At 63.9% G+C, this 56,564-nt stretch carries 51 protein-coding genes and 4 pseudogenes (1 of these 55 running past the window's edge); 23 read left to right on the plus strand and 32 right to left on the minus strand.

Annotation, left to right across the window (positions count from 1 at the left end):
* A pseudogene (locus ACNS88_RS06430) lies at positions 1-183 on the plus strand (Lrp/AsnC family transcriptional regulator); the annotation flags it as partial.
* Between the two features lie 212 nt (positions 184-395).
* On the plus strand, positions 396-1,223 hold the full coding sequence (locus tag ACNS88_RS06435) for a HalOD1 output domain-containing protein (protein WP_435094974.1): 828 nt from the start codon (positions 396-398) through the stop codon (positions 1,221-1,223).
* Positions 1,224-1,364: 141 nt separating this feature from the next.
* Here the strand turns inward: ACNS88_RS06435 and ACNS88_RS06440 are convergent.
* The 5 genes and pseudogenes from ACNS88_RS06440 to glpK form a co-directional block, all read right to left on the minus strand.
* Positions 1,365-2,203: pseudogene (locus ACNS88_RS06440) on the minus strand (IS5 family transposase).
* A gap of 171 nt (positions 2,204-2,374) precedes the next feature.
* Positions 2,375-3,058, minus strand: coding sequence for a phosphoglycolate phosphatase (locus tag ACNS88_RS06445; RefSeq protein WP_435094975.1), 684 nt, complete (start codon positions 3,056-3,058; stop codon positions 2,375-2,377).
* Positions 3,059-3,152: 94 nt separating this feature from the next.
* Entirely contained in the window at positions 3,153-4,325 is a 1,173-nt protein-coding gene (locus ACNS88_RS06450) for a Cdc6/Cdc18 family protein (protein WP_435094976.1), read from the minus strand.
* Positions 4,326-4,621: 296 nt separating this feature from the next.
* Positions 4,622-5,710, minus strand: coding sequence for a DUF7973 family transport facilitator (locus tag ACNS88_RS06455; protein ID WP_435094977.1), 1,089 nt, complete (start codon positions 5,708-5,710; stop codon positions 4,622-4,624).
* A complete protein-coding gene (gene glpK, locus ACNS88_RS06460) occupies positions 5,711-7,243 on the minus strand; it encodes a glycerol kinase GlpK (RefSeq protein ID WP_435094978.1) in 1,533 nt (510 codons plus the stop codon).
* Between the two features lie 412 nt (positions 7,244-7,655).
* On the opposite strand from glpK, the gene glpA reads away from it, so the two are divergent.
* The 4 genes from glpA to ACNS88_RS06480 all read left to right on the plus strand — a co-directional run bounded on the left by glpA (position 7,656) and on the right by ACNS88_RS06480 (position 13,368).
* Positions 7,656-9,437, plus strand: coding sequence for an anaerobic glycerol-3-phosphate dehydrogenase subunit GlpA (glpA, locus tag ACNS88_RS06465; protein WP_435094979.1), 1,782 nt, complete (start codon positions 7,656-7,658; stop codon positions 9,435-9,437).
* Positions 9,424-10,803, plus strand: a complete 1,380-nt coding sequence (gene glpB, locus ACNS88_RS06470; RefSeq protein ID WP_435094980.1) for a glycerol-3-phosphate dehydrogenase subunit GlpB — start codon at positions 9,424-9,426, stop codon at positions 10,801-10,803. Before glpA ends, glpB begins: the two co-directional genes overlap by 14 nt.
* A complete protein-coding gene (locus ACNS88_RS06475; protein WP_435094981.1) occupies positions 10,800-12,188 on the plus strand; it encodes an anaerobic glycerol-3-phosphate dehydrogenase subunit C in 1,389 nt (462 codons plus the stop codon). The genes glpB and ACNS88_RS06475 overlap by 4 nt, the downstream gene beginning before the upstream one ends.
* Positions 12,189-12,291: 103 nt before the next feature.
* Positions 12,292-13,368, plus strand: coding sequence for a hypothetical protein (locus ACNS88_RS06480; RefSeq protein ID WP_435094982.1), 1,077 nt, complete (start codon positions 12,292-12,294; stop codon positions 13,366-13,368).
* A gap of 15 nt (positions 13,369-13,383) precedes the next feature.
* On the opposite strand, the gene ACNS88_RS06485 is transcribed toward ACNS88_RS06480, so the two are convergent.
* Positions 13,384-14,529: an acyl-CoA dehydrogenase family protein gene (locus ACNS88_RS06485; protein WP_435094983.1), complete on the minus strand. Its 1,146-nt coding sequence runs from the start codon at positions 14,527-14,529 to the stop codon at positions 13,384-13,386.
* 105 nt (positions 14,530-14,634) lie between these two features.
* On the opposite strand from ACNS88_RS06485, the gene ACNS88_RS06490 reads away from it, so the two are divergent.
* Positions 14,635-15,432, plus strand: a complete 798-nt coding sequence (locus tag ACNS88_RS06490) for an RIO1 family regulatory kinase/ATPase domain-containing protein (RefSeq protein WP_435094984.1) — start codon at positions 14,635-14,637, stop codon at positions 15,430-15,432.
* Between the two features lie 43 nt (positions 15,433-15,475).
* Here ACNS88_RS06490 and ACNS88_RS06495 read toward each other — a convergent pair whose 3' ends face one another.
* The 6 genes from ACNS88_RS06495 to ACNS88_RS06520 are packed head-to-tail and all read right to left on the minus strand — an operon-like array spanning position 15,476 to position 21,547.
* Positions 15,476-16,375, minus strand: coding sequence for a DMT family transporter (locus ACNS88_RS06495; protein WP_435094985.1), 900 nt, complete (start codon positions 16,373-16,375; stop codon positions 15,476-15,478).
* Positions 16,376-16,409: 34 nt separating this feature from the next.
* Positions 16,410-17,144 carry an ABC transporter ATP-binding protein gene (locus ACNS88_RS06500; RefSeq protein WP_435094986.1) on the minus strand — a complete coding sequence of 245 codons (735 nt, stop codon included), beginning with the start codon at positions 17,142-17,144 and terminating at the stop codon, positions 16,410-16,412.
* Complete coding sequence (locus tag ACNS88_RS06505) at positions 17,141-18,037, minus strand: ABC transporter ATP-binding protein (RefSeq protein ID WP_435094987.1); 897 nt, start codon at positions 18,035-18,037, stop codon at positions 17,141-17,143. Before ACNS88_RS06505 ends, ACNS88_RS06500 begins: the two co-directional genes overlap by 4 nt.
* A complete protein-coding gene (locus tag ACNS88_RS06510) occupies positions 18,030-19,259 on the minus strand; it encodes a branched-chain amino acid ABC transporter permease (RefSeq protein ID WP_435094988.1) in 1,230 nt (409 codons plus the stop codon). The genes ACNS88_RS06505 and ACNS88_RS06510 overlap by 8 nt, the downstream gene beginning before the upstream one ends.
* A complete protein-coding gene (locus tag ACNS88_RS06515; protein ID WP_435094989.1) occupies positions 19,256-20,203 on the minus strand; it encodes a branched-chain amino acid ABC transporter permease in 948 nt (315 codons plus the stop codon). The genes ACNS88_RS06510 and ACNS88_RS06515 overlap by 4 nt, the downstream gene beginning before the upstream one ends.
* A gap of 9 nt (positions 20,204-20,212) precedes the next feature.
* The gene (locus ACNS88_RS06520; RefSeq protein ID WP_435094990.1) at positions 20,213-21,547 is read right to left on the minus strand and encodes an ABC transporter substrate-binding protein; all 1,335 of its coding nucleotides are present in this window, start codon (positions 21,545-21,547) and stop codon (positions 20,213-20,215) included.
* Positions 21,548-21,726: 179 nt separating this feature from the next.
* On the opposite strand from ACNS88_RS06520, the gene ACNS88_RS06525 reads away from it, so the two are divergent.
* A complete protein-coding gene (locus ACNS88_RS06525; RefSeq protein ID WP_435094991.1) occupies positions 21,727-22,599 on the plus strand; it encodes a proline dehydrogenase family protein in 873 nt (290 codons plus the stop codon).
* A gap of 499 nt (positions 22,600-23,098) precedes the next feature.
* Here the strand turns inward: ACNS88_RS06525 and ACNS88_RS06530 are convergent, their stop codons facing one another.
* The 3 genes from ACNS88_RS06530 to ACNS88_RS06540 form a co-directional block, all read right to left on the minus strand.
* A complete protein-coding gene (locus ACNS88_RS06530; RefSeq protein ID WP_435094992.1) occupies positions 23,099-23,371 on the minus strand; it encodes a HalOD1 output domain-containing protein in 273 nt (90 codons plus the stop codon).
* Positions 23,372-24,261: 890 nt separating this feature from the next.
* Positions 24,262-24,531: a UPF0058 family protein gene (locus ACNS88_RS06535; protein WP_435094993.1), complete on the minus strand. Its 270-nt coding sequence runs from the start codon at positions 24,529-24,531 to the stop codon at positions 24,262-24,264.
* 322 nt (positions 24,532-24,853) lie between these two features.
* The gene (locus ACNS88_RS06540) at positions 24,854-26,098 is read right to left on the minus strand and encodes an inorganic phosphate transporter (RefSeq protein ID WP_435095266.1); all 1,245 of its coding nucleotides are present in this window, start codon (positions 26,096-26,098) and stop codon (positions 24,854-24,856) included.
* Between the two features lie 793 nt (positions 26,099-26,891).
* Here ACNS88_RS06540 and ACNS88_RS06545 point away from each other — a divergent pair.
* Positions 26,892-27,083: pseudogene (locus ACNS88_RS06545) on the plus strand (RNA-guided endonuclease TnpB family protein); the annotation flags it as partial.
* 43 nt (positions 27,084-27,126) lie between these two features.
* Here ACNS88_RS06545 and ACNS88_RS06550 read toward each other — a convergent pair.
* Together ACNS88_RS06550 and ACNS88_RS06555 are read right to left on the minus strand one after the other, a co-directional pair.
* Entirely contained in the window at positions 27,127-28,152 is a 1,026-nt protein-coding gene (locus ACNS88_RS06550; protein WP_435094994.1) for a methyl-accepting chemotaxis protein, read from the minus strand.
* A complete protein-coding gene (locus tag ACNS88_RS06555; RefSeq protein WP_435094995.1) occupies positions 28,107-28,826 on the minus strand; it encodes an IS5/IS1182 family transposase in 720 nt (239 codons plus the stop codon). Before ACNS88_RS06555 ends, ACNS88_RS06550 begins: the two co-directional genes overlap by 46 nt.
* 288 nt (positions 28,827-29,114) lie before the next feature.
* Here ACNS88_RS06555 and ACNS88_RS06560 point away from each other — a divergent pair, with 288 nt between their 5' ends.
* From ACNS88_RS06560 to ACNS88_RS06590, 7 genes are all read left to right on the plus strand, one after another.
* Complete coding sequence (locus ACNS88_RS06560) at positions 29,115-30,200, plus strand: glycerophosphodiester phosphodiesterase (protein ID WP_435094996.1); 1,086 nt, start codon at positions 29,115-29,117, stop codon at positions 30,198-30,200.
* A gap of 479 nt (positions 30,201-30,679) precedes the next feature.
* Positions 30,680-31,894 (plus strand): ABC transporter substrate-binding protein, encoded by a 1,215-nt coding sequence (locus tag ACNS88_RS06565; RefSeq protein ID WP_435094997.1) that lies wholly within the window; start codon positions 30,680-30,682, stop codon positions 31,892-31,894.
* A 1-nt stretch (position 31,895) separates the two neighbouring features.
* The gene (locus ACNS88_RS06570; protein ID WP_435094998.1) at positions 31,896-32,783 is read left to right on the plus strand and encodes a carbohydrate ABC transporter permease; all 888 of its coding nucleotides are present in this window, start codon (positions 31,896-31,898) and stop codon (positions 32,781-32,783) included.
* Positions 32,784-32,839: 56 nt separating this feature from the next.
* On the plus strand, positions 32,840-33,670 hold the full coding sequence (locus ACNS88_RS06575) for a carbohydrate ABC transporter permease (protein ID WP_435095269.1): 831 nt from the start codon (positions 32,840-32,842) through the stop codon (positions 33,668-33,670).
* The gene (locus tag ACNS88_RS06580; protein ID WP_435094999.1) at positions 33,667-34,818 is read left to right on the plus strand and encodes an ABC transporter ATP-binding protein; all 1,152 of its coding nucleotides are present in this window, start codon (positions 33,667-33,669) and stop codon (positions 34,816-34,818) included. Before ACNS88_RS06575 ends, ACNS88_RS06580 begins: the two co-directional genes overlap by 4 nt.
* Positions 34,815-35,486 carry an HAD family hydrolase gene (locus tag ACNS88_RS06585; RefSeq protein ID WP_435095000.1) on the plus strand — a complete coding sequence of 224 codons (672 nt, stop codon included), beginning with the start codon at positions 34,815-34,817 and terminating at the stop codon, positions 35,484-35,486. The genes ACNS88_RS06580 and ACNS88_RS06585 overlap by 4 nt, the downstream gene beginning before the upstream one ends.
* Positions 35,487-35,507: 21 nt before the next feature.
* Entirely contained in the window at positions 35,508-36,284 is a 777-nt protein-coding gene (locus ACNS88_RS06590; protein WP_435095001.1) for a sugar phosphate isomerase/epimerase family protein, read from the plus strand.
* Between the two features lie 381 nt (positions 36,285-36,665).
* Here the strand turns inward: ACNS88_RS06590 and ACNS88_RS06595 are convergent, their stop codons facing one another.
* Entirely contained in the window at positions 36,666-37,010 is a 345-nt protein-coding gene (locus tag ACNS88_RS06595; RefSeq protein WP_435095002.1) for a hypothetical protein, read from the minus strand.
* Positions 37,011-37,629: 619 nt separating this feature from the next.
* Here ACNS88_RS06595 and ACNS88_RS06600 point away from each other — a divergent pair.
* Positions 37,630-38,733, plus strand: a complete 1,104-nt coding sequence (locus ACNS88_RS06600; RefSeq protein WP_435095003.1) for an ATP-binding protein — start codon at positions 37,630-37,632, stop codon at positions 38,731-38,733.
* Positions 38,734-38,995: 262 nt separating this feature from the next.
* Here ACNS88_RS06600 and ACNS88_RS06605 read toward each other — a convergent pair whose 3' ends face one another.
* Both ACNS88_RS06605 and ACNS88_RS06610 read right to left on the minus strand, forming a co-directional pair.
* Entirely contained in the window at positions 38,996-39,589 is a 594-nt protein-coding gene (locus ACNS88_RS06605) for a hypothetical protein (RefSeq protein WP_435095004.1), read from the minus strand.
* A 334-nt stretch (positions 39,590-39,923) separates the two neighbouring features.
* Positions 39,924-40,661, minus strand: a complete 738-nt coding sequence (locus ACNS88_RS06610) for a helix-turn-helix domain-containing protein (RefSeq protein ID WP_435095005.1) — start codon at positions 40,659-40,661, stop codon at positions 39,924-39,926.
* Positions 40,662-40,750: 89 nt separating this feature from the next.
* Between ACNS88_RS06610 and ACNS88_RS06615 the strand changes: the two genes are divergently transcribed.
* Complete coding sequence (locus tag ACNS88_RS06615) at positions 40,751-42,271, plus strand: aldehyde dehydrogenase family protein (protein WP_435095006.1); 1,521 nt, start codon at positions 40,751-40,753, stop codon at positions 42,269-42,271.
* Between the two features lie 17 nt (positions 42,272-42,288).
* Here the strand turns inward: ACNS88_RS06615 and ACNS88_RS06620 are convergent, their stop codons facing one another.
* The 3 genes from ACNS88_RS06620 to ACNS88_RS06630 all read right to left on the minus strand — a co-directional run bounded on the left by ACNS88_RS06620 (position 42,289) and on the right by ACNS88_RS06630 (position 44,141).
* Positions 42,289-43,197 (minus strand): transcriptional regulator TbsP domain-containing protein, encoded by a 909-nt coding sequence (locus tag ACNS88_RS06620; RefSeq protein ID WP_435095007.1) that lies wholly within the window; start codon positions 43,195-43,197, stop codon positions 42,289-42,291.
* A gap of 183 nt (positions 43,198-43,380) precedes the next feature.
* Entirely contained in the window at positions 43,381-43,872 is a 492-nt protein-coding gene (locus tag ACNS88_RS06625; RefSeq protein ID WP_435095008.1) for a DUF7998 family protein, read from the minus strand.
* Positions 43,869-44,141 carry a DUF2249 domain-containing protein gene (locus tag ACNS88_RS06630; protein WP_435095009.1) on the minus strand — a complete coding sequence of 91 codons (273 nt, stop codon included), beginning with the start codon at positions 44,139-44,141 and terminating at the stop codon, positions 43,869-43,871. The genes ACNS88_RS06625 and ACNS88_RS06630 overlap by 4 nt, the downstream gene beginning before the upstream one ends.
* A gap of 146 nt (positions 44,142-44,287) precedes the next feature.
* On the opposite strand from ACNS88_RS06630, the gene ACNS88_RS06635 reads away from it, so the two are divergent.
* On the plus strand, positions 44,288-45,685 hold the full coding sequence (locus tag ACNS88_RS06635) for a hypothetical protein (RefSeq protein ID WP_435095010.1): 1,398 nt from the start codon (positions 44,288-44,290) through the stop codon (positions 45,683-45,685).
* Between the two features lie 86 nt (positions 45,686-45,771).
* On the opposite strand, the pseudogene ACNS88_RS06640 reads toward ACNS88_RS06635, so the two are convergent.
* Positions 45,772-46,152: pseudogene (locus tag ACNS88_RS06640) on the minus strand (pyridoxamine 5'-phosphate oxidase family protein); the annotation flags it as partial.
* Between the two features lie 33 nt (positions 46,153-46,185).
* On the minus strand, positions 46,186-46,953 hold the full coding sequence (locus ACNS88_RS06645; protein WP_435095011.1) for a helix-turn-helix domain-containing protein: 768 nt from the start codon (positions 46,951-46,953) through the stop codon (positions 46,186-46,188).
* A 154-nt stretch (positions 46,954-47,107) separates the two neighbouring features.
* On the opposite strand from ACNS88_RS06645, the gene ACNS88_RS06650 reads away from it, so the two are divergent.
* Positions 47,108-47,284 (plus strand): hypothetical protein, encoded by a 177-nt coding sequence (locus ACNS88_RS06650; RefSeq protein ID WP_435095012.1) that lies wholly within the window; start codon positions 47,108-47,110, stop codon positions 47,282-47,284.
* A 5-nt stretch (positions 47,285-47,289) separates the two neighbouring features.
* On the opposite strand, the gene ACNS88_RS06655 is transcribed toward ACNS88_RS06650, so the two are convergent.
* A complete protein-coding gene (locus tag ACNS88_RS06655) occupies positions 47,290-48,297 on the minus strand; it encodes a phosphotransferase family protein (protein ID WP_435095013.1) in 1,008 nt (335 codons plus the stop codon).
* 145 nt (positions 48,298-48,442) lie between these two features.
* Here ACNS88_RS06655 and ACNS88_RS06660 point away from each other — a divergent pair, with 145 nt between their 5' ends.
* Positions 48,443-50,548 carry a hypothetical protein gene (locus ACNS88_RS06660; RefSeq protein ID WP_435095014.1) on the plus strand — a complete coding sequence of 702 codons (2,106 nt, stop codon included), beginning with the start codon at positions 48,443-48,445 and terminating at the stop codon, positions 50,546-50,548.
* A 33-nt stretch (positions 50,549-50,581) separates the two neighbouring features.
* Here the strand turns inward: ACNS88_RS06660 and ACNS88_RS06665 are convergent, their stop codons facing one another.
* Positions 50,582-51,040 carry a DUF5799 family protein gene (locus ACNS88_RS06665; RefSeq protein WP_435095015.1) on the minus strand — a complete coding sequence of 153 codons (459 nt, stop codon included), beginning with the start codon at positions 51,038-51,040 and terminating at the stop codon, positions 50,582-50,584.
* 170 nt (positions 51,041-51,210) lie between these two features.
* Here ACNS88_RS06665 and ACNS88_RS06670 point away from each other — a divergent pair, with 170 nt between their 5' ends.
* A complete protein-coding gene (locus tag ACNS88_RS06670) occupies positions 51,211-51,621 on the plus strand; it encodes a halocyanin domain-containing protein (RefSeq protein WP_435095016.1) in 411 nt (136 codons plus the stop codon).
* 58 nt (positions 51,622-51,679) lie between these two features.
* Here ACNS88_RS06670 and ACNS88_RS06675 read toward each other — a convergent pair whose 3' ends face one another.
* Both ACNS88_RS06675 and ACNS88_RS06680 read right to left on the minus strand, forming a co-directional pair.
* Entirely contained in the window at positions 51,680-52,795 is a 1,116-nt protein-coding gene (locus ACNS88_RS06675) for a mandelate racemase/muconate lactonizing enzyme family protein (protein ID WP_435095017.1), read from the minus strand.
* 4 nt (positions 52,796-52,799) lie between these two features.
* Positions 52,800-53,729 carry a 1,4-dihydroxy-2-naphthoate polyprenyltransferase gene (locus tag ACNS88_RS06680; RefSeq protein WP_435095018.1) on the minus strand — a complete coding sequence of 310 codons (930 nt, stop codon included), beginning with the start codon at positions 53,727-53,729 and terminating at the stop codon, positions 52,800-52,802.
* A gap of 103 nt (positions 53,730-53,832) precedes the next feature.
* Here ACNS88_RS06680 and ACNS88_RS06685 point away from each other — a divergent pair, with 103 nt between their 5' ends.
* Entirely contained in the window at positions 53,833-54,111 is a 279-nt protein-coding gene (locus ACNS88_RS06685) for a DUF7111 family protein (RefSeq protein ID WP_435095019.1), read from the plus strand.
* Positions 54,112-54,126: 15 nt separating this feature from the next.
* Here the strand turns inward: ACNS88_RS06685 and ACNS88_RS06690 are convergent, their stop codons facing one another.
* The 3 genes from ACNS88_RS06690 to ACNS88_RS06700 form a co-directional block, all read right to left on the minus strand.
* Entirely contained in the window at positions 54,127-55,281 is a 1,155-nt protein-coding gene (locus tag ACNS88_RS06690) for a DUF63 family protein (protein WP_435095020.1), read from the minus strand.
* 72 nt (positions 55,282-55,353) lie between these two features.
* Entirely contained in the window at positions 55,354-55,803 is a 450-nt protein-coding gene (locus tag ACNS88_RS06695; protein WP_435095021.1) for an Lrp/AsnC family transcriptional regulator, read from the minus strand.
* A gap of 98 nt (positions 55,804-55,901) precedes the next feature.
* Positions 55,902-56,564, minus strand: partial view of a 4-phosphopantoate--beta-alanine ligase gene (locus ACNS88_RS06700; protein ID WP_435095022.1) — the 3' portion only. It continues 99 nt past the right edge of the window; only the last 663 of its 762 coding nucleotides appear in the window; the start codon falls outside the window, past its right edge; it ends in the stop codon at positions 55,902-55,904.

The following is a 56,564-nucleotide window of genomic DNA, read 5'->3' on the forward strand; positions in this document are numbered from 1 at the left end:
CACGTCGATGTGGTCGGGACGAGTTCGCGTGACATTACTCGAATTACTGACGCTATCCACGACATTGGCGTGGAGATCGAGTCGTCGGAAATGATGAGACAGCGGCACGTTCGACCATTCAATCATTTCCTCCTCCAAGGAACGGAAGATACGGACGCGCGCGACAGCACGTCGGAGGAATAGGACGAGTTCTACAACTGTGTGGGCGGTAGTTGCTTTTGGGGATTCCGCATATCACACCCCTTAAATTGGGAGAACCAATATCGGCTTAACAAAAAAAACAGTTTTAGAGGTATATTCTGTGGTATCTCGTATTAATTAGTATAATTACACGAAGCTGTTATACCACTAGTTGTTCTAGCGGTTAATATGCATCCATCAGAGAGAGTCTTGAAATGAATCTGATAGAGAAAATAGTCTGGAAAATAGCAGACCGAGAAGGCGTTGACCCTACAGATCTCGAAAAACCCCTGCAAGAGGCCGTTGATGTAGATGGACTCAAAACTCTCATCGCTAACACCGAAGATCAGCATAATAGATCGCACCTGAACGTGGAGTTCGTGCACTACGGATACGCTGTCACTATCGATGGGACGGGAACCGTTAGGATCAGCAACAAACCCAGTACTATGGGTCAGTTTTCGCCGCAAATGCCGGATAGTATCTCGAACGAGCTCGACCATCGTGAGCAAGCAATGAAGCATATCGGAGACGTAATCGCGGCTCGTGAACGACCGTTTGTCGAGCGACTTGACGGCCTCCTAGAAGTCGTTCGCAAAATGCTGGGGATGAAAGGTGCAACACTTTCGTATGTGGATACCGACAAATACGTGTTCGAAGCAGTCGATGGAACAGGCCACACCAAGCTTCATGCCGGGGAGATGGTTCCCCTTATAGACAAGGTCTGTAAGCGGGTGGTTGAAACCGAACAAGCGTTCGTTACCAGAGACATCGAAGCAGACGCCCCAGAGTTAGCGAATTTAGCCTGCGATATTTCTTCCTATATCGGTGTGCCGGTATTCGTGGATGGTGCAGTCTACGGGACGTTTAGCTTCTACGACACTGATCCGCGAGACGAAGCGTTCTCCGACTGGGACCTCGCGGTTGTCGAAGTACTCGGTAACTGGGTGAGTGGCGAACTCGAACAACGACAGCAAGAACGGGCCTTACATGCAGCCACAACGGAACGACCGTATGTGGGCAAATTAGGGTCCAACAGGTAATTGGCGACTGAGTGACTTGGATCGTAAACCACCCACCAAGGATGATCCGTGCTTCGCCTGCACTGAGTGATCGCACCCCCTGTGAGGTTGGGAAGATGTAGTGCTGCAAACGCGCCCTAGGGCTTGTTTAGACGCGTAAGGTCATGGTTGTGAGTGACTGACGGCCTGTTCTATGTTTCTGACGGTGGCCTTTAGGACGAGTTCTCTAAACTGGCCAAACCACGTTCTGGCGCGTAACGTCTCACCGAACCGATGCTTCAGGGCGTAGAAGATCGCCTCGACGGTGAGCGGCAGTGGTAGATGTCCTCGTCGTGGCGAGCGTTGTGCGCTTTGTCAAGTCCATAGAACTCACGATGTTTGATTACCGGGCGGATGCCAGCATCTCTGAGTTCGTACCGGAGCGCGTCCCAGTCGTAGCTTCTGTCGGCTGTGATCGTGGTTAACTGTGCCAGATTTCTCGTGAGTACCTGCCGTCCAACGTGGGTGTCATGGGGCTGTTTCATCGAGCAATGAATGTCGAGGATGACGCTCGTATCGCAATCGACCAGTGCTGTCGTCTTGATATCGTCAAAATTGTATCCGACACGGAGAACGTAGTGACAGCTTGCTTGGTGGCGTTTGAATCCAGTTGCGTCGATTGCCTGAACGTCGCCGAGCTCGTGGAGTGAGACAGACAACCGAAGCAACACCCGCCAAATCCGCATTTTGAGATCTTGTTTCCGCGTACAGACGGTCGTGAAATCCGGCAGCTGGTCCACTGTAAGACCGAGTTTGGCGACGATTCCGGGCATTTCGTACAAAATATCGAGCAACCGGCGGTAGGGTTGGTTCAGATACTCTCTGAGACAGTGAATCGAGACGATCACCCAGTCAGCGTAGCCGCCGTCACCTTTCTCGATCGCCGATGCTAGCTCGCCTATGACAGCGTTCTGGGACAAATCGACGCATTGGTCGGTAAACCGGGCGAGTTGGGACGGCATACTCGTCGCTTCCTCACTCAACTCCACACAATCCCGGCCGAGATACCAATTGACCGGCGTCTAAACACGGCCCGCGCGCTGTATTCAGCACGGCTCCAAAAACATATCACCAGTTGAGGATTTCAACAGAGCCATCAGTTTTTAAATACATGAACCGATCCTATCTCACTCTTATACATCTCGCGTCCAGAGATCGGCGAGCACGCCGGCGGTACCGTCCATGTAGGACTCTTCGATCACAACATCCGCGGCGTCGCGGGCGGCGCCGTCGGCGTTGGCGACCGCGTACGACCTCCCGGCGACCCCGAAGGTCGACACGTCGTTCTCGCTGTCGCCGATCGCGACGAACTCGTCTGGGTCGATCCCGAGCGCGTCGGCGACGCGTTCGAGCCCTTGCCCCTTACTCACGCCGGTCGATTTGACGTGGTAGGCGTAGCCGGTGTCGACGACCTCCACGTCGCCCCCGGCGGCCGCGGCGACCTCGCGCAACAGCGTCCCGTCGGCGTCGAGCGACAGCGCCACCTCCGTCTCGCGCCAGCGGTTCACGGTGTCGCGGGGCCCCCATACGGGGTCGCCGCCGCGCTCGCGGAACGCCTCGACGACGGCCCGCGGGGCCTCGGCGTCGCCGAGGACCGCCGTCTCGCCGTCGACGTGCACGACGCCGCCGTTCTCGGCGATCACGGTCTCCGCGCGCCCGAGGAAGTTCGCCAGCGCCACCGGATACGGGAACGACTTCCCGGTCGCGAGCACCACCGGGGCGTTCCAGTCCGGTAACAGCTCGAAGACGCGCGCGTCGATCCGGCCGCTCCCCGTCGTCAGCGTTCCGTCGATGTCCAGCGCGAGGGGCGGAACCATACCGAACGTGAGGCGACGACGCGCAACAGTCTTGCGTTCGTCAGCGGGCGGAGACCGGGCACAAAAATCGATGAAAACGGACGGCTCGACGGCCTCAGATCGACCACGAGGGGCGATCGAACAGCTCGCGGAACACGAGCGTCGGGAACCGCGGGACGAGCCGGCTCGGCGGCCGCCCCTTCCCGTCACTCCTGCGGGCGGTCACGCGATTGAGCAGACCAGCGTCGGCGAGTTCGTAGAGCACGCGCCGCACCGTCGACGGGGACAAATCGACCGCCTCGCGCGAGGCAATCGTCTCCGTCGCGGCGCTCACTGATGCCCGGTCGTCATCGGACAGGCTCACGAGTTCGTAGAGGAGTCGACGCCGGCTCCCGGAGAGCGCGAGGACCCGTCCGAGCGCGACACCGGGGCGAGGGACCGACTCGATGCCTGTGTCGAGATCCTCCGGCCGCACCGTTGAGGCGCCCGCGCGCTCAGCCGTGATCGCTGCCCCGACGATAGCGGCGAGCGCGTCATGCGCGTCGCCGTCGGCCCACTCGCTGACCTCGCGGATCTGGTCGTGAGTGAGCGCGTCGCGACCGAGCCCGCTGGAACACCGGCTCGTCAACAGCTCGACGAGCACGTGCCGGCGGTACGGCTCGAACGCCACCGCCTCCTCCGGGTTCCACTCGATCGCCGCCGGCTCCTCGCGGCCGAGACACACCGGGACGATCCGGTTGCTGACCGCCGTGAGCCACTCGACGACGGTCGTCGCGCTCGGCGTCTCCGGCTCGTTCGTGTGGTCGACCGCGACGACGATGTCCGGGCCGGTGTTGACGGCGCTCCGTAGCGACTCGATCAGCTCGTCCGTCCCGATCCCGTGTTCGGGGACCGTGTCGTCGCTGACCGCGTCGAGCGCCGCGTGGTAGAGCCGGAACTGCGTCGGCGCGCGGCGCGCGTCGACATAGACGAATCCCGGGAGCGTCGGCTCGACTGCCCGCGTCGACGTCTGGATCGCTTGTCTGGGGCCGCTGTGGGACGCGAGATGTCGGAACAGCTCAGAGAGGATCGCCGACTTCCCGCTCCCCTTCGGCCCGTGAACGTAGGCGCTCGGCGGGAGCGACCCGGCGAAGGCCGGCTCGAACACGTCGAGGAGTCGCTCGATCGCCGGCCCCCGTCCGACGGGCGCCCCGGCGTGTAACACCGGCGAAACGGCGCTGATGTCCACGAGGACGCCGGCTCCGATATCGTAGCCGAGCCGCCGCTCGATCCGATCGTCGATTTTCACGGTCCGGCCTCCGCAGTGCTCGGATAAAACCGTTGTAAAGCGCGGTCACTGCCGGTCCGTTCCGGCTGTCGGCCGCGTCTCGTGTGTCGTTCCATTGATGTGTCCAGCGACTCGGTCATGTACGTGTACGGCGCGCGGTGCGACCGGGCGGAAAGGGGCGCCCGGTCGAATCTGTTCTCCGATGTGGGTTCGGGACTGTCACGGAATCCGTCCGGGGTCGCCGCGGGTTCGTCCGGCATCGCACCGGAACCGGCTCGGTGCCTCCCCCCGCTCGACCAGTGGTCCCAGTGGCCGGGTTAGAGGTACCCGGCGTTCGGTAGCGCACCGAGGACGCTGAGCAGCCAGACGGCGAACATCATGATCGCGATGGCCATCGCCGGCGGGTCCACGTGGGTCCCGGAGTGCGAGTAGAACATCCGTTGCGTGACCTCGCCCACGAGGCCGCTGAGCGCGCCGAAGACGCCGGCCGCCAGCAGTGCAACGACGCTGCCCACGACGGGCTCAAGCGTAACCGCGCCGACCGCACCGAGCAGCGTGATGTGGTGGGTCACCGGAATCTTCTCGACCCCGAGGTTGAGGAACAGCAGGGTCATGGCGGAGATGGCGTAGCCGAGGAAGATGCTCCCCGTCTGCAGCCAGATGTAGCCGCCGAGGATACCGCCGACGAGCCCGATGACGGTGACGCCCGACCACTCGTACTGGTGGGGGAGCCACGGCTCGGTCGCCGGGCGGCCGGCGTGTTCCCCGTCGGTTTCGGCCTCCGGGTGTTCTTCGCCGCGTTCGAACGGCGACATATCGAGGAGTCCGTCTCCCGCCGGTTTCCCGACGATCGGGTAGCCGAAGACGGGCCGCGCGAGGAACGCCGTCGCGAACACGGACACCGCGATGAAGTCGGTGGGGGCCGACATTCCGAGGACGTTACTGAAGATGCCCCCGGCGACCCGCGTGAACAACATCCCGATGACGCCGAAGATCGCTCCGACGGCCAGGATGTCCGGCTTCGTCCCGAACGCGTACGTGATGTCTTTCCCGAAGTGGTACCCGCCGTCGGCGGGGTTCATATCGGGGTACTTCTTTCCAGCGTACGCGGAGGCCGCCACGCCGCCCGCGAAGGCGATGTGCGGACCGGTGATCGCGCCGAAGCCGATCACGCCGGTGATGCCGGCGGCGAGCTCCCCGGCGGGAATACCCTCGATAGCGCCGATCTGTCGCTGGAGGATCCCGATACCCTCACCGAGGAACACGACGAACCCGGTGAAGATGAACGCGGGCAGCGCGCCGATCGCGGCGCCGAACGCCCCGCCAGCCAGCGCGGTGATGAAGAGCAGCAGGAACTGCTCGACTTCCATGCCGATGATCGGAACTTGCAGCAGCAGCTCGTTCATTTATGCATCCTCCTGCGCCCAGTCGCGAGACCGGTCGACCGCGTCGTCCCAGCGGTCGTACAGCTTGTCGACTTCTTCCTGCTCCTTCTCGGGGTTGAACTCGCGGTCGACCTGCCAGTTGTCGCGGAGTTCGTCGACCGTGTCCCAGTAGCCGACGGCGAGGCCGGCGGCGTACGCCGAGCCGAGCGCCGTGGTCTCGTCGACCTCCGGACGGACGATGTCCGTCTGGATGATGTCGGACTGGAGCTGACAGAGGAAGTTGTTCTTGACCGCGCCGCCGTCGACGCGGAGGCTCGTCGTCTCGACGCCGGAGTCAGCCTCCATCGCCTCCGCGAGGTCGCGGGTCTGGTAGGCGATACTCTCGAGCGTGGCTCGGACGATGTGCTCTTTGGTCGTCCCGCGGGTCATCCCGACGATGGTCCCGCGAGCGCGACCGTCCCAGTGGGGAGCGCCGAGCCCGGTGAACGCCGGGACCATGTAGACGCCGTCGGTCGAGTCGACCGACCGAGCCAGTTCCGCGGTCTGGGCGGCGTTGTTGATCAGGTCGATGTCCTCGAGGAACTCGATCGCCGCGCCGGCGATGAAGATCGACCCCTCCAGCGCGTACTGGACCGGCTCGCCGGACATCTGGAAGCCGACGGTCGTGAGCAGGCCGTTGTCGGACGCGACGGCCTCCTCGCCGGTGTTCATCAGGTAGAACGCACCGGTGCCGTAGGTGTTCTTGGCGTCGCCCTTATCGAAGCAGGTCTGCCCGAACAGCGCGGCCTGCTGGTCGCCCAGCGCGCCGGCCACGGGGACCTCCTCGCCGAGGAAGCCGTCCGCGTCGGTGTGGCCGTAGTAGTCGTCGTCTGAGGACGGACGGACTTCGGGTACCATCTCCTTCGGGACATCGAACTCGTCTAAGAGTTCGTCGTCCCACTCCATGTCCCGGATGTTGTACAGCATCGTCCGGGAGGCGTTGGTGACGTCCGTGATGTGGTTGCCCGTCAGGTTGTAGATGAGCCACGCGTCGATCGTCCCCATGACGAGCTCGCCTTCGCGGGCCCGGTCGCGGAGGTCGCCGCCGCGAGAGCTCTGCATCTTGAGCGGTTCCGCGTTGTCGAGGATCCACTCGGTCTTGGTCGCGGAGAAGTACGCGTCGCACTCCAGTCCGGTCTTATCACGGATCTCTTCGACTTTGCCCGCTTCCTGAATTTCTTCGACGCGGTCCGTCGTCCGGCGGTCCTGCCACACAAGCGCGTTGTGGACCGGCTTTCCGGAGTCTTTGTCCCAAACGATCGTCGTCTCGCGCTGGTTCGTGATCCCGATCGCTTCGAGCTGGCTCGCGTCGAGGCCGGCGTCGGCGAGCCCGTCGAGGACAACCTGCTGAGTGTTTTCCCAGATCTCGATGGGGTCGTGCTCGACCCAACCCGGGTTCGGGTAGATCTGTTCGTGCTGTTCGTACGCGTTCGCGACGACCTGGCCCTCATGGTCGAACACCATGAATCGGGTACCGGTCGTCCCCTGGTCTATCGCACCGACATACTGTGTCATGTGTTGGATCCCTCCTGTGGCGCTGGTCCGCTCGCGTCGACGGCGCAAATCGCACTCCAAGCGCCGGCCGGGAGCGCAGATCGCCTCCCGGACCCCGATCGCGACGCCGCGTCCGCCCCGTTGTCGCCACCGCCGCCGCAGCCGGCCGGAACGCCGACACGACGACCGGGGGCGGTGAGGCAGTGTCGCCGCCGCCGCGACATATCTTCACGGAAGCTACCACGCCATCCGTGAACATAATGTACTACCATAATAATCTTCCTGTTAAAATCCGCAGTTCGTCTGAGAGTAAAAAGTAAGTATATAAATCAACCGGAGCCGACAACGATTGTGCCACTTGAACGTCCATGATCGTTATGGGCGACTCCGGTTAGGAGGTAAAGTAAAGTGGACGCGGTCCAACCGGGTCGATATGGACCAACAGGTGGACGTCGTCGTCGTCGGCGGGGGCTCGACGGGGTGCGGCGTCGTCAGGGACCTCGCGCGGCGAGGGCTCGACGCGGTGCTCGTCGAGAAGGGGAACCTGACGCACGGCACGACGGGGCGAATGCACGGGCTCTTACACAGCGGGGGGCGGTACGCCGTTTCCGACCAGAAGAGCGCGCGCGAGTGCATCGAGGAGAACCGGGTGCTCCGCGACATCGCGAGCCACTGCGTCGAGGAGACCGGTGGGATGTTCGTCAAGCGCCCCGAGGACTCGGAGGAGTACTTCCAAGAGAAACTCGAAGGGTGCCGCGCGTGCGACATCCCGGCCGAGGTCATCGACGGTGAGGAAGCCCGTCGTCGCGAGCCGTACCTCGCGCGCGACATCGACAAGGCGATCGCGCTGCCGGACGGCGCGGTCGACCCGTTCCGGCTCTGCGTCTCCAACGCGGCCGACGCCCGCGAACACGGCGCGCGGATCGAGACCCACGCTCCGGTGACGGACGTGCTCGTCGAGGACGGCGAGGTCGTCGGCGTCGAGATCGAACACGAGACCGGCCCCGGAAAGCGGGTTCACCGCGACCCCGGGACGACCGAGGAGATACGTGCGCGCCACGTCGTCAACGCGACCGGCGCCTGGGCGGGCAACGTCGGCGAGATGGCCGACGTCGACGTGGAGGTACGCCCCTCGAAGGGCGTGATGACGGTGATGAACACCCGACAGGTCGACACCGTCATCAACCGCTGTCGGCCGAAGGGTGACGCCGACATCGTCGTTCCCCACGAGACGGCCTGTATCCTCGGAACAACCGACGAGGAGGTCGACGACCCCGAGGACTACCCCGAAGAGGACTGGGAGGTCGACCTGATGATCGAGACGCTCTCGGAGCTCGTGCCCGCGTTGAAAGATGCCCGGACGCTCCGTTCGTTCTGGGGCGTTCGCCCCCTCTATGAGCCGCCCGGAACCGGTACCGAAGACCCGACCGACATCACGCGCGACTACTTCCTGCTCGACCACGGCGACCGCGACGACCTCCCGGGAATGACAACCATCGTCGGCGGGAAGCTCACCACCTACCGCATGATGGCCGAGTCCATTAGCGACCACGTCTGCGACGCGCTCGGCCACGACGCGACCTGCGACACCGCCGACGCGCCGCTTCCGGGCTCGGAGAGCGACGCCCGGATGGAGGAGCTCATGGACGAGTTCGGGCTTCGGTCACCCGTCGCCCGCCGGTCCGGCCAGCGGCTCGGCTCGCGCGCCGACGACGTGCTCGGCGAGTACGACCCGAACCCGGTCGTCTGTAACTGCGAGGGCGTCACGCGCGCCGAGGTGCAGGACGCGATCGGCGAGGCCGGCAGCGACCTCAACGCGGTCCGCCTCCGCACCCGCGCGTCGATGGGGAACTGCCAGGGCGGGTTCTGTACCCACCGCATCGCCGCCGAACTCGCGCAGGAGTACCCGGAGCCCGTCGTCCGCGACGCGGAAGACGAGCTGTATCAGGAGCGCTGGAAGGGTCAACGACACGCACTGTGGGGGATGCAACTCTCACAGGCGATGTTGAACCACCTGCTGCACGCGACGACGATGAACCGCGACGGCGACCCGGCGACCCTCGACAGCGAGGTCGACTTCGAGGCGTTCGACGCGGGCTCGACGGCTGGCTCGGCCGGACCGAACGAGGGCGGCGAGTCCGGGACGGCGGCGGCCGACGGGGGTCGCGCAGCGGACGACGCGACCGCAAACGGAGGGATCGATGGCGATCGATAGCGACGTACTGGTCGTCGGCGGCGGGCTGGCGGCGATCACCTCGGCGGTCGCGGCGGCCCGCGAGGGCGCCGACGTGCGGCTCGTCTCCCACAAGTCGAGCACGCTCCGACAGGCCTCCGGGCTGGTCGACGCGCTCGGGTACGTACCGGCGACGAAGCCCGCGAAACCGCTGCGCGAGGGACCGCCGACGGCGGGCCGCGAACTGGACCGCGACGAGTGGCCCGATCCCGAGGGCCCCCTCGCAGACCCCTTCGAAGCGATCGACCGGCTCCCCGAGACGCACCCCTACCGGATCCTCGGCCCTGACGCGCTCCGAGACGGGCTGGACCTGTTCGACGACCTCGCGGGCGACGCGTATCGCGGGGGGCACACCGACAGCAACGCGCTCGTGCCGACGTTCGGCGGGAGCGTGAAGCCGACCGCGCGCTACCCGGCCGCCGCCGAGGCCGGGATCGCGAGCGACGATCGGCCCGCGCTCATCGTGGGCTTCCGGTCGCTCACGGAGTACGACGCGCGGGCGTTTGCGGGCCGACTGGAGGCCGCGGGCGTCCCCTTCGACGTCGCCGGCACGGAGGTGGAGTTCGCCGAGGCGTTCCGTGCGGACACGAAGATCACCCGGCTCGCGAAGGCGCTCGACCACGACGAGGAAATCGACGGCGTCCCCGCCCGTGAGGCGTTGGCGAAGGCCGTCGCGCCGCACCTCCACGACGTGGTGGACAAGGAGGGCGGCGTCGACCGCGTCGAGCGCGTCGGCTTCCCGGCGTTCCTCGGTGACGACCGCGGCGACGAGGTCCGCGCCGAGCTCGCCGACCGGCTCGGCGCAGACGTGTTCGAGATTCCGATGGGGCCGCCGAGCCTCCCGGGGCTCAGGCTGGAGGACCGGCTGTTCGACGCGCTCGATGCAGAGGGCGTGAACTTCGAGACCGGCTTCCCGGTCGTCGGGATCGAGACCGAGGCGAACGGGGCGATCGAGACGGTCTCCGTCGACCGGAAGGGGCGTGAGACCCCCTACAGCGCCGACGCGTTCGTGTTAGCGACCGGCGGGCTCGTCGGGAAGGGGCTCGACTCGGACCGCGACGGCGTCCGCGAACCGGTCTTGGACCTGCACGTCGAACAGCCCGCCGACCGCTACGAGTGGTTCGTCGACGACGCGTTCGGCGACCAGCCGTATGCGCGCTTCGGTGTCCGGCCCGACGAGCAGGGGCGCCCGATCGACGAGAACGGCGAGGCACAGTACGCGAACGTCTTCGTGGCCGGCGGGGTCGTCGGCGGCGCGGACGTGGCGCGAGAGAAGTCCGCGAGCGGGGTGTCGCTCGCGACCGGTGTAGTGGCGGGACGGCAGGCGGCGACGGAGGCAACCAAATGACACGACACACGGACGACGACGGAGACAGAGGCGAGTCGAACGGAGCGGACGGCGTCGACCGCGCCGCCACCGACGGCGGCGTCGAGAGCGCGACCGGCGGGAGCGACTCGGCCGAGCTCGACCCGGACGCGTACGATCCTGTCGACGTGTTCCCCGGCGGCGACCTCGACCTTCGAGAGGGCGCCGACTCCTGTTATAAATGTACGAGCTGTGACACCTCCTGTCCGGTCGCCGAAGTCGACGACGAGTTCCCGGGACCGAAGTTCCAGGGGCCGGAGCAGTGGCGGCTCAAGCGCAAGGAGGACCACGACATCGACGAGTCGATCACCTCCTGTTCGAACTGCATGCGCTGTGACGACGCCTGTCCCTCCTCGGTGCCGCTCTCACAGATGCACAACGAGGCACGCGGCCAGTTCGTCGAATCGCAGATGGAGAAGCTGTCGGTGGAGTACATCCGCAACCGAATCTTAGCGAACTACCGCACCTCGGCGCGGCTGGCGAGCATCTTCCCGCGGACCGCCTCGTTCACGATGAACTTCGGGCCAGTTCGCTGGGCGATGGAGAAGACGCTCGGTATCCCGAAAGAGCGCGACTTCCCCGAGTTCGCCACGGAGACGTTCCGCGAGTGGTGGAAGGCCCGCGGCGGGGCACAGGTACAGAACCCCGACAAACGCGTCGCGTACTTCCACGGCTGTTACTCCAACTTCAACACGCCGGAGGTCGGGAAAGCGATGGTCCGGGTGTACGAGCACTTCGGCTACGAGGTGATGGTCCCGCCACAGAAGTGCTCCGGGACGCCCATGTTCGCGAACGGAATGTTGAAAGACGCGCGCCGGCACGCCGAGACGAACGTCGAAAATCTCATCGAGGCCATCGGCGATGGGGCCGACGTGATCGCCTCTTGTACCTCTTGTTCGCTGTCGCTGCGTCAGGAGTACCCCGAACTGTTCGACATTCACGGGATCGAAGACGTCGCCGAGCACACCTACGATGCGCTGGAGTACCTTCGGATCAACGAGGACCTCGAGAGCGAACTGGCAGAGAGCGAACTCGCCGACGAGCAGTCGTTCGCCTACCACGCGCCGTGTCACGCCCGCAATCAGGGGCTCTCACGGCAGGCCGTCGAGACGTTCCGCGATGTAGACGGCATCACCATGGAAGACGTCGGGGACTCCTGTTCCGGCATCTCCGGCACCTACGGCTGGAAGGAAGAAAAGTACGAGAAGTCGATGAAGATCGGCGCGGAGATGTTCGAACACATGGAGGACGCCGAGGGAGACGTGGGGATGACCGAATGCCCGACCTGTGCGATGCAGATGGAGCACGGCACCGGCTACGAGGTCGAGCATCCGCTCCAACTGCTTGAGGACGCGGTAGGCGCGTAGACCCGCCGACTGCGGGCCGACTGGTTCCGTCGCCCCGCTCCGTTTTTCAGTCCGGATAACCGCGAACGAACGTTTATGACTGCGACTCGCCTTTTAACGGGACGTGACGCTCGCACAGTTTCTCGATCGATTCGACGGCCCCGATCGATCCATCGTTATCGTCAACCGCACCGATCCGGACCCCGTGTTAAACATGCTCGTGGATACGTTCGGAGAGAACGCGGTGAGCGTTGTCGACGAGACGATTGGGGGTGGTGGCCGGCGGGCCGATGTGGGCGGACCGGTCGGAGACGAGCCAAAGGAACACGAGACTGACGGCGGCGATTCGGACTTCCGCGGTGGACTCACGACTCGCGACCTGACGGCGGATCGGAGCACCGACCGAGACGGAGCGGGCGCGACGCGCGGTGACGCCGACCGGCTCGCTGATGGAGACGGCGCCCGACGCGACACCGGGGACGACTGCCCCGTGATCAACGTCGACGCGCTCCGGGAGCACGACGGCGTCCCCTTCGACGGAGACGACCCCAGAGAGCTCGAGAACCTCGCACTGCTCGTTGAAGACGATCAGGTAATCGCGGGGTCCACGCTGGACGAACTGAGCGAGGCCGTGTTGCTCGTGAATTCGGACCTGTACGTCACCGGCAGTCGAACGCTCGATGAGGTGGATCTGCCGCCGGTGATCAGCGGACTCACCGACACGACCTTTACGCTGCGCGGATACCCGGAGTCGAACCGTGAGAAACTCCTGCTCATCACGATCTCGCGGTTCATCGAACGGGCCGCTTGGATGGCCGGCGACGGGACGCTCCGGTCGTCGTTCCAGCGCCTGTCGCGGATCGACGACGAGGTCGGCACGCGGAACGTGTACGAGCGCGTGTCGAAGGCGGGTATCGACACCCACATCTACGGCGTCCCGGACGGCCTCCCACGCGATCTGGACGCGGTGATCCACGGCGGCGACACCCGGGACTTCACCGACTCGTGGTTCGTGGTGTACCGCCCGTCGGAGGGCCCGCAACCGACCGATGACGGTCTGGAGAGCGATATCGAGCGGGGGATGCGGGGCGGCGTCGGGATGATCGCGGTCGAGACGGAGCCGCGGCTCTGGCGGGGACTTTGGACGTTCGACCCCGACCGGTTGCAGTCGGTGAACCGCTACATCGAGCGGAACTTATAAGTCCCCAATCGCCGGCTACAACCCGAGTTCGCGCCCCAACACGACGTGTTGGATCTCGCTCGTCCCCTCGCCGATCTCCATCAGCTTCGCGTCGCGGTAGAATCGCTGCGGCGCGAAGTCGGTGGTGTAGCCGTAGCCGCCGAGCGTCTGGACCGCCTCCTCGGCCACCTCGCGGGCGGCCTCGCTGGCGTCGAGTTTCGCCAGCGCGGACTCGCGAGTGACCGACTCGCCGGCGTCGTACTTCGTGGCGGCCTTGTGCGTGAGCAGCCGTGCGCGCTCCGTCTGCCGGTGCATGTGGACCACCTTGTCGCGGATCGCGTCGAACGTCGCGATCGGCTTGCCGAACTGCTCGCGCTCGCCGGCGTACTCCTTGGCGGCCTCGTACGCGCCCTGCGCGAGGCCCACCGAGAGCGCCGCGATGGAGATCCGCCCCCCGTCGAGCGTCTTCATCGTCTGGGTCCACCCCTCGCCCTCCTCGCCGAGCAGCCGGTCGTCCGGGATCCGCACGTCGTCGAGGGCGATCTCGCAGGTCGGCGAGCAGTTGAGCCCCATCTTGTCCCAGACGGTCGTCACCTCGAACCCGTCGTCCGCGGGATCGACGATGAACGTCGAGATCCCGTCGTAGCCGGCGTCCGCGTCGGTGACGGCCTTCACCAGCACGCTGTTGGCGACGCTCGCATTCGTGATGAACTGCTTGGTGCCGTTCAACACGTACTCGCCGGCGTCGGCGTCGTGTTCGGCGGTCGTGTCCATGTCCGAGGCGTCGGAGCCGCTGCCGGGCTCCGTGAGCGCCCACGCGCCGAGTTCGCCGCCCTCGGCGAGCGGCCGGAGCCACTCCTCTTTCTGTTCCGGCGTGCCGAACAGCTCGATCGGCTTCGCGCCCAGCGAAGTGTGGGCGGCGTACGAGAGCCCGATCCCGCCGGAGACACGGCCGAGCTCTTCGGTGACGAGCGCGTACATGAGCTGGTCGCCGCCGAGCCCGCCGTACTCCTCGGAGATCGGCACGCCCATCATATCGAGATCGGTGAGATCGGCGAACACCTCGGCGGGGAACCGGTGTTCGTCCTCGATCTCTTGGGCGATCGGTCGAATCTCCTCCTCGCAGAACTCGCGGACGGTGTCGCGAATCATCCGGTGTTCTGCGGGCAGCTCGAAGTCCATGGGCAAGAATTGCGACGCGGGAGCATAAACAATACGAACGACCGTGACTGATACGGCTCAGGGACGACGTGACCATTTATCAGGCGCGGTCGCCTCAAGCCGTCCATGGAACTCCGCCGGCTGGTGCGTGGCCGCGTGGACTGGCCCGACATCGAGCGGGTCGTCCGCGAGCTGGCGGACCGGTACGACCGCGACGAGATGCGGGTCCGCTTTCTCGACGCCGACAACTGGCTGTCGACTCCGATGGTGATCGACGACGACCTGTTCGTGAAGGTGATCACCCGTCAGAACACGCTCGTCCACGCGCTGTTCACCACCGGGCGAAACCTCGGCGCCTTCTCTGCGGGCACCGAGGGCTTTTTCGAGCGCTACGAGACGCCGTACGAGATGGCGCGTCACGAGCTAGAGGCGACCCGGAAGGTCCGCGAGCTCGGCGTCAACGCGCCGGAGCCGATCGAGGCGCTGGAAGTCGGCGACCTCGGCGTCGTCGTGTTGGAGTACATCCCCGAGTTCCGGACGCTCGACGAGCTCGACGCCGCGGGCGTAGCCGCGCTCGCTCCCGCGCTCTTCGCGACCCTCCGGACGATCCACGACGCCGGGCTCGCCCACGGCGACCTCCGCGCAGAGAACGTTCTCGTGCGCGACGGCGACCTCTACGTCATCGACGCCACGAGCGTGAGCGAGGAGGGCCGTGAGTCGGCGCGGTCGTACGACCTCGCGAGCGCCCTCGCCGCGCTGGAACCCTTGATCGGTGCCGCAGACGCCGTCGACGCTGCGCTCGGAAGCTACTCGACCGACGAAATCCTGGCCGCTCGGCAGTTCCTCGACTTCGTCTCGATCCGGCCCGACCACGAGTTCGACGTCACGGGACTCACCGGCGAACTGGAAAAACGGGCGACGTAGGAGCGATTCACTCCGCGGCCGCGTCCGGCGTCTCCTCGGTCGGTCACGCGCGCTCTCGGCTCACGGTCCAGATACCGGCCGTCATCAGCACGGCGCCGACGAGGAATCCCGCCCCGAGCGACTCGCCGAGCAGCGTCGCCCCGAGCGCGGCTCCGACCGCGGGCTGGGCGAAAAAGAAGACGGCGACCGTTCCCGCGGGCACGTACTCTAAGCCTTTATACCAGAGGTACCACGCGGCCGCCGTGGACCCCACTCCGAGGTACAGCACGGCCGCGACCGACGCCGTCGTCAACGGGATATCGGTCGGCGAGACGCCCAGGTACCACAGCTCCCCGGCGGCGAGAACGCCGAGCATCGGGACGCTCGTCAGCGAGGAGTACGTCGCCGCCCGCAGCGCGCCGTGACGCCTCACTGCGCGAACCCCCCAGACGGTGTAGCCGGCCCACGCCGCGCTGCCGATCAGGAGCAAGGCCACGCCGAGGGCGTTGCCTGCGGCCATCGACGCCAGGTCGTACTGTCCGGCGAGGACGACGGCGGTTCCGACGCCGGCGACGGTCATTCCGCCCGCCTTCGCCGGCGTGACGCGCTCGCCGAGGACGACCGCACCGAGCAGAACGGTGAAGATTGGGGTCAGAACCGTCAGGAGCGACCCCTGGCTGGCGTTGGTCAGTTCCGTGCCGACGAACTGCGTCGCGACCGTCAGCGTCACCCAGCCGCCCAACACGACGTACGCCGGCCACTCGTCGCGGGACGGGGTGGGGCCATCGCCGCCGGCGACGACGAGCCAGAGCACGCCGGCGCCGACCGCGACCCGGAGGAAGCCGAGCGTCACCGGCGGGATCAGCGCGAACCCCCACTTGCTGACGACGTACATCCCGCCCCACAGCGCCGCGGCCGCGAGGGGTGCGAGTGCGAACACGTATCGGCCGATGCCGGATGACATTCGGGTTTGAGACGCGGAAAGAGACGGTGGTGGCTCAGCCGCCGAGGTACAGCTGCGAGACCTCGTCGTCGTTGAGCAGTTCCTCCGGCGTCCCTTCGAACCGGACCGTGCCCTGATCGAGGACGTAGCCTCGGTCGGAGATGCCGAGCCCCTTCGTCACGTTCTGTTCGACCATGAGGATCGCCGTGTCCATGTCGTTGACCTCCTGTACGTCCTCGAACACGTCGTCGGCGGTGTTGGGCGCGAGTCCCGCAGACGGCTCGTCGATGAGCAGCACGTCCGGCTCCATCACGAGTGCCCGGGCGAACGCCAGCACCTGTCGCTGGCCGCCCGAGAGCGTTCGCGCCTTCGCCGACCGCTTCTCTTCGATGATCGGGAACCGGTCGTACAACGTCTCGATCACCTCGTCGAGGCCGCCGTCGCGGGCGACGCCGCCCATCCGGAGGTTCTCGTCGATCGTTAGCGACCCGAACACGTTGTCGGTCTGGGGGACGTACCCGATCCCCTCGCGGACGATCTCTTCCGGTGCCATCCCGCCGATGTCGCGGCCGTGGTACTCGACGGTCCCGACCCACGGCGTCAGCATGCCGAAGGCCGTCTTGAGGACGGTCGATTTGCCGGCCCCGTTCGGACCGACGAGACAGACGATCTCGCCGGGATCCAGCCGCATGGTGAGGTCGTCGAGCACCTGCACTTCGCCGTAGCCGCTGTCGACCTCCGTCAGCGAGAGAACGGGATCGGTTCCGCCGGCCGCGGCGTTGTCGCTCATGCCCCACCTCCGAGGTACGCCTCGATGACTCTGTCGTCGCTGCGAACCCCGTCGGGCGTCCCCTCGGTCAGGACGCTCCCTTGGTCGAGGACGATAATCGGGTCCGCGAGATCCATCACGAACTCCATGTCGTGTTCGATCAGCACGAACGTCGTCCCCTGCTCGTGGAGCCGCCGGATCTGCGTCTTGAGCTTCTTCGCGAGCGTCGGGTTCACTCCCGCCACTGGCTCGTCGAGCAGCAGCACTTCCGGTTCCGCGAGCATCGCTCGCGCCAGTTCGACGAGCTTCATCTGCCCGCCGGAGATGTCTGTTGCGGGCTGTGTCGCGAGGTGATCGATCTCGAAGTCCTCCAGGATGCGCTCGGCGTCGGCGAGGTTCGCGGACTCGCGTTCACCGACCGATCCGGGAGACGTGAACAGCGACAGGAACGACTCGCCGGGTTGGTTCCGCGGACCGACCAGCATCGCTTCGCGGACGGTCATCCCCTCCAGCTTTCGGGGCGTCTGGAAGGTCCGGATGAGTCCGTGTTCGGCGACTTCGTACGGCTCCAAGCCGGTCACCTCGGACCCATTCACCGTGACGGTCCCGCCGTCGGGCTCGTAAAACCCGGAGATCAGGTTGAACAGGGTCGACTTCCCGGCGCCGTTCGGCCCGATGAGGCCCGTGATCGTCCCGCGTTCGACCTCGAACGTCGCGTGGTCGGTCGCGGTGAGCCCGCCGAACGACTTCTGTAGGTCGTCGACGCGGAGGACGACGTCCTCTTTGCCCTCCACAGCGCCGACCTGCGGGTCGGCCGTCGGATCGGACGCGGCGGTCGGCGTCGACGTGTTCGATACGTCTGCCGCCTCCGCTCCTGTGCTCTCTGTCGCCGTCGATTCCGTTGGTTCACTCATTGTCGTCGCCTCCGTCGTCCTCCATCCCTTTTTGCTCCCGTACGCCGCTCGTCGGTCGATCAGGTGTTCCCCTGCCTTCGACCGCGCTCGGCCAGATGAGCTCGCGCTGCGGCGGGAGGATCCCCTGCGGCCGGTAGCGCATCACGACCACGATCAGCACGCCGATCAACAGCAGCCGCAGCGGCGCCGGATCGACCGGGATCGCGAAGTCGTTCAGGAATCGGGTCCCCTCGCGGATGGTGACGATGACGATCCCGCCGAACAGCGCCCCGCGGTTAGAGCCGCTGCCGCCTAAGATTACCGCGACCCACACGTAGAACGTCGTGATCGGGTCGAGGTCACCCGGCCCGACGTAGAGGTTGAGGTGGGTGTAGAACACGCCCGCCAGCGCCATGATCAGGCTGCCGAGTACGAACGACTGCATCTTGAACGAGTAGGTGTTCTTCCCCAGCGCGCGAGCCAGGTCCTCGTCCGAGCGGATCGTCCGCAGCACGCGCCCCCACGGCGATTGGTGTGTGCGGCGGAGAATGAGGAACACCGCGCCGGTGAACGCGAGGACGAGCAGGACGTTCAGCGACCCTCGCCAGAACGATGTCCCAAGGAGTATCGGCGTACCGGGGATCACCTCCAGCCGGAGCCCCGGCATCGTCTCCGGGAACGTCGAGAGAACCGGCCATCCCGCGAAGAAGCTCGGGATCCCGCGCACCCCCCCGCTCCCGTTCGTCAGCCAGCGCTCGTTGAGGACGACCAGCCGGACGACCTCTGCGAGTCCGAGCGAGGCGATCGCGAGGTAGTCCGCGCGAAGCCTGAGCGTCGGAATGCCGATCAGCACCGCCAGCACGAACGCGACGACGAGCGCAACGACGAGCCCGGCGATCGGCACCCCGAACAAGGCTCCGACGACGGGCACGTCGCCAAGCATCTCTCTGACCGGTGAGCCCGTCGCGGTGATGAGCGCTGAGCCGTACGCGCCGATACCGAAGAACGCCGCGACGCTAAAGTTGATCAGCCCGGCGAATCCCCACTGGGAGTTCAGCCCGAACGACAACAGCGCGTACATCCCCGCGAGTCCGACGAGGAACAGGAAGTACGTCGGACCGAGCCGGCCGGTGATCAGCGCGACGAGGAGGAACAGCAGGAACGCCACGCTGACACCGAGCACCCACCCCTCGGGGCGAGTCAGCTCTCCCAGCGCTCCTTTCGGATCGGTGAGCGCGCTCATGTGGCTTCCTCCCCGGCGATTCCGCTCGGCCGGACGAGCAGCACCGCGACCATGATCACGAACGCGATGGCGTTCGCGTATTCGATGCCGATCGGGATCCCGAACTCGTCGGGAACCAGCGGCAGCAGTTCTCCGATTCGGGTCAGAAGCGGCGTCAGTTGGTTTATCATGCCGATGAGGAAGCCGCCCGCCATCGCCCCGTAAACCGAACCGATCCCGCCCAGGATCACCGCCGCGAATATCACCAACAGGAGGTTAAACCCCATCCGCGGAGCGAGCTGATTGAACAGCCCGAGGAACACGCCGCCTGCACCGGCGAGCCCGGCGCCGATGACCCACGTCCAGAGCTTGACCCGCTTCGTTCGGATACCGCTGACCCGCGCGAGGTCGGGGTTGTCGGCCATTGCACGCATCTTCCGGCCGAGATCGGTGTACTGGAGCAGGACGTGAAGCCCGACGACGAGTATTGTCGCCGAGACGACGATCGCGACGTCGTGACGCGTGATCCGGACGCCGTACTCCACCAGCCAATCGATCGGTCGCTGCGCCCCGATGCCGTATTGGGTGAAGTCGGACCCGAACCGGATCTGGATGATCGCGCGGTAGATGAACGCGATCCCGATCGACGTGATCAGCAGTCCGATCGAGTCGATGTCGAGCGGCTCGTAGATGAGCTTCTCGGTGACGACCGCCACGACCGCGGCGGCCACGATCCCGACGACTATCGCCAGGAAGAAGCTGTACGGGAGCCCCAACACCGGGCCGCCGATCGCCCCGACGGCACCAAAGGTAACGAGCGCCGCGTACGCACCGATCGTCATCGTATCGCCGTGGGCGAAGTTCGCGAAGTCGGCGATGCTGTACACCAGCGACAGTCCGATGCTCCCGAGGACGATGATGCTGCTGAAGACCAGCCCGTTAGCCAGGTATCCGATGACGGTCATCGGCTGGGATTAGCCTTCGACGAAGTCGATGCCTTCGTACTCGTGGTTCTGGACCTCTAGTACTTGGAGGAACCCGACCGGGTCTCCGTTTTCGTCGAAGTCGATGGGCCCGCTGACACCCTGGTAGTCGACGTCGTCCGGACCGCCCCCATCGGCGAGGATCTCGCTCGCGGCTTCGAACGACGTCACCGTTTCGCCCTCGGGGCCGGAGACGCGCCGGACGGTGTCCTGAAGCGCCGCGCCGGTGAACTCGTCGGCGGCCTGAATCGCGAGCGCGGCGTTGATCACGCAGTCGTACGCGTACGACGCCCACGAGGTCGGCTGCTGACCGTACTCCGCCTCGAAGGTCTCGGCGAACGACTGGTAGTTCTCCTCCTCGACCGGCGCGGAGGGCACGACGATCTTCATCCCGTTGATGCTCCCCTCGGGGGTGTTTTCGAGAACGTTGTCGCCGGACACGGAGTCGGCGCCGTAGAACTGCGCCTCGTACCCCGACGAGTACACCTCGTTGACCATCGTCGCGAACTCCGCCTGGTAGGTGATGAACAGCCACGCGTCAGCGCCGGAGCCGTTCATCTCGGAGATGACGCTGGAGTACGACTGCTGATCCTGGTCGTGGGGTGTGTTGTAAACGATCTCGCCGTCGTACGCGTTGACGAACGCGTCGGTGAGGCTCTGTCCGTAGTCGTTATTGACGTAGGTGACCGCGACCTCGTCGTAGCCGTCGTCGGTGATAATGTTCGAGAGCGCCAGCGATTGACTGCGTCCGGACGGTGACATCCGAAGCAGCCCCGGGAACTCCGTGAGGTTGAGCCCGGTCGAGTTCTGGCTCAGCTGAACGACGTCGGTCCCCTCGACGACGCTCTCGTAGATGGCCAGCGAGACGCCCGAGCCGACCGCGCCGATGAGGAACGGCACGCCGTCCTGGTTGACGAGCTTCTGGGCGGCAGCGATCCCGCCTTGGTTCTCGCTCTCGGAGTCCTCGACAGCCAAGGAAAGTTCGCGTCCGTTGATCCCGGCATCGTTGACCTCTTGTAAGGCGAGTTCGACGCCGCGCTGGTTCCGCTCACCGAACGCCGATAGCGACCCGGTCAGGGAGTTAACCATCCCGATCTCGTACGGACCGGTGTCGCCGCCGTCGCTTCCGTCCTCTCCATCGTCTGTTCCGTCGCTCCCGTCGCTCCCGTCGCTCCCGTCACTTCCGTCGCTTCCGTCGCTTCCGTCAGACCCGTCCCCACCGTCGTCAGTCGTACTGAGACAGCCCGCGAGCGCGGCGACCCCTGCTCCGCCCGTTAGTTTCAGCAGTGTTCTCCGGTCGGCCAGGTTCATGCTATTTCGTGACATAAGTAACCTGTAGATTTCGTAGGCGTATGGGTATCTGAAACCCTACCCGTCCATGGTCGGCTGAGACGTATTTTCTCTCTCATTGGGTGCAATATTTGCTGCAATATTTTATTCTCTAGTATATCTTGAAATAATTGGTCGGGTGGCGTTATATCCCTCTCGAGCAGCCTACTGTGTGTATGATACCGCCCATTGCGAGCAACTTCGTCGCTGGAGAGACGCCGACGGCGGCTCTCGCGCACGTCGAATCTCTCAACGACCGGGGCGTGGCTGGCATCCTGAACCTGCTCGGCGAGCACTACGAGGAACGGCCCCCCGCCGACGCCGACGCCGACGAGTATATCGACCTCGTCGAGGCGATCGCGGAGCGGGACGTCGACGCCTGCGTCTCGGTGAAGTCGAGCCAGATCGGCCTCGACATCGGCGACGACGTGTTCCAAGAGAACCTCGCGCGCATCGTCGAGGCGGCAAACGCCCCCGCGGCGACGGGTTCGGACGGAACCGGGACGTTCGTCTGGATCGACATGGAGGACCACGAGACCACGGACGTGACGCTCGACGCCTTCGAGCGCCACGCGGTCGAGACCGACGGAAACGTCGGGGTCTGCGTGCAGGCAAACTTAAAGCGCACGCGTGAGGACCTCGAGCGGCTCGCGGAGCTTCCCGGAACGGTCCGTCTGGTGAAGGGTGCCTACGACGAGCCTCCCGCGATCTCGTACAAGAAGAAGGCCCGCGTCGACCAGTCGTACCGCGACTGTCTCGCGTACATGTTCGAGGCGTTCGACGACGGGGTCGCGGTCGGCAGCCACGACCCCGCGATGATCGAGTACGCGAGCGAGCTGTACGCGGAACACGGGACGCCCTACGAGGTACAGATGCTGACCGGCGTCCGGGAGGAGGCGCAGTTCGACCTCGCCGGCGATCCGGACGTCGACGCCGAAGTCTACCAGTACATTCCGTACGGCTCCAAGTGGTTCTCGTACTTCTACCGTCGCATCCGGGAGCGCAAGTCGAACGCGCTGTTCGCGCTGCGGGCGATCGTCGGCAACTGAACGGTTTCGGTCGGGGGGTCGGGGAGCAGGCTCTGCGAAATCCGCTTCTTCAGAGAGGTTCTCTTCTGGAATAGCTGGTCGATAACCGATCCCACCCTACTTCGCTCACCCTGACGGGTTCGCTCGTTGAGGGTGGGGCTTTGATGTGGGACTCGCCGTCAGTTGTCGCCGGGGAAGAAGGGTGTTGCTCACCCGTACCGAACGATGTTTTGGGTCGACATTCCCACCATTTAGGGGCCGGGGTACTGCGGCCCGTGATACCGGCGACTTGTGCGGCAGTATCACGGAACTCAAAGACGGTGGTCTCTAGAAAAAATGTATCGGGTGGCGAGTCAGTCAGCATCAGTCACGTTACTCATTTCCCACCGTGTCGGCTTCCTCTCCGGCCTACTCGCGTTTTGCTTCCGACTCTCAGTCGGAAGCCCTCGCTCCCTACCCGGAGCCTGGACGCCAGGTGGACCTCGAGACTGAACCGTTGCCTGGCCAGGTGTAAGTTGGGTCACCCGTTAAAATTCACCCTGTCCCATTGGTCTGTGTTGTCATCTCGAATCAGACAAACGTAAACGGTGTTGTCTGAGTGTACCAGAACTCTATGAGAAGCGTAGGGGAATGTGACCGTCACATCATGGGATCGGTCTCCCGTAACAATCTCCATTAATCCATCAAGGTCAATTGACTGAGAGAGTGGGGGTAACTCTTCCATCGGCGTGTTCGACGCGTTAGAAACAGCCTCGGTGATAGTCACAAGAGGATCCTCTGAAGACTTTCTCATGGGACCACTATCGAGACTCTCCTATGTGGTAACAAGCACCGTATTATCTAATCCAATTAAAGTCACGATCTACGATATAAATTATTATCTTATTACGGAAGTTCGAGGAGAAAGCCTCGCCGTTCACGGCGGGGATGAATCCGACAACATCATCACAACCGCCGGAATTAATGCCCCTGACAGCGTATGTGTAGGTAAGCACAACGGGCAAAAACTGGCGGTTGGATTGGGGTCCGCCCGGACGACGAAGGCCACCACACCGTTCCTGAGAGGGCGTCTCCGAGGCCGTGGCGACACGGCAGGCAAAAAGCGACCCTCGCTCGATTGTGCCTGCCCACCGTGGTACGAAGGGCAGGCAGGCCGATGGCACGGCCCGTGCCCGGACATGGAGAAACCTGTGACCGGGGGCATTCTCGCCGTCTCCCTGAGACGAACGGGATGCACGGTGCAAGCGGATACCGCGTCCGAACGGACGCCGAACACGCCACACCCCTCGCAGGGCCGACGTATCGCGCACGAACCCGGTATCGCCTCGCCGGACCCGTTCGGCAGGCGAGAAGTTGCCAACGGGGGCGTGAGAACGGTCCGCTGTCCCGCGTTGGAATCCTCGCGCTTCAGCGCGGGGAGGATGTCAAGGCGGTTGCAAAGGCTCACGACGAGGATGTACTTGATCAACTGTGGGTCAGCAGCGAGGATATTAATACGGACGCACTTGACGGGCTCTTTCAGGAACGCAAGCTCAAGATGACTCTCCAATTCGAGGCGGATTCGACGACGGCCACTATCACTGCCGATGCGAGTGGAAAGCCACTGATTAAAATCGAATCGCATCGCTAATTATGCGAAAGCGGGGGTTCTGTCTCGCATAACTTCGTGACGATTTCGTGTGATTATCGGGAGACAGGAGGTATCCGCGTCTGTTCAAACTCCCCCTCGATTATATTGAAGAGAACAGTGATCGCTTCGTAGTGGTCCTGTTTCGACTTGTGAACGCCTAATGGAGTCACACTAAGTGCATGATACCTGCACATCCTCCCAGCTGGCATGTTTTCATTTTCGATCAGATACTGTGCGACCTCCACAAGCAGGGCGTGAGTCGAAATGAGTTCTTTCTTGCGCATGATCTCACTTTTCCAGAGTATGAGCGTGTCGTCTTCCATTCCAGACACTCAACGTGCGCCCTGCCAACGTCACTGAATCAAGACCGACGTATGTGTGTGGGATAGCTGTGTACAAAATTAATGGTGAGTGAGATGCCGACGTGAACAACACTCGCCTACCGTTCCTATCCGTGTAACACGGTATCAACCCCTACAGTAACTCAGAAACTATCACGTGCGTCTACTGACCAGTCGATTCAGCATAGACAAACCAAAACAGACGAAGTCGTTATGCTGTACTCATCCTCTGTATCGGCCATGCTACTGCTGACAGACATCAGGCAGTTTGGAAATATACTGATACATACACTGCGCGTATCACTCAGAGCAGGAATGCGAACACCGGGTATGAGCCGACGATCGCCAGCGACGGCGTCAACACCCACATCGTCACGATACGCTTGGCTGCCGCCGGGTCGAAGAGGCTTCGCTCGTCGATATCTGCCGGTCCCTCAGCACCGATATCTGGAACGTTCGGGATCTCATCTGACTTCTCGGCCGATTTCTCTTTTCGGGCAATATCCCCGATGGTCGGGCTGGCAGGAGCATCCTCGGCGCGTGAAGTGACCAATGCGCCAGTCGAGACTGCTACATCTGGACGGTCGGGCGATGGCGTCGCCAACTCTGCCAGTGTCGATGCCCGACTCGCTCGGCCCCATCCGAGCCCAATAATCGTTGACGTCGTGCTAACGGCGAGACTCGCTGGAATCCCGAAAGATGAGAGAATAGTGATGACTGTTCCACCGATCACCGAAACGATCAGTGACGCGAGAATAGGGAGCTCCGTGATATCGTCTCCAACCGTTTCGAGCGTGCGACGGGCAATGGTGAAACTACCCAACCCGAAGGCCGCCACCGCGAGCAGAACACCCTGATTGACGGTGAGCGAGCCACCCGGACCGACGAGGGGAGCGACAGCGTTCGCAGCGTTCGACGCCCCGGCCGAGAACGCCATATAACAGCCGATGATGACTACCAAGAGTGACCCGACGGTATCCTGCGGTGATGCGTTCGGATTGATGAACGGCCGTGGAATCGTGCTCGATCGGTCGAGTTGGATGAAGTGGAGATCGAAGGTGGTGAACGCAACGTAGCGGTCAAGATATGGATACATGTAGCGACCGATAACGACCCCAATAGTCAGACACACCAGCGGGGAGACAATCCAGGCCGAGAGGATAACGAACATCAGTGCCTGATTGAGGGTACCGGTTGCGAGCCCCAAGCCGACGATTGCACCCACAGCAGTCATCGAAGTTGACGCTGGGACGCCATAGAGATTCGATATCAACAGCGACACGCCAGTAAAAAACAGAACGACAACACTGGCAATAGGCGTGAACTGGATTGCTGGCACGATACTGCTACTCATCGTTGCGATCACGTTCCGACCGACGGTCCACGCCCCGAGAAAAGCAAAGCCAACGAACAACGCCCCCGCAGTTGACTTTCGAACAAGGCGTGAGCCCACCGCAGGGCCAAATGAGACCCCTGTGGATGATCCGCCGATATTGAACCCGACGAATACGGCGACAATGATACCGACGACCGTTAGTAGCATCACCATCGTAATTGGGTAAACATTGACTGACTCCGGTTTATGAGTTCTGGCACCAGTTACAGCTGCATAGTCGTATTTTTCGCTGAACGGAGACATACTGACACTCAGGTTCCAATGTTGACGATATTGCCTGTGCTCACTGCGACCGCACTGACTGTGCCCCTTCTCGCAATGAGCAACGCAGTAGACTGGCTGTGAATGGTCGTATGGCACGATATCACATTCAGGTATTGTATGATCGGTACAGCTGTCTGTTGACTACACCCTCTGTATCTCGTACGCTGCTACTGACATGTTGGGGAGGGGTCGGCGTTCGACGTCGGTACGTGAGTCCCCTGTACTGACCGATCAGTCTCTCCCGCCGATCGGCCTCGGTTCGCCCCACATTCGCGCGTTGTATTCAGCATGGCCACGAGATTTCCTCAGTTTCTGTCAGTAGTGAGGTGCGAGATACAGAGGATGCAGTCAGCACGGGAACTGCGTTATTTTCTCCAAACGAACCGCTAATCACCCGATAGAACGGGCATGCAAATTGGCCGTTGACATTTCTACCAGCTCAGAGAGATGTTCTGATAGCCGTGTAAGGTGCAGGGCGAGAATCTCGCACAGAATTATCTCCGGACTAAATCAGATCAGATCGGTCAGTACAGGTAGTGTTCAGTGTGAACCTCAAAATCACGAGATGCTATTCAGGTAGCACGGCTGTGTTGAATCGCTGTAAGGCGTCGATATTCATTGTTTGACGAAGCACTTGATGGTATAGACGACACACATCAACGCGATTCTACGGAACTTTCCCGTCGAGCAGCGAGGAGTGGGACACTCCGAAGAAAAACCTGTGGAGACCGCACTCACTGTGGATACACTCGTATCTGCAAAGCGCGTCGTAGAAACAGGAAGCCCCACCACCAGAAGTCAAAGACTGCTGGTTAGCAGTCAGAACTCGGGGAGTTCTGACGACACCCTCAATGAGGAATGGCGTCAGCCGTGAGCGAGTAAGATGGGGTAGTTCACCGGTATCTCCTACCGAGATGCTACTGATCGTTCAATAACGCCTGGAATCCCTCGCTCACGTCTGCTATCATCGTTCCCTGCTCTTCGACGGCAGCGCTGATGCCGTTAGTCTCGCCGCTGATTTCTTCTGCGTTCGATGCTGTCTGATCGACCATCGAGGCGATCTCCTCCGTGCTGGCTGCCTGTTCGTCGGTTGCTCGGGCGACCTCTTCGATCCCGGTACTCAGTTCATCGACTGAATCTCCGATGTCTTCCAAGTTTGACAGAGTGTTGTTCACTTCCTCAACGCCGCTCTCGACGGCTTCCTCGTTTTCTTCGAGCCCCTCCACAGCTCGTGACGTATCGTGTTGGATCTCGTTGACCAGTTCTTCGATGTCGTTTGCACGCCGTTGGGATTTCTCCGCGAGCGATTTGATCTCCTCGGCAACGACATTGAACCCGGCACCTGCCTCACCGGCCCGTGCCGCTTCAATCGACGCGTTGAGTGCGAGTAGGTTTGTCTGGTCAGCGATCTCGTTGATCACGGCGACCATCTTATCGATTTCATCGACTCGCTCATCGACCTTACCGACGCGGTCGTCAACCTCTTCGGAGGTCTCTTTCATCCGCGTCACTGCTGATCGAGTGGTTCGAGCCGCGCTTCGCCCATCAGACGCGAGATCGCTCACTTGGTCTCCTTCATTGGCCACTTCCTCGGCCGAGGAGGCGATCTCCTCGACAGCCGCGCTCATGTCTGCGACTTCGTTGCGCACTTGATTCATCCCGTCGGCCTGCTCTCGGGACGCGGCGGCGATGTCGTCTGTTCGGCTCGCAATCGTAATGGCGGCGTCTTGAATCTCCGTGAGCGCGTATGCCGCATCTTCGACCTCACCGTCGTGCGATTTAGCGGCTTCGAGGGTTTCGTCAAGCTCTTGATCAAGGTCTTCGTCGAGAGTCGCGTCTACTGCTTCCGTTGAACTCATGAGCAATAAATGACAGACTTCCATTAAAAGTGGGATCATTAAATTCTCAATAATAATAAATTCCAGTATGTATTGATTATCCACGACCGCACTCGCACGGCGAAGCCAAGCGAGCGCTTCACAGTTGAGTTCACAGTTTCAGTCATAGAGCGCTGATTGTAGCGGTTATCGTCAATTAGCGATTGCTTGTCGTATTCTTTATCAACCGCAAGAGACCGCAGATCGCCCGCATTTCGGCGGGCGATCTGCTCGGCGAGATCTGCGCCGCTTCCTTTTCGGTTCGTTGAACAGTGGACGTCAAGGACGGCTTGAGACGCTGTATCGACGATTTTTGTGACTTTAAGCTTTTGAACGCGGTAGCTGATTCGCTGGCAGTAGTGGCGGCTCGCTGGTGAGCGGTCGTAGAACGTGGCGTCGATCGCGGCGTGTTCAGAGAGATCGTACAGCTGCGCCGACTGGCGCAGCAGCACTCGACACACGCTCATACTGATCCAGTCGAACGCCTTACACAACGTGGACGGCGCGGGGGGATCGGCCGCGTTGAGGCCGATCTCCCCGGTTATTTGTGGCATCTCTTTGAGTAAGTCGATCGTCATCCGGTAGGATGTGTCAAGGTAAATCCGCAGACAATGGAGGGAAACGAGTGCATAGTCGGCGAATCCGCCGCCGCCTTCCGGGGCGGCGGATTCGCCTCCATCGCCAGTAACTCTTTGAGCAACCGGCACAACTTCCCCGATGAAGCGGGAGATTTGTGTCATAGGCAACCGAATCTTCCCGCTTCAACTCCTTTGATTTAGTGGCCTACCCCGCTGCTGTATGGTGATTCAACACAGCCGTTTCGACCGATCCGCCGTCGAATACCGGCAGACCGGTGCAGTCGGATACCACCTGTCCGTCTACATCCTGTGGTTCAGAGAACGGATACGATGTAGGGCTGACTCAAGGGGAACCACCATGGGTGACTACTGCCGATGGGTACCCACAAATATAGACGCCTCCGGATACCACATACCAGCCGATTTAACTCATTCGCGAGACGTGACCGCATGGACAGACGTACTAATCGACGATCCGCGAAGGCGGGGAGACGGACCATGGGGCGCCGGCGACTGCTGAGAAGCACCGTCGGAGTCACCGCGGCGGGCGCGCTGGGCGCCGTTTACACTGACGGCGGGATAGACTCCAGCGGTGCCGACACGGCGAGCGACGATACCGCCGCACGGAGACGAGACGACGGAGCTGGGCCGGTTGACGCTCGGTCACCGAGCGAGCTCACGCTCATCGCCCACCGCGGATTCGCGGGCGAAAATCCGGAGAATACCGTCACTGCGGCGCGGGAAGCCGTGAGCGAGAGCATCCCAGCCGACGGCGGTAGAACAACGAGCCGGCGGGCCGATATCATCGAAATCGATGTCGTTCCGACGGCCGACAACGATGTAGTCGTGTTTCACGACGACAATCTGTCTGGACGAGACGGCGGTAGCCGTGGACTCACGGACGCGACAGGTGTCGTCTGGGAGACCGAGACTGCGGCTGTCACCACTGCAGAGGTACTCGGTAGCGGGGACACGGTTCCGCGTCTATCGACGCTCCTCGACGTCGTTCCCCCGGACGTGGGCGTAAACGTCGAGTTGAAGAATCCGGGACGATATGACCTGCGGTTCGCCGAGAAACTCCCCGAGTCGGCGCTTGCGGATCGAGCGGCCGCCTGGCAGCCGTTTGTCGACCGCGTCGTCGACGTGCTCAACGAGCACGACAACGAGTTCCTCTGCTCGTCGTTCTACGAAGGAGCGTTGGCGGCGATGCGTAACGCGTCCTCGTACGCGGTGGCACCCATTCTGTGGGAGTCGGTCGGCGACGGGGTCGCCATCGCTCGGGAACACGACGCCGCGGCGGTTCACGCGCCGACGAAGCTCATCGCCCGGACGCCGTTCCACGACACCGCACTCACCGCCGGTGTCGACCTCGTCGCGGAGGCTCACGCGGACGGGCGTGACGTGAACGTGTGGACGGTCGACACGTGGTATCAGGCCGATCGGCTCGCCGCCGCCGGTGTCGACGGTATCGCTGCCGACTACTCGGGTCTGCTTCCGCGGGCAACTGACGCATCGGCCTCGGGCGGACGGTCCTGACGGTTGCACGGCAGCTAACCGGTCAGCGGTCGCCGGCCGTCAATCTCCGGATAGGGCAGCTCTGAGTGCAATGTGCGACCGCAAACTCGAACCCCCCTGAGATTGAACTACGCGACTCCCCAAATTACATAGCACACAATACGTTTCAGTGCCGTTGTACCGCTCTGTATCGGTACGGATTTTAACGTGCCGAATCGGTGTCTACGGAGCCCCCGATACCGTTCAATTCAGCTATTATAAGCGCTTATTATTGCTATCTCTAACTGACTGGTGTGGTTAACGACAACAACGCAAGCGAGAGGCGGCGTCGATTTCTACAAACGACCGGAGCAGCCGCGGTCGGCCTCGTGTCCGCTGGGTGCCTCGGGGCGACATCCGACGGCTCGGAGGGCACCGGAGGATCGAGCGACTCATCGAGTTCGACCAACAGCGCGGACTCTGGACGCAGTGGAGAGACGACGATCAACTGGTGGCACGCAATGGGGGGAAACCTCGGTGAAACGGTTGACGCGCTCGCGGCTGACTTCAACGAACAGTCCAACGGTGTAACCGTTGAAACCAGCTACAAGGGGAGCTACGACGAAACGCTCAACGCGGTTACGTCCGCGATCGGGGCGGGCGAAGCGCCGGAGCTGGCACAGATCGTGGACCTCGGAAGCCGGCTCGCGATAGACAGCGGGGCGTTCGAACCGATGGAGGAGGCGCTTCCGAGCGACCGGATCGACTGGTCAGACTTCCAAGATCCGGTTATCGATTACTACTCGTTCGACGACACGGTGTACTCGATGCCGTTCAACTCCTCGAACCCGATCTTCTACTACAACAAGGACATGTTCGAGGCGGCCGGGCTCGACCCGGAGTCGCCGCCCGAGACGCTAACGGAGGTCCGGGAGGCCAGCGAGGCGATCGTCGATCAGGGAATCGCGGAGCAAGGGATTACGTTCGCCAACGTCTCGTGGTTCCCTGAACAGTGGTTCGCGGAGGCGAACGTCCCGCTCGTGAACGAGGACAACGGCCGCGCGACAGACCCGACCGAGGCCAACTTTGACACCGACACGGCCGACCGGATCTTCACGTGGTGGGCCGACATGCACGCAGACGGCCTGTACAACCACGCCGGTGTCGGCAACTGGGGTGCCGCACAGCAGGCGTTCCTCAACGGACAGACGGCCATGTGGATATCGTCGACGGCCGGCGTCGCCTCGGCGACCGCGGGAGCCGAAGAGAACGGCTTCGAGCTCGGGACGGGGTACTACCCGACGGCCGGTGAAACACGGACCGGCGTCGTCATCGGCGGCGCGTCGCTGTGGATGACCCGCGGCCTGTCCGACGAGAAAAAGCAGGGACTCACCGACTTCCTGCTGTGGTTGGCTGAAGCGGAACAGCAGGCGTTTTGGCACCAGAACACCGGGTATTTCCCGGTCAGTGACAGTGCTGTCGAGTACCTCGAAGAAGACGGCTGGTTCGATGAGAACCCCAATTTCCAGACCGCGTTCGACCAGCTTCGGGAAACGGAGACGACGGTCGCAACGCAGGGGTGGCAGGCCGGGCCGGCGTCAAAGGTTCGAACCATCATCCAAGACGGATACGTCAGTATGATCAACTCCGACGTTACCGTCGACGAAAAGCTCGCGAGCATGAAATCGGAGGCCGACAACGCCCTAAAAAGCTACATCCAAAGCAAAGGGAACTGACATGGGCGTTCACGAGAACACGTTCGACAGCACGTTGGGGGCGTACCTCCTCCTGCTACCAACGCTGGTCGCGATCGTCGCGTTCCTGTATTACCCGTCGTTACAGACGCTCAGGTTCAGCTTCTTCCAGACGTTCCTGTTCGGGCAGAACACACGGTTCGTCGGGCTTGCAAACTTCACCGAGCTGCTGAGCTCGCAAGTGTACCTCACGAGCGTCGGGTTGACAATCGCGTTCGCGGCGATAGTCGTCGTCGGATCGCTCGCCGTCGGACTCGCTGTCGCGTTCCTGTTGTACGAGGTCAGCGACGGAAAAGCGGCGTACCTGATCGCGGCAATTTGGCCGTACGCACTGCCGACGGCGGTCGCCGGGACAGTCCTGTTGTTCCTCGCTCATCCGAGCGTCGGCATTTACACGCACTACATCGAGGCGTGGTTCGGCGTCAAGCTTGACTGGTTCACCGTCGGCTGGCAGGGGTTCGCCGTCGTCGCGGTCGCGGCGATCTGGAAGCAGATCGGATACAACGTGATCTTCATGCTCGCAGCCCTCAATAACGTGCCCGAGTCTCTCAACGAGGCGTGTGAGCTCGACGGGATCGAGACGTGGCGACGGCTCGTCCGCGTGTACGTCCCGCTCATGTCACCCACATTGGTGTTCCTCGTTGTGATCAACACGATATACGCGTTCTTCGGGAGCTTCGCGCTGATCGACCTGATGACGCAGGGCGGACCGACGAATGCCACCAACCTGATGATCTATCAGCTGTACCGTGACGCGTTCCAATTTAACAACCTCGGACTCGCCTCCGCGCAGTCCGTGATCCTGTTCGTGCTCGTCGCCGGGCTCACGTTCGTCCAGTTGCGCGTGTCCGACCGCTACGCACACTACTAATGTCACTAGACACCAAAGACACCACAGTCAGCGCCCGAGAGGACAAACCGCTGTCGATGATCTCCGACACCTGGTTGGTCCCGACGCAGTGGCGCGTCCATCTCGGGCTCATTGGGTCGATCCTACTGATGGCCTCGCCGCTCTTGTTGGCGTTCGTCATGAGCACACAGACCGTTCCGGAGGTGTACGACATTACGAACGTCGGGATTGGGAGCGACGGACTCGCCAACTACGTCGAGGTGTTCACGACCTACGGCATGGCCTCGTACATGCTCAATTCGCTGGTGATGTCGATCGTGGTCACCGTCGCGAAAATCGCTGTGAGCCTCCTCGCCGCGGTCGCGCTCGTCTTCTACGACTTCCGGTTCAAGAACGCGATCTTCTTTCTGATTCTCTTTACGCTGATGTTCCCGGTTCCGGTGCGCATCGTCCCGCTGTACGAGATGATGGCCGCACTGGGATGGACGAACACGCTGTTAGCGCTCACCGGACCGTACGTCGCGAGCGCGACGGCAGTGTTCCTCCTCCGGCAGCACTTCATGTCGATCCCCGACTCGCTGGTCGAGTCGGCCAAGGTCGACGGAGTCGGTCCCCTGCGCTTCCTCTGGAACGTGTTGATCCCGATGTCGCGGGGCATGATAAGCGGTCTCAGTGTGATCACGTTCATCTACGCGTGGAACCAGTACCTGTGGCCGTTGATCGTTATCTCCGATCAAAACAAGCAGGTCGTACAGGTCGGGATGAAATACCTTCAGTCGGTCGGTAACGCTGGCCAAACCGACTGGGGGCTCATCATGGCGGGCGCCGTGTTGACGTTGCTGCCGCCGCTGCTGGCGCTCATCGTCTTCCGCGGTCCGCTGCTAGAAACCTTCGGACTCTCAGAATGACCGGAATCACGACGACAGACTTGGTGAAACGCTTCGACGATGTCACCGCGGTCGACGGCGTCGACCTCAACGTTCGCGAGGGCGAGTTCCTCGTCTTGGTCGGCCCGTCGGGCTGTGGGAAGTCGACAACGCTTCGGCTACTCGCCGGGCTCGAATCCCCCACGGGGGGCTCCGTCGCAATCGCCGACGAGGACGTGACAACGGCATCACCGGGAGAGCGCGACGTCGCGATGGTGTTCCAAAGCTACGCGCTGTACCCGCACATGACCGCGAAGGAGAACATGACGTTCGGCCTCACGACGGCCACTCAGTTCACCGACGACGAGGTCAGTGACAGGGTCGCAGAGGCGGCCGAGATACTCGACATCGAGGACCTCCTCGACCGGACGCCCTCGGCGCTCTCTGGAGGCGAACAGCAGCGCGTCGCCATCGGCCGCGCCCTCGTTCGCGACCCGGAGGTGTTCCTAATGGACGAGCCGCTCAGTAACCTCGACGCGAAGCTCCGTGTGCAGATGCGCGCCGAGCTCGCCGAGTTACACGCCGAACTTCGGACGACGACGCTGTACGTCACCCACGACCAGGTCGAGGCGATGACGCTCGGCGACCGGGTCGCGGTCATGCACGACGGCGAGATACAGCAGGTCGCGCCGCCGCAGCTGTTGTACGACGCGCCCGCGACCCAGTTCGTGGCCGAGTTCATCGGGAGCCCGGGTATGAACACCGTCGAGGGTACGCTCAAGCGACGCGGCGACGCCGTCCACGTGACGTGGGATCAAAATACCGTCCCGCTCCCGCGCCCGGTTCCCGAAGCCGTCACGTCGCGCGCAGGCGAGAGCGTCGTCCTCGGGGTTCGCCCCGAAGACCTCTCACAAGAGATGAGCGGGCCGCTGAATATGGAGGTCACCGTCACCGAACCGCTGGGCGATTCGCTGCTCACGCGAGGCGTTGTCGGTGCCACCGAAATGGAAGTGAGCCTCCCGCCACGGTCGGCGGTCGATGTCGGTGACGCGCTGTCGCTGACCGCCGATCCCCAGCGGCTGCACTTGTTCGATGTCGAGACCGGAGCCGCGTTCTACCATTCCGCCGACGACGTCGCCTCAGAGGCGACCAACCCGATCGCCCGCGACGCGCCTCGGAGCAGAACATGAATGGCATCGAAACGCGGTACGATGCCGTCGTCTTCGACAACGACGGTGTGCTCACCTACCCGACAGACGAATCGGTCCTGACGGAAGCGTCGCGGAGGGCGTTCGAGGTGTTCGATATCGACCCTGCTCCGAGCGACCTTCGCTCGCTCATCGATGAGCTCTCAGTGGAGACGGTGCGAACGCTCACCGACCGGTACGAACTCGATGCAGACGAGTTCTGGCGTCGTCACGAGGCGGAACGCACTGCCCTGCAGCTGGAAGCGATCCGAGACGGTGAGAAACCGATGTACGACGATGTCGAGACGCTCGCCGATCTCGCGGTACCGACAGCGATCGTGAGCAACAACCAGCACGCGACGGTCGAGTACATCGTCGCAGAGTTCGGCCTTGAGGAGATGTTCGAGGCGTACTACGGACGAAAACCGACGCTTCGAGGACTCGAACGCCGGAAGCCGGACCCGTCGTATCTTGAGACCGCGCTCGACACGCTAGGTGTCGACTCGGCGCTTTACGTCGGTGACAGTCGTGTCGATGTCGCGGCGGCACGTGCGGCCGGCATCGACTCAGCGTTTATAAACCGTCCGCACCGGCGCGACTACCGCCTCGACATCCAACCGACCTACCAGCTCGAAACCCTCGCAGGCCTCCCCGCCCTTCAGCCACGGTAATCACACACCCATACCTCACCTATGAACCCACGAATTGGTTTCGTCACGTCAGTTGCATCAGATCTCGAAACGCAGTTGCGATTCGCCGGCGAAAGCGAGTTCGACTACGTCGAAGTACTCATGGACGGACAGCATGACCACGAGCGTCTCACGCCACAGACGGCAGCGATCAAACAGATACTCGACGATCACGGACTTGACCTGCTCGTTCACCTCCCGTTCCCGACGGACATCGGATCACCGTACGAGTCCGTCCGTACCGGAGCTATCGAGACGCAGCAGACCTGTATCGACGTCGCGGCTGAACTAGGGGCCGAAAAGGGCGTCCTCCATCCGGAGTCCTCCGCGTGGACAGTCGCGTGGGACAACGAGGAACTCCGGGAGTACATCGACGGATCGGTCGCCGAACTGACCGCGTACGGCGCTGCGCGGGACGTCGAAATTTGCGCGGAGAACATCTTCGGAAGCCCGTATACCATCGAACACATAGACAGACTCCTCGCTGCCACGAACGCGTCGATGACGCTCGACACCGGTCACGCCCGGGTGACCGGATACGACGCGACGGAGACGGCCGCGTTCGTCGCTGACCACGCAGACCGTATCTCGCACGTCCATTTAAACGACACGCGCCGTCCAGCAGACGAACACCTCCCGTTCGGTGCCGGAAACCTCGACTTCGAACCTATCTTCGACGCGTTCCCGTCTGACTGGCACGGGACGCTCTCACTCGAAGTCGGGACACAGTCACTCGACTACCTCGGTGAGTCGCGCTCGCAGTTGGACCGGTACCTCTGATCCCCGGCTTCGCGGAGCCGGGACCCGTCGACCGCTGCGACTCGCTGTGAGTCGGCGTCCTTCACCACAAGTGATGTGATATCTTGATCCGATACCAGCTAACAGGGACTTCCAGCGGTATCGAAACCTACCCGGGAGTGTAACTCAACAGTTGCCGTCCATACTGTACGCGTATCCTGCACACGATACCGTACGTACTCAGGTAACGTGGTTCGGTCGACACGGGCAAAAGTGGCTCCTACGACGGGTGGTGGCCGATCCGAAGTCTAACTTAACGCGACTCTGAAGACAGGGCGCGTATCTCGCACAAAATCGTCTCCTGATTCGATCAGAGTGGATCGGTCAACACAGGTTTGGTGCTTAGTACTCAACAGTCAAATATCAGTTCTCAGTCACCGAGATCGCATATTCGTAGTCTCGTGAGTTCCGATCGCCGATCGTTTCCCTAACGCTGAAACCGTATTCGTAGGTGCCGGTTTCGGCATCAGGAGCAATATGAATCGGCACATCTACCGTCACACGTGTACAGTCATCCCATATCCAAATTGGCGGGCACGAGTCAAGTTGAGCATCTATCGCTGGTGAGGTGTCGATATCTCCAAATCTGACTGGCGCATTAGTGGCACCGCATAAATACAACCGTGAGTCGAACGAGAATCCTGTAATGCCGTCTACCTCTATCTCGAAGGTGTCCGAGTCGCCCGGTGTGAGTTCCAATTCTTCCACTTGAACATCCGGTGGCCAGCTATCCTCTCCCGTACAAGACGGATTACTGCCAAGGCATCCGCCCAAAATTACGGATGCCGTTGGTACGGTTCCGGCGAGGAATTGGCGTCTATTCATCCGTTAAGGACAAGTGACTAAAAGTAAGTGTTTTCCGGTGGGAAAGGATTTCAAAACGAATCGATTCTCAGTGACTGTACTCAGTAAGCATGCCCGTTCTATCGGGTGATTAGCGGTTCGTTTGGAGAAAATAACGCAGTTCCCGTGCTGACTGCATCCTCTGTATCTCGCACCTCACTACTGACAGAAACTGAGGAAATCTCGTGGCCATGCTGAATACAACGCGCGAATGTAGGGCGAACCGAGGCCGATCGGCGGGAGAGACTGATCGGTCAGTACAGGGGACTCACGGATCGCATAGGGCAGTGAACTCTCAACTCAATGCGATAATATCCACCAGTTGGAATACCAACCGGCATACGTGATGGGACGTTAGCCAGCTGCGTCTGAGGATTTTTTTCGCTGAGTATCTGTCTTTCCGGTTTTACTCACGCACTATCGCAGAGGACGAAACACCAAATATTTAAAATTGTAAGAAATGGGGTGTACAAGTACTCTATTTATGAACGCACACCGCATCCAAGTGAAATCCCCGCACATCATCGTCGGCTTCGGGGCGGTGCTGTTATTAATAGCCGTCATTCATCACGGAGCTGAATTTCACGCCCTTGATCAACTGTTTCTCGCCCTCGCTGCGGGTGCACTAAACGGGATACTCTCTCTCGGACTCGTCTACGGCGGTTACAGGCTCACTAAAACCGGGTTATCTCCAGCAGACCGATGGCTGACCTGTTGTTTGTGTCTGTGCGGTGCCGCGCTCTTCGCGGCAGTTATGAGTCTGTCTCTCCTCATACGTGCGCTCGAAGGGCGCGTCGTCGGTGAAGCGGTGTTTCCGCTCCTGATTGCAACTGAGGCGGGAGGTCTTGCGGGGCTGATCGCCGGCTATTACATTGGCCGTACGCGGGTCGAGACACGGCGAGCGCAGACCGTGAGTGACGCATTAGGGTTCGTCAACAGCCTCATTCGCCACGATCTCCGGAACGATCTGACCGTGGTCCAAGGGCACGCACGCTTGCTTCAGACTGAATCTACCTCCAAGAACACCGACACAGAATCGGATAGCCTATCGATAATCGCAGAGAAGACTGACGAGGCGCTTACTCGTATCGAAACAACGGGGGCAGTGGCGAACACTCTGGTCGGTGACCCCGATCTTGAACGGACGGATCTCTCCGCTATCGTTGCCGAGATAGCCATGCAGATCGAGAATACTCAGACTGTCTCCGTTACGATGGATCTCCCTGAACACGCTCCCGTTACCGCCAATCCGGGACTTCGATCGGTCGTCGATAACTTGCTTGAGAACGCCGTCGAACACAACGATGCGGACGTGCCAGAAGTTCACGTCGACGTGGATATGAACGAGGAGACAATCCGATTGTCAGTCGCCGATAACGGACCGGGTATCCCGGACAGGAAAAAAGAACGCATCCTCGACCAAAGAGATACGGAAGCACAGAGTGGAGGCCTCTCGCTCGTCCAGACTCTGGTCGAAGGGTATGGTGGAGAGGTACGAATCGAAGATAACGATCCTCACGGCTCGATGTTCATCGTGGAACTCCTCAGAGCCGATGGCGACGGTAGTGACGACACTCTCCAACTATGATCAAAAGCAGGCGCGTTCTATCAGTTGGTTCAGGATTTAGACGGAGAAAATAACGCAGTTACCTTGCTGACTGCATCCTCTAAGTCTCGCACGCTAATTGTGGCAGCTATCCGGTAGGTCAAATCAGTTACTGCTGAATACAACGCGCGAATGTGGCACAAACCAAGTCGGTCTGGGGAAGGGAGTGATCGGTCAGTACAGGGAACTCACTGATCGATCCGCACGTTGCATGTCCCACGAACACACACTGTCACTGCCTCAGTCATCCAGCGGTGTTAAACACCCAGAACGCGATAATTGGTGACAGAGCAAGCAATAACCCGAGGACCGCCGTACCGAGGAGGGTGGCTCGGTCGAGCGTACGAAGCGGGGTATTGTATCGCCACAGCTGGAGAGCGACGAACGTAACCGCGATGATCACGCCACCGAGGACCAGAAATGATGCTTGTCCTCCTATCGACCCTGCTGAGGCCGCGTTCGGGATTCCTATTTGAGCACCGATGCCGATGGCACCGACAACTGCTGCTGCAAGCGAATAGGCGACGCCAGCGACCACATGTCGAAATGCCATCAACGGTGAAAATGAGTGGTTAGTGTCGGGCGATGGCTGAGGTGCCGCGTAGCTCGCAAACCCCGTATACAGGAGCGGGAGCGTCCCGATTCCGACGAACAGGGCGTATGGTAGGCTCGCGCCGACGGAGAGAATGACCAGCGCCGCCGTGATGGCGTACGTTCTCGTCGTCACCTCGCCCAGTACGAGGGGTGGAACGAGGATTGTGGCGATCGCTACAATGGCGAATAGTACTATCGGGACTGCGTGTGGTCTAAACGGGTCAAGCGGGGAGGGCGATGACATACACCGCGGCTTTCGAGTTTGGGCGTAAATACTTTTAGATGACCTCTACTCCTAGTCCGCTGAGAAAAGAGAATCTATTCACCGGTTGTCGGCCGGTCAGAGACCAGTCAGATGATACGCAGGCACATTCTATCAGCTGATTCAGGATTTGTTTGGAGAATATAACGAAGTTCTCGTGGTGACTACATCCTCTGCATCTCGCACGGAGTTTCTGATATAATGTAGATAGGTCAGCGTTCTACGTCAGTATGTGAGTTTTCTGTACAGACCACACCGGGCCAGAACCCCTCTCCTGTCGAGGGGGCTAACAGGGCTGGCGATCAGCGATCCTCGGTCACGGGTCCAGCAGCTTCGACTCTGCCTTCCGAAGGTGTTCGAGCAGCGTCGTCTTCGACACGTCGAGCCCGTCGGCTAGCTCCCGGGTCGACGCCTCGCGAGGCCACTCGTAGTACCCGGCCTCGCGGGCGTGTTCGTACACCTCCCGCTGGGTCGTGGTGAGGGTGTCAAGGCGCTGCTCCCGGGGCGATCGTCCCGGGTCGCCCGACGAGGACATCGACTGCACGGTCACCTCGGCGCCCGCGCGCTCCTGAACCGCGTCGAGCGACTCCCGGATCTCCGTCCGATCGCCGACGAAGCACACCTGCCACTCCTCGCGACCGTCCTCGATCCGGACCGGGGCGCTGTGGACGAACCCGTGTTCCAACAGCGTCGGGCACACCATGTCCGCCGGGTCGTACTCCAAGAAGAACTCGCGTACGACGTTCCCGGGGGCGTCCCGAGCGCGCCCGAACCGCTCTCGTAGTTCGAGGAGTTCGCCCGCGCGGTCGGACGCCCGGATCGCGTCGAGCAGCTCCTCGACCTCTTCGTTCGTGTCCGCGAAGGCGGTGAACAGCCCGTTCACCGAGTTCGGCGTGTTGCTGTTTGCCTTTGGGGTGTTGTAGATCGCGTGGGCAAAGACGCCGCCGTCGGTCTGGTCCGTTGCCTCGATCGCCCAGCAGTCCGGGTGCCACAGGTCGAGCGTGAGCCGCGTGCCTGACCACTCATCGACCCCGCCCGTATCAGTCGTCGCCATTGTTATCCCTTCTAGAGCACCACAACAGCATGAATCTACCGACCATGGTCGGGTGGGATATTTGAACGCGGCGGCGAAAACCAGCGCTCATGTCGGAAGCGCATCAACAGTATATCAACGGCGAGTGGATCTCGGGAACGGGATCGGAGACCTTCGAGAGCGAGAATCCGGCGACCGGCGAGACGCTCGGCACGTTCGAGCGCGGGACGCCCGAAGACGTCGACGCCGCGGCCGCCGCCGCCGACGCGGCGTTCGAGGAGTGGCGCGAGCTCTCTCGGATCCAGCGCGCGGAGTACCTCTGGGACGTGTACCACGAGCTGCGTGAGCGGACGGACGAGCTCGGACGAGTAGTCACGAAGGAGTGCGGGAAGGAAATCTCGGAGGGGAAAGCCGATGTCGTGGAAGCCGCCCACATGGTCGAGTGGGCCGCGGGCGACGCCCGCCACCCGAAGGGCGACATCGTCCCGTCGGAGATTCCCGCGAAAGACGCGTACATGCGTCGGAAGCCGCGCGGCGTCACCGGCTGTATCACCCCGTGGAACTTCCCGGTCGCGATCCCGTACTGGCATATGGCCATCGCGCTGGTGGAGGGCAACACCGTCGTGTTCAAACCCGCCGAGCAGACGCCGTGGTGTGCCCAGATCATCGCGGAGATGTTCGACGACGCCGGGATCCCCGACGGCGTGTTCAACATGGTTCAGGGGTTCGGCGACGCCGGCAACGCGATCGTCGAACACGAGGACGTCAAGACCGTCCTCTTCACCGGCTCCGCCGAGGTCGGCCACCACATCCAGGACAAGCTCGGGGGCGTCGCCGGCAAGCGCGCCGCCTGCGAGATGGGTGGGAAGAACGCGATCGTTATCACCGAAGCGGCGAACCTCGACACCGCGGTTCATTCGGCCGTGATGTCTTCGTTTAAAACGACCGGCCAGCGCTGCGTCTCCTCCGAACGCCTGATCGTCCACACGGACGTGTACGACGAGTTCAAAGAACGGTTCGTCGAGCTCGCCGAGAACGTCGCCGTCGGCGACCCGCTCCGAGAGGACACGTTCATGGGCCCCCTCATCGAGACCGAACACTTCGAGAAGGTGTCGGAGTACAACGAACTCGCCCGCAAGGAAGCCGTGAACGTGCTCGTCGATCGAACCGACCTCGACGCCGACGAGATCCCAAACGGCCACGAGGACGGCAACTGGGTCGGCCCGTTCGTCTACGAGGCGGACCCCGACGAGGACCTCCGCTGTACGCACGAGGAGGTGTTCGGCCCCCACGTCGCGCTCTTAGAGTACGACGGCGATATCGAGCGCGCGGTCGCGATCCAGAACGACACCGAGTACGGGCTCTCCGGCGCGATCATCTCCGAGGACTACCGCCAGATCAACTACTACCGCGACCGCGCCGAGATCGGACTGGCGTACGGTAACCTCCCCTGTATCGGCGCGGAGGTGCAGCTCCCCTTCGGGGGCGTCAAAAAGTCCGGGAACGGCTACCCCTCGGCCCGGGAGGCTATCGAAGCGGTCACCGACCGCACCGCGTGGACCCTGAACAACTCGAAGGATATCGAGATGGCACAGGGGCTCTCCGCGGACATCAAGACGAAGGACGAGTAGGCGATACCGACGTCTGTTTATAAATCACGTTTCCGAAGCGCTGCGAGGGTCGCCGACGAACTCGACGCGTCCGCCAGCGCGCCGCGCGCGACCAGCCGCTGACGAGGCCGTCCCACCGGCTGCGAGACCGACTCCGTCTCGAGGAGGTCGGCGTCGAGGAGGTCGCGTTTTATCCGGGTGAACGTCGCCGAACTCCCGAGACCGGCGTCCTCACAGGCGCGGCGAAGCGCGCGATCGAGGGCACCGCGGCGCGCGCCGGCGACATACGTTCGAACGCGCGCTTCCCCGCGGTCGAGGGCCTCGGCGCTGTCCCAGTCCGCGCCGGCATCGAGCAGTCCCACGGCCTCGTCCGCAACCGTGCTTCCACATCGGTCCCGGAGCGCTCCGTACAGTCGGTGACGACTCGGAGTTCGGATCTGTATCGCCTCCGCGTCGGCGACGAGACCGCTGTAGCGGCTGCGGAGCGTCGCGTCCCCGCAGATCCGGCACCACGGCCCCCGTTCTCCGTCGCCGTCGCGTCCCTCCGCCGCCGCGACGAGGACGCAGCCGTCTGACTGTCCCGCCAGGACCACGTTTGGCTGCGCCTCCGCGAGCGTCCGTAGGTCCCAGACACTCGTCTCCGCGAGCGCCGCGAGCCGGCTGGCCGGGTGGAACCGGTCAGCGAGGGCGTCGACGACCGACCCCCTCGCCAGCACTGTGAGTGTCGGGAGGTCGGTGGCCTGCGAGAGCGGGTCGTCGTCGTCCTGTGCGGCGGTCCGCAGCGCGTCGAGGTCGGGAGCGACCGCCGCGGGCGCGGCGTCTCGGTAGGCCGCAGCGAGAGCCGCCAGAAGCGGCGGGTCGGGGTCGACGACGACCGGGTCGGTGAACGACCCGATCGACATCGCCCCGTCCGCGAGGGGGAGGGTCGGTGGCGAGACGGACGTCACTACTCGGAGTCACTGCTGCGGTCGGAATAAGCGTGGTGGCAAGGGGTGGCTGTCCCGAAGCGCCCTGTCTGCTGTTGTCGGTCAGCCCACCGACACGCAGGTGATGTGGCTGCCCGCGGTCGCGCTCGGGTGCGTCCGTCTGCACCCCGTCGCACCCAGTCGCGTCAGCTCACGTCGGCGCGGTCAGAACGGGGACGACGCTGCCGACTCCGGGTCGACCGCCCCGGACTCCAGCTTTGCGAGTCGTTCGTTGACGGCGTCGCTCCCGTCGAGCGAGGTGTCGACCCGGACGCGAACCTGATCGTAGCCGTGAGCGTCGACCGTGTCAAACGCGCGGAACGCCCCGACCGCGAGCGGCTCGGCCTGCGGACAGAAGGCGGTGGTCGGCGTGAACTCGGCCCGGAGTGTGGTCGGGTCTTCGGCCTCCTCAGCGTACCGGAACCCCGCGTCCGTGTGCCGCGGATCGCGGTTGAGCCGCGCGAGGTTGTAGCCGAACGTGGCGTCGTACACGCCGTGCTCCTCGAAGGCGTCCGCCGCGGTCCGGTGGAGTACGACGTGATCACGCCCCTCAAGCACGTCGTGACCAGCGAGGAAGGCGCCGGGCTTGGGGATGTGCTCGGGGACAAACGCGTCGGCCGGATCGAACTGGGGCTCTGAGCCGCCGAGGAAGCTCATCGCTCGCCCTCCTCGGCCCAGATCGCCGTGACGACCGCGTCGTCGGTCTCGATCGTCTCGTGGGCGTAGCCGCGGTCGTCGAGCTTCGGGTAGAGGAACTGCGGCGCCCGGTCGTTGTGCTGGACGAACACGGTCTCCTTCGGGAGGTCGGCGAGTAGTTCGAGCGTCTGTCGGAGCGGCTCCGGCGGGCCGAGATCGCGAACGTCGAGCGTCTCGACCGGGCGATCCGTCGGCGCGTCCGTCCGTTCGAGGGTCGTCTCGGGTTCCATACGCACCGATCGGTTCTCCGGACCCGGGTAGTTTGTTCCGAACGTGTTCGGGGGTAATGGGTGGCGGTCGTCTCCGACGGCGGCGACGACAACCCCCGAACACGTTCGGACACAACCACAGGGCCGACCGGAACGTACCACCTCACATGCGAGGCGTTCCCGGTGATCTCACGACCTCGACCCGCCCGCCGACCACGATCCCGCTTCGCCACTTCCTCGTCGCGCTGGGGTTTCTCGTCGCGGGCGGAGCCCTCGCGCTCCTCCGCGTCGCGGGACTGGCGGGAGCGGGGCCCGGTCTCGACGGTATCGCGGTCGCGCACCTGCTCCTCGTCGGCTGGGTGTGTCTCACGATCCTCGGCGCGATGACGCAGTTCGTCCCCGTCTGGTCGGGCGTCGAGATCCACTCCGAGCGGCTGGCGACGCTCCAACTGGTCGCCGTCGCGGTCGGCGTGAGCGGGTTCGCTGCCGGACTCTGGCTCGGACGGCTGGCCGACGCCGTCCTCATGGCGGGCGTCATGGTCGCGGGAATCGCGGTCTTCGCGTACAACATCGCCCGGACGCTGTGGCGCGCCCGTCCCTTCGACACCACCGAGGCGCACTTCGCGCTGGCGGTCGGCTTCCTCGCGCTCGCGGCCACCCTCGGGGGGACCCTCGCCGCGGACTACCGGTGGGGCGTACTCGCCGGAACCGGGCTCTCGCGGCCCGCGGTCGTCGACGCTCACGTCACGCTGGCGGTCCTCGGCGCCGTAGTGACGACCGTTATCGGGGCGCTGTACCAGCTCGGCCCGATGTTCACGCAGACCGACGCGCTCCCGGTCGAAACGCGCGCGGCGCGGATCGAGACCGCGGCGTACCCGGTCGGCGTCGTCGCGCTCGCGGCCGGGCGACTGGTCGAGCAGGCGGCCGTCGCGACCTTCGGCGGGGTGCTCGTCGCCGGCGGCGCGGCGGTCGCGGGCGCGGTCCTCCTCCGCCGGATCCGGGACGCGACCGGGGCGGCGACTCCGATGCTCTCGCGGTACGCGGTCGTCTCCGTCGCGGCCCTCGCGTGGGGCGCGACCGCACTGAGTACGTGGATACGGGACCCGCTCGGCGCAGGCGTCCGGTTCGGCCACCCCGCAGTCGGCCCCGTCCTGCTCGGCGCACTCGTCGGTTTCGTCGTGGTCGGGAGCCTCTATCACGTCGTCCCCTTCATCGTCTGGCTCGATCGGTACGCCGACCGGGTCGGACTGGAGCGCGTGCCCGCGATCGACGACCTCTACGACGCCCGGATCGCGACGGTCGATCTCGTCGCGACACTCACTGGTGCCGGACTGATACTCGCCGCCGCGGTCTCGCCCGCGGTCGCGTCGCTCGGACCGGCGGGACTCCTCGCGGGCGGCTTCGTTCACACAGTTGGCGGCGCACTCGTCGTTGTGGGTGCGCTCCTGTTCGCCGGCAACATGGTCGGAACTGTGGCTCGACACGGCGCCCCGGGGATGCTCCGGCGGTCCGGGTCGTCGTCAGCGGGGGATGCCCCGGAGGCGTCGGGGCCCTCAGAGCGGTGAGGGCGTCGTTGCGGGCGGAGTTCCGCGGATCAGTGTAGTCCAGTGGTCGAGACGATTCCCCAATGGCTGGGTGTCACCCCACCCCGTCACAGCTCCGTTGTCGTCTCCTTGCGTCCGGTGAGCGTCTCCGGGACGAGGCGGTAAAAGGAGAAGTCGACGTTTTTGGGCGAATCGCCGAAGATATCGACGAGCGGAATCGTGACGCCTTCGAGCCCCGCGAGCGCTTCGGTGGCGGTTTCGGTCTCCGTCGTCGATTCCAGCGATCCTTGGGCGACGACGCTGGCGTAGCCGCCGATCGCTTCATCTTCGCCGTAGGTGACGAACGTCACCGCTCGCCCGTCTAATTCGCCTTTCCGTTTGGGCGGGAGATCCGCGATCCGAAAGAAGAACGCGGTCTGGTCGGCGTCGTATCCGAACGAAACGGGGACGCTGTGTGGTGGTTCGTCCGCCGGCATCGACAGCGAACCAACTGGATACCTGCCAGCGAACTGTTCTGGGGCTTAAGTACTGTCACCGAACGCCTGCGAGAAGAGCGTGTCCGTCACGGTCCGGAGGTGTTCCGAGACAGTGGACTTCGCGAGGTCGAGGTCCGCGGCGATCTCCCCGGCGGAGGCACCGTCGGCGTTAAAGTACCCCTTCTCGGCCGCGACGGCCGCGACCTCCGCCTGTCGGTCCGTCACGCCGGCGAGGTCGACGGGGACGACGTCGCGACAGGAGTCGTCCGCCGCGCTCCGGTCCCCGCGATCGATGCACAGCTGGCGAAGCTCCACCTCGAGCCCAGCGGCCTCGCACTCGTCGACGACGGCCCGCAACTCCTCGTGACCTGTCAGCACGAACGAGACGAGCAGCTCGCCGTCCTCCATCTCGGTCTGACGCGGGGAGACCGGAAAGTTCGCGAAGGCCGCGGGGAGCCCGCCGCACGAGCACTCGTCGCAGATACCATCGGCGGTCGCGTGGGGGGACGGATCGGTCGGCGACGGTGATGACGGCTTGGTTTGCTCGTTGGGTTCCACGTCGTTCACCGAAACCCCGCCGTCGGTCGCAGGGCGCTCGCAGCCGATCTCGTAGCGACCGTGCGCCTCTCCGGCGAACTTCACGAGGTCGAGGGCGTTCGGCGGATCGTCGGGCAGATCGGGAGCGACGAACTCGACTCGGCCGTCGTCCGCGTCGACGCGGAACTCCTCGACGGCGGTGCTCGACGAGAGCGTGGACACGGGACAGCCCTCACAGGCCGAGACGGCGAGTTCGACGTGGATCCCGTTGGTCATGCTGGAAGATAGGATCCCAACGGATCATATAACGGCGAGAGGTTTCCAACCCGTTGAAAACGCATGCAGCGAGTCGAACCCTCGCCGCTCTGCTTTCGCCGCAGTCGATTTCGGTGTACACGCCCGTTTCCCGTCACGAGCGGAACCGAGCCGTATGCCACCTCTCGAACTCCCGCTCGGCCTCGGCACGTCCGGGCTCGATGACCCCGCGGAGTGTCCCGCCACGGTGACCGCCGCCCTCGACGCGGTCGGCGCGGTCGACGCGCTGGAGCGGGGCGAGCGTCGGAGCGACCCCCGACGACGCGGCGTGGAACCGGAATCGACCTTTTAAACCCCTCAGACCGCGTCCAGCCGCGCCCGTAGCTCCGCGTCCGCCCGGTCGACGAGCGACTCCAGCGGCTCGTCGAGGTACGTCACCCACTGGTCGATAAAACCCGACCGGCCGAGCATCCGGACGACCTCGTATATCGGTCGCCGTTCGGCGAAACCCGGCGGGAGCCCGCCGGCGCGGTCGCGGTACCCCTTATAAAGAGCGTCCGCGTAGCGCGCCGGTCCCTCGCTGTCGAACCCGTTGAGGAGTTGGTCCTCCGCGCGGACGAGGTCGCGGGCCGGATCGCCGACGTGCGCGAGCTCCCAGTCGATCGGGACGATTCCGTCGGGGCCGACGGCCGGATCCGATCCGTCGCCGTCGCTCACGAACAGGTTCGGCTTCGCCACGTCGCCGTGGAGCAGCGCGGCGGGGGCGCCCTCCAGCCGACCTCGCGTCGCCTCGACGCAGTCGAAGGCGGCGTCGTAGTGGTCCGCCAGTCGTTCCGAGGTGCCGATCTCGCGGGTGCGCTCGATCGTCGCGCGGAGCACGTCGGGCCACGGGGCCGGATCGAGGGCGAGTCCGCCACCCCGATCTGTTCCGACGATCTCCCCGTGAGTCTCGAACCGCTTCGCGTGGAGGGTCGCGAGCGTCGCCCCGACGCGCCGGAGGAGCGCCTCTCGCTCGACCTCACCTGCGTTCTCGTCATCTCCCGCGTCCTCCCAGACGCCGAGCAGCTCGCGACCCGGCGCCGGCGCGGTGACGAGATACGGGAGGTCCGCGTCCGGATCGCCGGCGAGCACCCCTGGGCCCGCGATCGACCGCTCCGCGTCGAGGTACCGGAGCACGGCCAGCTCCCGTGCGATCCGGCTGCCGTCGCCCGCGACGGCGACCTTGCAGAACGCGCGCTCCCCGTCGGCGAAGGCGACGCCGACCGTCTCGTTGGCGCCGTTCCACGACGGGCCGACCCCGAACGTCCGGTCGACGGCCCGTTCCGGGAACGCCTCACCGAGGGCGGTCGCGACCCGCTCGTCCATGCCTCTGTGTCACGCACAGCGGATGTTAAGCGTGCTGTCACGCATGGTAACACACGGCGGTGAAATCCGACTTGAGCATCTCGGAATCGTCGGATATCGAGAACGACCGACACCCTCATACCTGTTGTCGGAGTATCAGATAGTCGTGAGTGATGACGCGATCGATGGGCGAATCGGGTTCGAGGTGGACGGACAGACGCTGTGTATCCGCGACGCTCTTGAGGGCGAGGAGTTCTCGCTTCACTTCGATCGGGAACCGCAGCCGCGGCCGGCGCTCCCCGAGCTGTTTCACGTTCCCGTCGATCGCGCCGTCAGCTTCGAGGCAGAGTCGGTCTCGATTCCTGCATACACGGCTGTCATGCTCCGTGATGCTGACGGCAAACTCGTTGCACGGCTTGATGAATCGATGGACTTCCCGCGAAGAACGTACTTCCTCGGCCTCAGCGGCGTGACAAAGGCCTTCGTTCGGCTACCCGATGTCGCAATCTCCGCAACGGGGATGAGAGACACAGAGGTCGTCAAGCTGACCCTCGACCGCCCGACCACCATCACAGTCGGCGCTCGATCGCTGCACACTCAGCCAGAGGCTACGATCACCGTGCCGGACGACCCGAGCGCACTCGCTGAAGCGGTGTCCGTGCTCGGCTCGTCGATCAAGGAGTTCACTCCCGAGCGCTCGTGGCCGACACTTCGCGGGTACCCGCCTCGGATCCAGCGCGGTAGCGAACTGATCATTCCGAGCCCACTCGTTTCACCCGATACCGGCGTTGAAGTCGTTGTGCGCCCCGCGTACGAGGACGTGTTCCGACTCTCAACGCTTGTGTACTACATCGGCGCTGAGATCGTCGTCGGCGACGAGCCGGCGATCCGGCTCGATACTGGCTACGTTGAGTCGCTACCAACTGACGGGTTTCAACTAGAGGGCCGCGTGGAGGAGTTGCTCCGGACGTGGTTCTTCCTCGATACGCTGGCGCGGATGGAGGGATATCACAAGTCTAATCGCCACGAGTACGAGCAAGTGGGATCGGAGCTCCCGTTTTATCCACCGAACTTGGCCGACAGGTCGATGAGCGAACGGCTGATGGAATACCTGGAGGTTGACGCGGAGACGGTTGCACCGTACACACCAGAATGGCCGACCGAGGCGGTACTTCGACCGGTCCCTGAAGCCGCCGAACTCCTCCCACACCTCGCGCACGTCCTCGCACCGGTCCGCGTTCGCGGATCGGCGGATCCGACGGCGGACGTCCCGATCGCGCTTGCGACGTCCCCGTGGATGAACCACGAGGAAGGCGATTCAGACGCTGATACGATTCCATCACCGGATGATACTCCGTTTCCGGCTGGAACGGCAGCTCTGACACCGGGCAGTTACGACAACCAACTCACAAGAACGACGACGGCGACCGGCGAAATCCGAGTCGTCGTACTGACCGATTCAGCGCAGCGTGCGGAGGATCTCCGGTGTGCGCTCTCCGAACCGGAGGTGCCGGCTGGAGTCGGTCCGTGGGAAGTGAGAGATGGTCCCGATACGAGTACCGTTACGACGGTTCTCTCGGATGCAGATGTCGACATTGTGTACTGTGGCCTGCCGATCGAGAACGGCCGGATCGCCGCTGCAGACGGAACAGTTCCCCTTGTCGGTCTCAGTGGCACTCCAGCACTTGTCGTGTTTGAGCGATCTGCGGACCCCACGCTCGGACATTCGATCGTCGAGAACGGTGGACTGTCGTCAATCCTCTTTGAAGATCCTCTCAATCCCGCTTTGTTTCGGTCGCTGATCGGTCTGCTGTCGTCTGGGGTCGCAACTGCACCGAGCGTCGGCCTATCGGGTGTCGAGACCGCGACTCAAACGCGGATTGTCGGCGATCCAGGTATCGAAATTGCCTCCAACAGCTATCCGACGATGCAGGTGTCCCGCGCTTGGTCAGAGTCTTCCTCCTCACACCGTATCGAGCGTGGATCCGTCATCTCGCTTTCAGTGCCGATTGGGGGCGTTCAGAAACAGCTTCATACTAGGTCGCATTCTATGGACGAACTGTCGGGAAGGCTGGGGATCGACGGCCCAACAGTCGACTCCTCAGAGCTCTTCAGCCTCCTCAATGAGGACGACTCGATCGTCCAGCTCAACGGACGCCTCCTGTTACCGGAAGACGTCGACACGGCGGCCGACATCGAGGAACTCGCTCGCCAACACCTCTCCGGCGACGCCGAATCGGCCGATAGCGCGTCTGAGAGTCGCTCCGAGTGACGAAGTCGCGACCGCGTCCTCGTCTCGTCGCCCCTACTCCTGATACGCGACCCGCACCTGCTCCCACTTGCCGACCTCTTCGAGGCGCGCCTGTAGCTCGTCGGCGTACTCCTGAACGAGTCGCTCGGCGTCGTCGATCTCCTCGTCCGAGGGCCCGTCGCTCCCGCCGCCGCCGAGTCCGAGCGCGCTCTTGATCGAGCCGACGAGCCCGCCGCCGGACCCGCCGCTCCCGCCGGTGTCGCCGGGGCCGCCGCCCATCGCCGCGACCTGCGATCGGACGTTCTCCAGCTCCGGCATGATCGCCGGGAGGCTGGAGGTGTCGGCGACGATCCGGGCGTCCGCCGGGTCGTCGGCGTTCTCGATCTCGAACTCGGTCGCCGTCATGATCAGCCCCCACTCCTGACTGGAGAACCGCGAGGCCGACACTCGGTCGGTGAACTGGTTGTCGACGGTCATACGCTCGCCGACGATCGCGTCGGTCCATTCGCTCATAGCTTCCTGTTCGGCGGTGGCGGTAAAAGCACCTTCCCTCGTCGTGTCCGTCTGCGCAGTCGTCCGTCCACCCTCTGCCCGTTCTCACGAGCATCCTCCCGGCCGCGCGTCGCTTCTCAGTTCGACGGAGTCCGCGAGGGGCTTTATACCGCCCGTCGCCTCGATCCGATATGACCGACCGAACGCGTCGAGGAGTGCTCGCCGGGACGGGAACCCTCGCGGCCGTGGCGCTCGCGGGGTGTGTCGACGCCGTCGTCCCGGGCGGCGACGAGGCGGAGGATCCGGAACCGACCGACCAGACCGGGGAGGAGACGGTGACGGTCGCCGTCGGTGCCGACGCCGGGTTCGCCTTCGCACCCGCGAACCTCATCGTCGACGCCGGAACGACGGTAGTCTGGGAGTGGACGGGCGCGGGCGGCGCCCACAACGTGATCGACAGAGGTGGGGCCTTCGAGTCCGGGCTCACCGCCGAGGAGGGCCACACGTTCGAGCACGCCTTCGATGAGTCGGGCGTCTTCGAGTACGTCTGTACCCCGCACCAGACGCACGGAATGGAGGGGACGATCGCGGTCGTGGAGTGAGTCAGGCGCGGGGTCGTCAAGTCGACGCGCCGTCGGCGGCCCCCGCCGCGTCGCCGAGCTACGGGAGGTCGTCGAAGGCGTCGCCCGCAAGGCCGGGACCGGTCGGCACCGCAACTGCGCCGTCCGACACCGGGCAGGGATCCGGAGCGAGGTCCGCGTCGAGCAGCGAACCGGTGGCGAGCCCGCAGGGGGTGACCTCGGGGATAGCGGCGGCGACGTGAACCGCGGCGGTGCGCGCGACGACCGCGTCGATCGTGGTGGTGACGACCGGCTCGACCCCGGCCTCCCGCGCACGCGTCGCCGCCGCCAGCGCTCGGTCCGGTCCCCCGAGCGCCATCGGCTTCAAGACGACGGCGTCGGCCGCGCCGGCGTCGAGGACCGCGTCGACTCCGTTGCTCGCGAGCGACTCGTCGAGGGCGATCGGCACTGGGGGGTCGGCGTCGGTGTCGGCACCGGGATCGACACCGCTCCCGACCGTTCTGAGCGCGGCTGCCCCGTCGAGGTCGTCCGCCGGCAGCGGCTGTTCGAGGTACGCGAGACCGAGCGGCGCGAGCCGTTCGGCCGCCTCTCGGGCGGTCTCTCGGTCCCACGCGCCGTTGGCGTCGGCCCGGAGGGCGACGCCGTCGCCGACAGCTCGCCGGACCGCTCGGAGACGCTCAACGTCGGCGTCGAGCGCGCGCGCGCCGACCTTTATTTTTAAGCAGGTAAACCCCTCTTCGATCGCGTTTTCAGCTGCGGTGACCGTGGCGTCGCGATTTCCGTCCCCGATCGTCGCGTTGACAGAAACCGTCTCGGCCGGCGTGGGAAGCCCCTCGTTCTCTGCGAGATGCTCGGTAAGTGAGCGTCCGGCGTCGCGGGCGGCGGCGTCCGCGAGCGCGAGCGCGAGGCCGTGGCGCGCTGCGGGCGTCTCAGCCGGATCGAGTCGGGAGACCGCGTCCGTCACGAGTTCACTCCCGTCGGCCTCGGCGGTGACCCCGTTGAGCGCGGTCTCGCACGCCGATCGCGACTCGGTCCAGCCGGGGAGCGACGTCGCCTCGCCGAGTCCGGGTGCGGGGACCGACTCACCGTCGGCTCCGGGGTCGACCGAAACGAGAAAGCCCTCACGTCGTTCGATCGGGCCGCGTGCGGTTTCGAGCGGAGTCGTCAGTCCGAGCGAGAAAGGGCGGAGCCGCATGGGATCAGACCGCCAGTCCGACGGCGAACGCGACCGCGTACGCCGCGAGAAGCTTCCCGGTCGATTCGAGCGCCGGATTGAGCGCCTTGCCGGCGGTCTCGGTCAGCACGGTTCGAGCCACGCCGGCCGCGAGCGGGAGCGTCGCCAGCGGGAGGAGCACGGCGAGCCCGTATCCCTCGGTGAGGAACCAGAGTGGAGTGAGATACGCGAGCGCGAGCAGCGCGAGGAACTGGCCGCGCGAAAATCGGTAGCCGAACCGGACCGCGAGGGTGCGTTTGCCCGTCTCCGCGTCCTCCTCCAAGTCGCGGACGTTGTTGACCACGAGGATGTTCGTCGAGAGCGCGGCGACCGGGAGGCTCGCGACGACGGCCGCGAGGGTGACGGTCCCTTCCAGAATCCACAGCGGGAACGCCTCGCCGGCGAGCGCAGCGGCCTGCACGTAGTAAGTCCCCGTGACGGCGATCACGCCGAAGAAGACGAACACGAACAGGTCGCCGAGCCCGTGGTAGCCGAGGGGGTAGGGACCGCCGGTGTACGCGATCCCGGCCGCGACCGACGCGAGCCCGATCACGAGGATCGGGACGCCGCCGACGTACACGAGGGAGGTCCCGACGAGGATCGCGGCCGCGAACGTCAGCCACATCGCCCGTTTCACCTCCGCGGGCTCGATGAGGCCGCTGGCGACGACGCGGGTGAACCCCTCGCGGTCGTCGGTGTCCGCGCCCTGAATCGCGTCGTAGTAGTCGTTCGCGAAGTTGGTGCCGACCTGAATCAGCGCCGCGCCGACGAACGCCGCGAGCGCGGGCAACGGGGCGAACGCTCCGGCTTGCACCGCGAGACCGACGCCGACGATCACCGGTGCCGCCGCCGCGGGGAGCGTCTGCGGCCGCGCGGCGATCACCCACGCTCGCCGCCGCGACACTTCGGTACTCATTGGCGTCGGTAGGGTCGTGCCGTCCCTTAAGCTTACCATCCGGGCGAGCAGATCCGACACCCTTGACCGACAGATACGACACGGATCGGCGCGTACGGGATGTATGAGCGATGCGACGGGGTCCGATAAGAGCGGGATCGACGCGCGCTACGAGGAGACCGACGGCGAGCGACGCCTCACGTTCTCGGCCGACGGGAGCGAAGCGACGGTCGCCCAGAACCTCGACGGGTACGCGATGTTGAAGGTCCGAGCGGGGCCGACCGGCGACGAGTTAGAGCGGTACTACGGGTTCGACATGGCGCTCGATCACGCCGCCGAACTGCTCGGCGTCGCCGTCGCCGACCTCCCGGTTCCCGAGGCCGCCGCCGACATGGGGATGTAACCCCGTCTCTCTCACTCAGATTCCGAACGTCGCGCGTAGCATGTCTCGACTCCCGGGGCCGAGTCCGACCGCGAGTACCGTGATAAGTAACAACAGCGTGTAGCGCGGCGACTCATCGAACAGCTCGCCGTTGAACACCCAGACGACGAACGTCGCCGCCGCGAGCTTCACCAGCAGGAACGGCCACGCGTCGCCGGTGACCGAGACGATCGACCCCGGGAGCAGCCGGCCGGTCCAGTCGACGATCAGCGCGTTGACGACGTGTTTCGGGACGAGGTTCGCGGTTCCCGTCAGCGCCGGCATCCAGTTGAGCCCGATCACGTTGGCGACGCCGTCGATCGCGTGCCCCCAGATGATGACGATCCCCGCGACACCCGTCCCCTTCCGGATATCGGGGACGTACGCGGTCGCGAGCTTCCACGTCACCGCGGTGGCGGCGGTCGCGATCCCCAGCGTCAACACGAGGATAATCGGGTAGAAATCGACGTAGTCGGTCGCCGCCGAGAGGTACGAGAGGTAGCCGAACGCGAGTGCGAGCGCGACGGCGCCCATCGCGAACAGGGGACGGGCGTAGTCGTCGACCACGCCCCGGCCTTCGAGCGAGTACGCGGTAAGGACGCACGCGAGCGTCACGCCGAAGACGGTGAAGTAGATGAACGGGCTGATCAACAGCGCGCTCGCCGGGAACGGAATCAGCGGCTCCACGCCGGCCCGCATCGCGGCGACTCCCGAGTCCTCGACGGTGCGGAGCGCGCCGCCGAGCAGCATGAACGGGAACAGCGCGTAGAAAAATCGCAGTTCGGTGCCGATATCCAGCCGGCGGAGGAGGAAGACGACGCCGATCAGCATCGCCAGCAGGATGACGACGTAGCTCACGGTCGAGACCGTGGTGTACCCGGGAGATGCGACGACCGCTCCGGCGTCGGTGGCCGCCGAACAGGCCGCGGAACTCCCGAGCAGCTCGGTTCCGCCCGCGTCGCGGACGGCGCACTGCGCGCCCTGTCCGTCGGCCGCGACCGGCCCCCAGAAGTACCGCCAGAGGAACCGATCGTACACGACCCGCGGGAAAACGACCGATCCGACGACGAGAAGTGCGGTGACGGCGCCGACGACTGCGGCCCACGCCCGCTCCGGCGACAGCCCGAACCGCTCTTCGACCCGTGTGCTCATGCTCTCCGTTGGGGCGGTCCCCGAATTGAGGGTTCCGGTCCCGCGTCAGTGTGCTGCTCGTGGGGGCGGCGCTCAGACCGGCGGTCCGTCCGACTCGTACTCCGTGCCGAGAACGATCATCGTCTGTGATCGGGAGAACCCGTCCATCTCGGCGACGCGCTCGAACATCAGCTCGCGGAGGCTGTCCGTGTCCGCGGCCACGACCTTGAGGACCACGTCCCACTCGCCGGTGGTCAGGTGGATCTCTTGGACGCCGTCTATCTCGCGGAGCCGCTCTAAGGCGTCCTCCTTGCGACCCTGCTTGACCCGGAGGCCGACGAACGCGCTCACGCCGTAGCCGACCGCCTTCGGATCGATCGCCGCGTGGTACCCCTCGATGACTCCCGCCTCCTCCATGCGGTTCACTCGGTCGTGGACGGTCGCGCTGGACATATCGATACGGCGCGCGACCTCCGAGAACGGCGTCCGGGCGTCCTCCCGTAGAATTCGGAGGATCGCGCGATCCGTCTCGTCAATTTCCATGGTCACGATACGGTGGCAGCGGCCTTTGCACTTCCGACGCCGAAACGTCGTCGTTCGTCGGTGCGCCGACGCGTCGGCGAGTTTCTCTCGGTCCGGGCTCAGGCGTCTGGCATCGCGAAGGAGCCCTCACGGATGGCGGCCTCCGCCTCGGTGAGCGCCCCCTCGGCGTCGAACGAGTCGATCGCGTCGCGACGCGATGCGGGCGACGCCTCGGCGAGGTCCCGCGCGTGGGCCGTGACGTTCGGCACCGCCCGGATCAGGTTGTCGATGATCGGGATGTCGGCGGTGCGCGGCGACCGGCTTCCGGGATTTAAGTCGATCACGATCTCCGTTTTCCCCATCGCGTCGAGCGCCTCGGCGCGGTCGCCGTCTTCCAGCGGGACGACGACCACGTCGGCCGCCTCGATTCCGTCGGCGTCGACCGTGCCGCGAGCGTGATCGAGCCCGGGGATCTCGCCGTCGGCAGCGAGGCCCTTCACCTCGTCGGCGCCGTGCTCGCGGAGGTGATCGGCGATCCGGCGGACGCGCTCGTCGGTGTGGTTGAAGAGGTTCACCTCGATGTCGGCGTCGACCGCCGCCGCGAGTTCGACCGTCTCTCCGGGCGCCAGCGCCGCGACGTTGCCGTTCACCGAGAGCACCGGGTGGTCGGCGCGTAGCAGTAATGCGGCGGCCGCGCGCTCGGCGCGGTCCGCGCTCGGGAGGGTTCGCTCGCCGAGGAGGTAGTCGAACGCCTCGCCGCGGCCCTGCGCGATGAGTCCCTG

Source organism: Halorubrum shenae (genome assembly GCF_051194165.1).
Lineage (GTDB): Archaea > Halobacteriota > Halobacteria > Halobacteriales > Haloferacaceae > Halorubrum.

Bases quoted from the DNA above. Each gene is read 5' to 3' on its own strand.
- ACNS88_RS06535 (WP_435094993.1), bottom strand. From the start codon at position 24,531: ATGGAAGACGACACGCTCATACTCTGGAAAAGTGAGATCATGCGCAAG.
- ACNS88_RS06585 (WP_435095000.1), top strand. From the start codon at position 34,815: ATGAATGGCATCGAAACGCGGTACGATGCCGTCGTCTTCGACAACGAC.
- ACNS88_RS06570 (WP_435094998.1), top strand. From the start codon at position 31,896: ATGGGCGTTCACGAGAACACGTTCGACAGCACGTTGGGGGCGTACCTC.
- ACNS88_RS06655 (WP_435095013.1), bottom strand. From the start codon at position 48,297: ATGGACGAGCGGGTCGCGACCGCCCTCGGTGAGGCGTTCCCGGAACGG.
- ACNS88_RS06565 (WP_435094997.1), top strand. From the start codon at position 30,680: ATGGGGGGAAACCTCGGTGAAACGGTTGACGCGCTCGCGGCTGACTTC.
- ACNS88_RS06495 (WP_435094985.1), bottom strand. From the start codon at position 16,375: ATGTCATCCGGCATCGGCCGATACGTGTTCGCACTCGCACCCCTCGCG.
- ACNS88_RS06555 (WP_435094995.1), bottom strand. From the start codon at position 28,826: ATGACACAAATCTCCCGCTTCATCGGGGAAGTTGTGCCGGTTGCTCAA.
- glpK (WP_435094978.1), bottom strand. From the start codon at position 7,243: ATGACACAGTATGTCGGTGCGATAGACCAGGGGACGACCGGTACCCGA.
- ACNS88_RS06685 (WP_435095019.1), top strand. From the start codon at position 53,833: ATGAGCGATGCGACGGGGTCCGATAAGAGCGGGATCGACGCGCGCTAC.
- ACNS88_RS06525 (WP_435094991.1), top strand. From the start codon at position 21,727: ATGATACCGCCCATTGCGAGCAACTTCGTCGCTGGAGAGACGCCGACG.
- ACNS88_RS06675 (WP_435095017.1), bottom strand. From the start codon at position 52,795: ATGCGGCTCCGCCCTTTCTCGCTCGGACTGACGACTCCGCTCGAAACC.
- glpA (WP_435094979.1), top strand. From the start codon at position 7,656: ATGGACCAACAGGTGGACGTCGTCGTCGTCGGCGGGGGCTCGACGGGG.
- ACNS88_RS06560 (WP_435094996.1), top strand. From the start codon at position 29,115: ATGGACAGACGTACTAATCGACGATCCGCGAAGGCGGGGAGACGGACC.
- ACNS88_RS06635 (WP_435095010.1), top strand. From the start codon at position 44,288: ATGCGAGGCGTTCCCGGTGATCTCACGACCTCGACCCGCCCGCCGACC.
- ACNS88_RS06475 (WP_435094981.1), top strand. From the start codon at position 10,800: ATGACACGACACACGGACGACGACGGAGACAGAGGCGAGTCGAACGGA.
- ACNS88_RS06615 (WP_435095006.1), top strand. From the start codon at position 40,751: ATGTCGGAAGCGCATCAACAGTATATCAACGGCGAGTGGATCTCGGGA.
- ACNS88_RS06625 (WP_435095008.1), bottom strand. From the start codon at position 43,872: ATGAGCTTCCTCGGCGGCTCAGAGCCCCAGTTCGATCCGGCCGACGCG.
- ACNS88_RS06590 (WP_435095001.1), top strand. From the start codon at position 35,508: ATGAACCCACGAATTGGTTTCGTCACGTCAGTTGCATCAGATCTCGAA.
- ACNS88_RS06690 (WP_435095020.1), bottom strand. From the start codon at position 55,281: ATGAGCACACGGGTCGAAGAGCGGTTCGGGCTGTCGCCGGAGCGGGCG.
- ACNS88_RS06695 (WP_435095021.1), bottom strand. From the start codon at position 55,803: ATGGAAATTGACGAGACGGATCGCGCGATCCTCCGAATTCTACGGGAG.
- ACNS88_RS06515 (WP_435094989.1), bottom strand. From the start codon at position 20,203: ATGACCGTCATCGGATACCTGGCTAACGGGCTGGTCTTCAGCAGCATC.
- ACNS88_RS06630 (WP_435095009.1), bottom strand. From the start codon at position 44,141: ATGGAACCCGAGACGACCCTCGAACGGACGGACGCGCCGACGGATCGC.
- ACNS88_RS06645 (WP_435095011.1), bottom strand. From the start codon at position 46,953: ATGACCAACGGGATCCACGTCGAACTCGCCGTCTCGGCCTGTGAGGGC.
- ACNS88_RS06610 (WP_435095005.1), bottom strand. From the start codon at position 40,661: ATGGCGACGACTGATACGGGCGGGGTCGATGAGTGGTCAGGCACGCGG.
- ACNS88_RS06605 (WP_435095004.1), bottom strand. From the start codon at position 39,589: ATGTCATCGCCCTCCCCGCTTGACCCGTTTAGACCACACGCAGTCCCG.
- ACNS88_RS06580 (WP_435094999.1), top strand. From the start codon at position 33,667: ATGACCGGAATCACGACGACAGACTTGGTGAAACGCTTCGACGATGTC.
- ACNS88_RS06575 (WP_435095269.1), top strand. From the start codon at position 32,840: ATGATCTCCGACACCTGGTTGGTCCCGACGCAGTGGCGCGTCCATCTC.
- ACNS88_RS06680 (WP_435095018.1), bottom strand. From the start codon at position 53,729: ATGAGTACCGAAGTGTCGCGGCGGCGAGCGTGGGTGATCGCCGCGCGG.
- ACNS88_RS06485 (WP_435094983.1), bottom strand. From the start codon at position 14,529: ATGGACTTCGAGCTGCCCGCAGAACACCGGATGATTCGCGACACCGTC.
- ACNS88_RS06600 (WP_435095003.1), top strand. From the start codon at position 37,630: ATGAACGCACACCGCATCCAAGTGAAATCCCCGCACATCATCGTCGGC.
- ACNS88_RS06665 (WP_435095015.1), bottom strand. From the start codon at position 51,040: ATGAGCGAATGGACCGACGCGATCGTCGGCGAGCGTATGACCGTCGAC.
- ACNS88_RS06650 (WP_435095012.1), top strand. From the start codon at position 47,108: ATGCCACCTCTCGAACTCCCGCTCGGCCTCGGCACGTCCGGGCTCGAT.
- ACNS88_RS06455 (WP_435094977.1), bottom strand. From the start codon at position 5,710: ATGAACGAGCTGCTGCTGCAAGTTCCGATCATCGGCATGGAAGTCGAG.
- ACNS88_RS06435 (WP_435094974.1), top strand. From the start codon at position 396: ATGAATCTGATAGAGAAAATAGTCTGGAAAATAGCAGACCGAGAAGGC.
- ACNS88_RS06540 (WP_435095266.1), bottom strand. From the start codon at position 26,098: ATGGTGATGCTACTAACGGTCGTCGGTATCATTGTCGCCGTATTCGTC.
- ACNS88_RS06520 (WP_435094990.1), bottom strand. From the start codon at position 21,547: ATGTCACGAAATAGCATGAACCTGGCCGACCGGAGAACACTGCTGAAA.
- ACNS88_RS06490 (WP_435094984.1), top strand. From the start codon at position 14,635: ATGGAACTCCGCCGGCTGGTGCGTGGCCGCGTGGACTGGCCCGACATC.
- ACNS88_RS06530 (WP_435094992.1), bottom strand. From the start codon at position 23,371: ATGAGAAAGTCTTCAGAGGATCCTCTTGTGACTATCACCGAGGCTGTT.
- ACNS88_RS06670 (WP_435095016.1), top strand. From the start codon at position 51,211: ATGACCGACCGAACGCGTCGAGGAGTGCTCGCCGGGACGGGAACCCTC.
- ACNS88_RS06500 (WP_435094986.1), bottom strand. From the start codon at position 17,144: ATGAGCGACAACGCCGCGGCCGGCGGAACCGATCCCGTTCTCTCGCTG.
- ACNS88_RS06505 (WP_435094987.1), bottom strand. From the start codon at position 18,037: ATGAGTGAACCAACGGAATCGACGGCGACAGAGAGCACAGGAGCGGAG.
- glpB (WP_435094980.1), top strand. From the start codon at position 9,424: ATGGCGATCGATAGCGACGTACTGGTCGTCGGCGGCGGGCTGGCGGCG.
- ACNS88_RS06445 (WP_435094975.1), bottom strand. From the start codon at position 3,058: ATGGTTCCGCCCCTCGCGCTGGACATCGACGGAACGCTGACGACGGGG.
- ACNS88_RS06510 (WP_435094988.1), bottom strand. From the start codon at position 19,259: ATGAGCGCGCTCACCGATCCGAAAGGAGCGCTGGGAGAGCTGACTCGC.